Raw genomic sequence first — 54,279 nt, forward strand, 5'->3', positions numbered from 1 at the left:
GCATGTCAGCGCCTGCCGGGCAAGGACGACGCGCATTCGGCGCCGAGGCGCGCGCAGCCGGGCAGCCGCCGCGGATCCGGCTTCGCCGGTCCGCCAGCGGCGCCTGCCCGGGGGGGCGCGGCAAAGGCGCAACGGGGGGAAGTCATTCCGTGCCTTCGTTCCAGAACAGCTTGCGCCGCAGCGTCGCGTAGTAGCTCCAGCCGCGCGGGTGCAGGATGCGGATGCGGTGCTCGCTGCGGCGCACGCAGATCACGTCGCCGTGCAGCAGGCTCGCGAGGCTCTGGTGATCGAAGTTCACGCTGGCATCGCGGCCGGCGACGATCTCGATCGAGATTTCGCCGAAGTCGGGCAGCACGATCGGCCGGTTCGACAGCGAATGCGCCGCGATCGGCACCATCACCCAGCCGGCGATCGACGGATGCAGGATCGGCCCGCCGGCCGACAGCGCATACGCGGTCGAGCCGGTCGGCGACGCGACGATCAGGCCGTCGGCGCGGAAGTTCGCGACGAAGTGCTCCTGCGCCGACACTCGCAGCTCCACCATGCCGGCGCCGGCACCGCGGCTCACCACCACGTCGTTGACCGCGAAGGTTTCGTAGAGCGTGTCGATGCCGGCCCCGGTGCGCCGCTTGACGCTGCCTTCGAGCATCGTGCGGTGCTCTTCCTCGTAGTCGCCGGCGATCATCGGCGCGAGTGTTTCGCGCAGCTCGCCGATCGGGATGTCGGTCATGAAGCCGAGCCGGCCCTGGTTGATGCCCACCAGCGGCACGTTGAAGCGCGCGAGCTGGCGGGCGGTGCCCAGCATCGTGCCGTCGCCGCCGACGACGATCGCCAGATCGCATTGCGCGCCGATCGCCTGCGCGTCGAGCGCGGCGTAATCGGCGAGGCCGCAGGCCTGCGCCGTGGTGGCTTCGAGCGAGACCTCGAGGCCCTGGTCGCCGAGGAACTCCGCCACGCCCGCGATGACCTTGCGACTGCCCGGCGCCTGGTACTTGCCCACGAGGGCCGCATGACGGAAACGGGAGGGCATGGCGGAAATTACATCACGAGGCCGCTGCCTAAAATCCGCGCACGATGCTCGACGACCGCGCCCGCAGCCTGCTGAAGACCCTGGTCGAGCGCTACATCGCCGACGGGCAGCCGGTCGGCTCGCGCACCCTCTCGCGCGCCAGCGGCCTGGAGCTGAGCCCGGCCACCATCCGCAACGTGATGGCCGATCTGGAAGAGCTGGGCCTCATCGCGAGCCCGCACACCAGCGCCGGGCGCATTCCGACCGCGCGCGGCTATCGGTTGTTCGTCGACACCATGCTGACCGCGCAGCGCGACGCCGCGCTGCATGCCTCCCACGAGGCGCAGCTGCAAGCCGACCAGCCGCAGCGCGTGATCGCGAGCGCCGCGCAGATGCTCTCCAGCCTTTCGCAGTTCGTCGGCGTGATCACCGCGCCGCGCAAGGCGAGCGTGTTCCATCACCTCGAGTTTTTGCGGCTGGGCGAACGGCGCGTGCTGGTGATCCTGGTCGCGCCCGACGGCGACGTGCAGAACCGCGTCGTGATGACCGCGCGCGACTTCACGCAGCCGGAGCTGCTCGAGGCCAGCAACTTCGTCAACGCGCACTACTCGGGCCTGTCGATCGAGGCGGTGCGCGAGCGGCTCAAGCACGAGATCGAAACGCTGCGCGGCGAGATCGCGACGCTGATGCAGGCCGCGATGCAGCTCGGCAGCGCCGGCGCGGACGACGATGCCGAGCAGGTCGTCGTGGCCGGCGAGCGCAACCTGCTCGCGGTGCAGGACTTCGGCAGCGACCTGGGCTCCCTGCGCAAGCTGTTCGACCTGTTCGAGCAGAAGACGCAGCTGATGCGCCTGCTCGACGTGAGCAGCCGGGCCGAGGGCGTGCGCATCTTCATCGGCGGCGAGAGCCAGGTCGTGCCGTACGAGGAGCTGTCGGTCGTCTCGGCGCCGTACGTCGTCGACGGCCAGATCGTCGGCACGCTCGGCGTGATCGGCCCGACGCGCATGCCCTACGAGCGGATGATCCAGATCGTCGACATCACCTCCCGGTTGGTCAGCCAGGCGCTCAGCCAGAAGCCGGCTGCCTAGAATCGTGGCGGTGTCCGGGGGCCGCTAGCTCATGATTGGTTAGAGCAGCAGACTCATAATCTGTTGGTGCCGTGTTCGACTCACGGGCGGCCTACCAAGCTCCACGGCAGTGATCACTGCGATCACAGATTGAAAGCTGTATTTCCAAGATACTGCTTTTAAGCAGTAAAACGAGAACACAGCTTATAGTGCGTATGCCTTGACTTGACGCATCCGCATGAAGACGTTCCCGGTCCTTACGCCTGAGCAGTTGCCGGCGCTGCTCCAGGGCTTTCGCAAGGCGTCCGGGTTGACGCAAGCCGAGATCGCCACACGCCTGGGCATCACCCAGCAGACGATGTCTGCGATGGAGCGCAATGCCGACAGCATGAGCGTGGCCCGGCTGATGAAGCTGCTGGCTGTGCTCGGGGTCGAGCTTTCGTTGAGCCAGAGCCGCCATGAAGGATCGACGGCCGTCTCCATGCCGAAGGCGCCCGTCGGCAAGGACGTTTGGTGAGCGCTCGTCGCCTCGCGGTATGGATGAACGGCGAGCGCGTCGGCCGGTGGAGCGCCACCCCTGCCGGCGACGAACTGACTTACGACGCCGCATGGTTGGCCTCGTCGCAATCCCGACCGCTGTCGCTTTCCTTGCCGATGCGTGCCGGCAACCTTCCGATCCGCGGCCCGGCTGTGCGTGCCTGGTTCGACAACCTGCTCCCGGACAGCCAGCCGATCCTCGACCGCATGGCGCGCCGCTTCGGTGCCGCGAGCACCGACGCCTTCGATCTGTTGGCGCAAATCGGGCGCGACTGCGTGGGTGCCGTGCAGTTGCTTCCCGAGGACGAAGCGCCCGGGACGATCGAAACGATCCAGGCGCGTCCACTCGATGAAGCCGCGGTCGCGCGACGGCTGCGCAACGCGACCTTTGCGAGCCCGCTTCGTGACGATGCGGATGACTTGCGCATCTCGATCGCCGGTGCCCAGGAAAAGACGGCGCTGCTCTGGCACCGCGGTGCATGGTGGCGGCCCCTCGGCGCCACGCCGACCACGCACATCCTCAAGCTGCCGATGGGTCTCGTCGGCAACGCGCGGCTCGACCTGCGCCATTCGATCGAGAACGAGTGGCTCTGCGCGCAGATCCTCGCAGCCTACCGGCTCGACGTGGCGCGTTGCCATCCGCTCCTCTTCGAGGATCAACGCGTGCTCGCGGTCGAGCGCTTCGACCGCCGCTGGGCCGGCAACGGCCGTTGGCTGCTGCGCCTGCCGCAAGAAGACATGTGCCAGGCCACCGGCACGCCGGCCTTCGCGAAGTACGAAGCCGACGGTGGCCCCGGCATCGATCGCATCCTCGGCCTGCTCGACGGCTCGATCCGGCGGGAACAGGATCGCGAAGCCTTCTTCCGGGCGCAGCTGCTGTTCTGGATGCTGCGAGCGCCCGATGGCCACGCGAAGAACTTCAGCATCGCCTTGCATGCGGGCGGCCGCTACGCGCTGACGCCGCTGTACGACGTGCTCTCGTTCTTTCCGATGCTGGGGGCAGGACCGAATCAGGTCTCGGAGCACAAGATCAGGCTCGCGATGGCCGTGCGCTCGAAGAACCCGCACTGGCGCATGAAGGACATCGTCCGGCGGCACTGGATCGAAGTCGGCCGGCGTCACGGCATCCTCGGGGCGCAGGGGCTCGGGCCGGAAGCTGTCGTGCAGGACGTGGTCGAGCGCACGCCGGGCGTCGTCGATGCAGTTGCGAATGCGTTGCCGAAAGGCTTTCCCGCGGTGGTGGCCGATCGCATCCTCGGCGGCTTGAAGCGGGTGGCTGCCGAGCTCTGAGAACCGCCGCCCGCATCGTTCGAGGAGACACCGTCTCCGCTCGAACGCCGAAGCTGCCTGACGGCCTCGCTACCGCCCGATCGGCCCCGCGATCTCCAGCACCACGCCGCTCGCTCCGAGCTCGACCGCCTTCGACTGCGCGCCCAGGTCCTCCGGCTGCGGCACCGCCTGCCCGCTCGCGCTGATGCGCGCGGTGACGATCACCTGCGAGGACGGCGGAAGCGACGAAAGCTTCGCGGCGGGCGACATCGCGAGGCTGTCGTCGAGCGTGAAGTCGAGCGGCAGGTCCTTCACCTGCTTCTTCAGCACCGCCAGCGGCATGCGCGACGCGCCGTCGGCGGCGCGCGCAGACACAAACACCGTGTCGCCCGGCGCGACCTGCCTGGCGAGCGCCGCCGAGAGGCTGACCCGGCCACGCACGCTGCCCACGCCCGCCGCGACCGGTGCCGCGTCGGCCGCCGGCGGCAAGCCCGCGAGCTGCCGCGCCTGCGCGACCGCGCCCTTCATCTCGCGCACGAAGTCGTCCTGCGGCGGGCCGACCGCCACCAGCTTCTCCCAGTGCTTCAGCGCGCCGGGGTAGTCGTTCTTCACGAACGCCGCCGCACCCGCGAGCGACAGCGCCTTCAGCTGGTTCGGGTCGATCGCGAGCGCCTTCTCGATCAGCGCGAGCGGCGCGCCCTCGAGCTTCTGGCCCTGGCTCATCGCGAGCGCATCGGCCCAGTCGACCAGCAGCGTCGCGTCGTCGGGCTTCATCGCCGACGCCTTCGCCAGCGACGCGGCGGCCTCGGCGTGGCGCCCCAGCGCGGCCTGGCTGCGCCCGAGCATCGCCCAGCCGGTCGGATCGTCGGGCCGCTCCTTCATGCGCTCGGCGAGGCGGTCGGTCAGCTCGCTCATCTGCGCGACCGCCGCGGCCGCCTCGGCGTCGCCTCCGGCGCCGGCGCCGGCGCGAGCGTCGAGCGTGCCCGCCGGCGCGCCGCCGCCGATCAGCAGCGCCGGCTTGCCCTTGTAGGCGTAGCCGGCGACCGCGACCGCGACCACGAAGGCCGCCATCGCGCCCAGCGGCGCCCAGCCGAGCCGCGCCGGCCGGGTGTTCGCGGGTGCGCTCATCGCGGCCCCTCGCTCGCGGCCTCGTCGGGATCGGGCTCGAAGCGCTCGGCCGGCAGGCGCGCGCGCCGCCGCAGCACGAGCACGAGCGTGCCCACCGCGACGACCAGCAGCACCGCCGGGCCGAACCACAGCGCCACGGTGCTTGCCTTCACCGGCGGCCGGTACAGCACGAAGTCGCCGTAGCGCGCGGTCATGTAGTCGACGATCTGCTCCTTGCTGTCGCCGCGCGCGAGCATCTCGCGCACCTGACGGCGCAGGTCGACCGCGAGGCCGGCATGCGACTCGGCGATCGTCTGGTTCTGGCACACCAGGCAGCGCAGCTCGGCGGAGATCGCCTGCACGCGCGCATCGAGCGCCGGGTCGGCGGGTGCCGAGGCCGCTTGCGCCGTCGCGAGCAACGGCGCGCAAAGCACCAGCCCAACCCAGCGGTTGCCGCGGATCCGGCGCCGCCGGGCCGCCAGCGGCGCTCCTTCGGGGAGGCGCGGCGAGGCCGCAACGGGGGGCGTCATATCAGTTCCTTCAGCAGCGGCTCGATGCGCTCGCTCAACACCTTGGGCGTGATCGGTCCGATGTGCTTCAGGCGGATCACGCCCTGCTTGTCGATCACGAAAGTCTCGGGCACGCCGTAGACGCCGAAGTCGATGCCGACGCGGCCGTCGCCGTCGAACAGCGAGGCGGCGTAGGGATCGCCCATGCGCGCGAGCCAGTCGAGGCCTTCCTTGCGGCCGTCCTTGTAGTTGAGGCCGTAGACCGGCACGACGCCGCGCTTGGCGAAGTCGACCAGCAGCGGATGCTCGTCGCGGCAGGCCGCGCACCACGAGGCCCAGACGTTGAGCACCCAGACGCGGCCGAGCAGGTCGTCGCGCGCGAGCTTGCGGTTCGGGTCGTCGAGCCGCGTCAGCTCGAAGGCCGGCGCCGGCTTGCCCACCAGCGGCGAGGGCACCTCGCGCGGATTCAGCTCCAGGCCGCGCAGCAGGAAGAGCAGCAGCGCGGCGAAGAGGGCGAGGGGCACGAGGAAGCGCAGCTTCCTCATGATCGTGGACCGTCCAAGCGCACGCGCTTCATGCGGCCGCGCCCTCGGCGGCTGCCGGGCTCTCGCGCCGCAGCTTCGCGCGGTAGCGCCGGTCGCTCAGCGCGAGGAAGCCGCCCAGCGCCATCAGCGCGCAGCCGCCCCAGATCCAGTCGACGAAGGGCTTGACCTGCAGCCGCACGATCCAGGCGCCGCCGTTGTCGACCGCCTCGCCGAGCGAGACGTAGAGGTCGCGCGCGAAGCCGGCGTTGATCGCGGCCTCGGTCATCACGTCGCGCTGCACGCGGTAGATGCGCTTTTCGGGGCGCATCGTGCCGAGCACGCGACCTTCCGTGGTCTGCACCTCGAACACGCCCTGCAGCGCGCGGTAGTTCGGGCCGGTCACTTCGCGCGTGCCCTGGAAGGCGAAGCGGTAGCCGGCGAGATCGGCGCTTTGGCCGGGCGCCATCTGCACGTCGCGCTCTTCGCCGTAGGTCTTGACCATCGTCACGCCGAAGACGAGGACCGCGACGCCGAGGTGCGCCGCCATCATCCCGAGCGTCGCGCGCGGGAGCCGGCGCGCGCGTTCGGCCAGGCTCCCCGCGCCGCGCAGCTTGTCGATCAGATCGACAGCCACCGCGCAGGCGATCCAGAACGCCATCGCGAGACCCAGGCTCGAGACGAGGCCGATGCGCCCGGCGATCCAGCCGGTCGCCAGCGCGCAGACGATCGTCACCACGGCGGCCCACTTCAGCCGCGTGGTCAGCTCGGGCAGCTCGGCCTGCTTCCAGCGCGCGACCGGGCCGACGCCCATCAGGAACACCAGCGGCGCCATCAGGGGCGCGAACACGGTGTCGAAGTAGGGCGGGCCCACCGAGATCTTGCCGAGGCCCAGGGCGTCGAGCACCAGCGGGTAGAGCGTGCCGAGCAGGACGGCCCCGGTCGCCACCAGAAGAAGCACGTTGTTCGCCAGCAGCATGCTTTCCTTCGAGATCAGCTCGAAGCGCGCGCCCAGGCCCACCGTCGGCGCGCGCCAGGCGTACAGCGCGAGCGAGATGCCGACGACGATCGCGAGGAACACCAGCATGAACAGGCCGCGCGACGGGTCCGTGGCGAAGGCATGCACCGACGAGAGCACGCCCGAGCGCACGAGGAAGGTGCCGAGCAGCGACAGCGCGAAGGCCAGGATGGCGAGCAGCACGGTCCAGGCCTTGAAGCTGCCGCGCTTTTCGGTCACCGCCAGCGAATGGATCAGCGCGGTGCCGATCAGCCACGGCATCAGCGAGGCGTTCTCGACTGGGTCCCAGAACCACCAGCCGCCCCAGCCGAGCTCGTAGTAGGCCCACCAGCTGCCCATCGCGATGCCGAGCGTGAGGAAGCACCACGCGGCGGTGGTCCACGGCCGGGTCCAGCGGGCCCAGGTGGCGTCGAGCTGGCCGCCGATCAGCGCCGCGACCGCGAAGCCGAAGGCTACCGAGAAGCCGACGTAGCCCATGTAGAGCAGCGGCGGGTGGATCACCATCCCCGGGTCCTGCAGCAGCGGGTTGAGGTCGCGACCGTCCGGCGGCGCCGGGAACAGGCGGTCGAAGGGGTTCGAGGTGAGCAGCGTGAACAGCAAGAAGCCCACCGCGATCCAGCCCATCACCGCGAGGATGCGCGCGATCACCGGCTGCGGCAGGTGCGCGCTGAGCCAGGCGACCGCGAGCATCCAGCCGGCGAGCATCAGCAGCCACAGCAGCAGCGAGCCTTCGTGGCCGCCCCAGATGCCCGCGACCTTGTAGGGCAGCGGCAGCGCGCTGTTCGAGTTCGAGGCGACGTAGAGCACCGAGAAGTCGTCGCGCACGAAGCCGATGGCCAGGCAGGCCATCGAGGCCGCGACAAGCACGAACAGCAGCCCCGTGAGCGGGCGCGCCGAGCCCATGGCGTCGAGCCGGCCTCGGGCCGCACCGTGCAGCGGCACGACGCCGAGCACCAGGCTCACGCCGAGCGCGAGCCAGAGGAGGAAGTGGCCGAGCTCGGGGATCACCGCGGGTCTCCTTGCGCGCCGTAGGCGGCGGGCTTGCCGGCCCCGCCGTTGGCGAGCGTGCCGGCCGGTTGCGGGCCCTGCTGGCCCTGGCCCTGCTGGCCCTTGGCCTTCGCCAGCGCCTCTGCGGCCTCGGGCGGCATGTAGTTCTCGTCGTGCTTGGCGAGCACCTCGCTCGCGACGAACACGCCGTTGTCGAGCCGGCCCTGCGCGACCACGCCCTTGCCCTCCTTGAACAGGTCGGGAAGGATGCCGGCGTAGCGCACCGGCGTGGTCTTCACCGTGTCGGTGACGACGAACTGCACGTTGACGCCGTCGCGCTTCACGCTGCCTTCCTCGACCATGCCGCCGATGCGGAAGCTCCGGTTCACCGGCGCTTCCTTCGATTCGATCTGCGACGGCGAATAGAAGAACACGAGGTTGCTGTTCAGCGCGTTCAGCACGAGGGCGGTGGCGACGCCGAGCGCGGCCAGGCCGCCGACGACGATCGCGATGCGTTTGTGGCGGGGCTTCATGTCAGTCTTCCTGCAGGTCGTCGAGCGGCGCGGTGCGTGCGGCGGCCTTCGCGCGGCGATGGCGCTGCCAGGTGCCGAGCGCATCGAGCGCCAGCACGAACGCGCACATCGCGTAGGCACCCCACAAGAACGGCCCGTGACCGCCGCGCTCGGTGAAGAAGGTGATGAAGGACTGCATCGAGGCACCTCTAGGCCGCGGCCTTGGTGGCCGTGGCCGGCGGAACGTTCCCGTCGTCGTGCGCGATCTGCCGCACCCAGCGCGCGCCGGCCTCGCGCTCGAGCACGATCGCACGGGTGCGCTGGAACACGACCGCGAAGGCATAGGCCCAGAAGGCCAGCGTCATCAGCAGCATCGCCTCCAGCATCGTCTCGGCCATCTTCGGCGCGGCCGTCAGGCTCACGCTCGCGCCCTGGTGCAGCGTGTTCCACCAGCGCACCGAGAAATAGATGATCGGCACGTTGATCGCGCCGACCACCGCGAGCAGCGCGCCGGCCTGGTCGGCGCGGCGGCGGTCGTCGATCGCGTTCACCAAGGCCAGGTAGCCGAGGTAGAGGAACAGCAGGATCAGCTCCGAGGTCAGCCGCGCATCCCACACCCACCAGGTGCCCCAGGTCGGCTGGCCCCACAGCGCGCCGGTCCACAGCGCGAGGAAGGTCATCCAGGCGCCGGTCGGCGCGATCGCCTGCGCGACCATCGACGCGAGCCGCGCCTTGAACGCCCAGCCCACCGCGGCCCAGAACGCCATCACCAGGTACAGCAGCATCGACATCCAGGCCGCCGGCACGTGAATGAAGATGATCCGGTAGACCTCGCCCTGCGTCGCGTCGGTTGGCGCCACGAAGAAGCCACGGTACAGGCCTAGCGCGGCCAGCACCGCGGCGGCGGCCCACAGCCAAGGCAGCAGCCGGCCGGCGAGGGCGTAGAAGCGCGAGGGCGCGGCGAAGGTGAAAAGTCTCACGGCGATCTCACCGGGCGGGACAGCTGGGGCAGCCCAGGATTCTCGGCGATCGCTTCGCGCCACCGCGGCGTGAGGCCGAGCGGCTCACTCGGTGGCGATCCGCAGCGCCGCGCCGGTCGCCACCGGCGCGAACAGCGCGGTGAGGATCAGCACCGCGCCGAGCAGCGACAGGTGCCCGCGCGCCGACAGCCCCGCCTCGACCGCCGCGACCGCCGCCGCGCCGAAGATCAGCGTCGGGATCGCCAGCGGCAGCACCACGACGATCAGCAGCATGCCGCCGTTGCGCAGGCCCAGCGTCAGCGCCGCGCCGAGCCCGCCGAGCAGGCTCAGCACCGGCGTGCCGAGCGCGAGCGTGAGCACCAGCATGCCGACCGCGCCGGCGCCCAGCCCGAACATCAGCCCGAGCACCGGGGCGGCGACCAGCAGCGGCGCGCCCGTCACCAGCCAGTGCGCGAGCGCCTTCGCCGCGGCCACCGCCGACGGCGCCAGCCCCGACAGCAGCAGCTGCTCGAGCGAGCCGTCGGCGTGGTCGGCCGCGTAGAGCTGGGCGACCGACAGCATCGTCGCGAGCAGCGCGCCGACCCACAGCACGCCGGGCGCGATGGTGCGCAGCGTCTGCGCCTCCGGCCCGACGCCGAGCGGGAACAGGCTCGCCGCGGCGACGAAGAAGACCTGCGGCATCAGCGCATCGACGCGGCGCCGCCACGCGAGCCGCAGCTCGCGCAGCAGCAGGGCATGCAGCGAGGACCATGTCGAACCCCCTGCCGGCGTGCTCACGGCGCGCCCGACGCCCGGTCCAGCACCAGCGTGTCGAGCCGCTCGGCAGCCAGGCGGACCTGGCCGTGGTGCGTCAGCGCCACCGCGCCGCCGCGCGCAAGCTGCTCGCCGATCAGCGCATCGAGCGTCGCCGAGGAATCGTCGTCGAGCGCGTCGTGCGGCTCGTCGAGCAGCCAGGCCTCGGCCTCGTCGGCCAGCGCCAGCCGCGCCAGCGCGACGCGCCGGCGCAGGCCTTGCGAGAGCTGGCGCACCGGCTGGTCGCGGCGCGCGTCGAGCTTCAGGCGCGCGAGCGCGGCCTCGAGCGAGGCCGCGTCGCCGCGATGCCGGTGCAGCCGCGCCGCGAAGCGCAGCGATTCGAGCACCGTCAGGTCGTCCTTCAGCGCGTTCGCGTGGCCGATGAACAGCGGGCGGCGGCCCGACCAGTCCACGCCGCCCTCGTCGGGCTTGCGCAGGCCGGCCAGCACGCGCAGCAGCGTGGTCTTGCCGCTGCCGTTGCGCCCGCGGATCCACAGCGCGCGGCCGCGCGGCAAGTCGAAGTCGAGGGCGCGGAACAGGCGCTGGCGTTCGCGCCGCACCGAGAGGCCGCGCACGCGGGCGAGCGGCGGGGAGGCGGAGGTCGCGGCAGTCGTTGGTGGGGTCGTCATGCTGGGCGGCGAGCTTGCCATGCCGATCGGGCCGCGGCCATCGGCGTTGGCGAGTCTCAGGCGTCTCGGCGCGGGCACAGTCGTCCCGGAATGTGACGCCGGGCGGCCCGGCAAGCGAGCCTCAGCCCAGGCGTGCCTCGATCGCCGCACGCCGCGCCGCCTGGATCGCCTCGCCGATGCGCGGGCCGCGGGCGCCTGCGGCCGCAGCCCGCTCGGCGATCTCGGCCGTCGCGACGCCCAGCGCCGCGTCGCGCGCCGCCCGCAGCCGCTCGGCCTGCGGATAGGGCCGCTGCTGCAGGCCCAGCCGGCCGCGCGCGTCGCATTCGCAGGCCAGCAGTACGGCGTCGAAGCGCTGCGGCTGGCGCAGCGCGTCGCAGCGTTCGAGCAGCCGCAGCAGCGCCGCCGCATCGAGGCCGTCGCTGCGGTGCAGGTTGCCATGCTCGCGCGCCACCACCTCGGCGAGCTCGCGGCAGTCGTTCGGCACCCGCAGCCGCGCGCTCATCGCCTTCAACAGCCGCACGCTGCGGCCTTCGTGGCCCAGGTGGCGCGGCAGCAGCTCGGCGGGCGTCGTGCCCTTGCCGAGGTCGTGGCACAGGCAGGCGTAGCGCACGGCGAGCGGCGCACCGAGCCGCGCGGCCATGTCGAGCACCATCATCAGGTGCACGCCGGTGTCGATCTCCGGGTGATGCGCCTCGGGCTGCGGCACGCCCCACAGGCGCTCCACCTCGGGCAGCAGCCGCTTGAGCGCGCCGCACTCGCGCAGCAGCTCGAACATCCGCGAGGGCTTGGCTTCCATCAAGCCGCGCGACAACTCCTGCCACACGCGCTCGGGCACCAGCGCATCGGCTTCGCCGTCGCAGACCATGCCGCGCATCAGCTTCATGGTCTCGGGCGCGACCGTGAAATCGTCGAAGCGCGCCGCGAAGCGCGCGAGCCGCAGGATGCGCACCGGGTCCTCGGCGAAGGCCGGCGACACATGACGCAGCACGCGCGCCTCGAGATCGCGCCGCCCGCCGAAGGGATCGACCAGCGTGCCGTCGGCGGCCCGCGCGATCGCGTTGATCGTCAGGTCGCGCCGTGCGAGGTCCTGCTCCAGCGTCACGTCGGCCGCGGCATGGAAGACGAAGCCGCGGTAGCCCGGGGCCGTCTTGCGTTCGCTGCGCGCGAGCGCGTATTCCTCGTGGGTCTCCGGATGCAGGAAGACCGGGAAGTCGCGGCCCACCGGCACGAAGCCGGCGGCCTGCATCGCCTGCGGATCGGTGCCGACGACGACCCAGTCGTGGTCATGCACCGCGCGGCCGAGCAGCGCGTCGCGCACCGCGCCGCCCACTTCGTAGACGGCGGCGCCGGCGGGCAGCGGCGTCTTCGTCATGGCAGCGTCGAGCCGGGCCGGTCGCGCTCGACCCGTTCGAGGTAGTGCTCGACGGACCGGTGCGCGAGCGGCTTGACCATCACGCGCACCGACTGCACCAGCCGACCCATCGCGATGCCTTCGCGCTCGCGCAGCTCGACGTAGCCGCAGCGGCGCCAGAAGGCCTGCGCCCGCGCGTTGCCCGCGACGACGCCCAGGCGCATCCACTGCGCGCCGTGCGCGCGCGCCCACGCGAGGATCGCGGCGTGCAGCTGCTGCGCGTCGCCCTTGCCGTGACGCTCGGTCGCCACGATGAAGAGGCCGATGTGCCAGACGCCGGCGGCGATCAGGTTCTCGACGACGCCCGCCATCGCGACGAGCTGCTCGCGCGCGTCGACGAAGCCGAGCGCCCACACGCGGCCGTGCGGCATGCCGGCCGGGGGGCGGTCGTTGATCTCGGCGAGCGCCTCGCCCGGCTGCGGCGGCTGGCCGCCGGTGCTTTCAAAGTACGTCGGGTTCGCCTCGAAGAAGGCCTGCAGCACCGGCGCGTCCGTCGGCTGCAGTTCGATGCAGCGAAGCGGTGGTGGGGCGGCAGGCAGGTTCGTCGGCCGGCGCTGCTCCTCGCTCGGCACCAGCTTGGCACCGGCCCCGGCGAAGGCCCTTCGGTCGGGAATCAAGGGACGGCCCGACGGCGGTACGGCTCTTCGAAGTCGAGGAACTCGTGCTCCGCCAGCGCCTGCTCGATCCAGGCCGCGGCGCCCGGCAGCGCGAACACCGCGTCGATGTAGCGCGCGATCTCGTCCGCGACCGGCAGCCCGTAGGTGCGCAGCCGCGTGCACACCGGCGCGAAGTAGGCGTCGGCGATCGTGAAGCGGCCGAACAGCAGCGGGCCGCCGTGGGCTTGCAGCAGCTCGCTCCACATCTGCACGAGGCGGGCCACGTCGGCGCGCACGCCGGCTTGCTCGGACCAGATCCGCGCGCCGGCCGCGGCCATCGTCTTCGCGTCGTTCACCTGGCCGTCGAGGTTCATCGGGCAGTTCGAGCGCAGCGCGGTGAAGCCGGCGTGCATCTCGGCGCAGACGCTGCGTGCACGGGCGCGCTCGGCCGCGTCGTCAGGCCACAGCCGGTGCTCGGGGAAGCGTTCGGCCAGGTACTCGGCGATGGCAAGCGTGTCCCAGATCGCGAGCGGCCGGCCGTCCAGCTGCACCGCATCGTCGATCAGCACCGGCACCTTGCCCACCGGCGTGAGCCGCGCGAGCGCGCGCTTGAACGCCGAGTCGGGTGCGAACGAGTCGAAGCGGATCACCTGTTCGTCGAAGGCGATGCCCGCCTGGCGCATCAGCACCCACGGCCGCATCGACCACGACGAATAGCTCTTGTTGCCGATCACCAGTCGCATCACGCAGGCTCCTTGTCAGGGACTTGCGATGCTAGGCCGCGCGGCGCCGGCGATCGATGCCTTCGGCGCGCTACAGCGATGTCAGCCGCGCCGCGCCGCGCTGCGCCAGGCTTCCATGCGCGCGCGTCCGCTCGCCGGCGCGAGGTAGGCGGGCGCGACGGCCTCGAGCGCCGTCGGCTCGATGCCCAGCGCGGCCAGCCCGGGCAGGGCGCCGCTCGCGACGCTCGGCTGCTTCATCGACTCGAGGTTGTCGGCCGACATCAGCGGCTCGCCGGGCAGCAGTCGCATCACCGAGGCCTGCGCGCGCGCCAGGCCGTCGCTCAAGCGCACGATCGGCCGCTCGTGGCCCGACCAGCGTCCGGCCAGCCGCACCAATTCGGCCAGCGTGTAGACCTTCGGGCCGCAGCATTCGTAGGTGCGCACGCTCGACAGCGGGCTCGCGAGGCAAGTCACCAGCGCCTGCGCGACGTCCTCGACCCACACCGGCTGGAAGCGCGCGTCGGCGCCGGCCAGCGGCATCACGGGGAACACCGCCTGCAGCTTCGCGAACAGGTTCAGGAAGCGATCGCCCGCGCCGAAGATCACCGAAGGCCGCAGCACCGAGAGATCGAGCCCGGCCGAGCGCAGCGCCGCTTCGCCGGCCGACTTGCTGCGCAGGTAGTTCGACGGCGCGTGCGCGGCCGCGCCGATCGCGCTGACGTGCAGCACGCGGCGCACGCCGGCGCCGAGGCAGGCGGCGGCCAGCTTCTTCGCGAGCGTCACGTGCGTGCGCTCGAACTCGGCGGGCGTTCCGTGCAGGATCGCCACCAGATTGATCACCGCGTCGCAGTCGCGCAGCAACAGCGCGAGCCGGGCTTCGTCGTGCACGTCGGCCTGGACGAGCTGCACCGTCGGCAGCGTCAGCAGGTGCTTCGCGCGATGCGGCCGCCGGCTCGGCACGACCAGGCGCACGCCGTGGATCGCGAACGTTTCGGTGAGCTTCTCGACCAGCGCGCCGCCGACGAAGCCGGTGCCGCCGAGGATCAGGATCTTCTTCATGGCTTCTTCTTCGCAAGACCCTTCGCGCGCGGCGTCAGGGGAGTTCCTTCTCGGTCGGCGTCATCGGCGCCTCGCGCGGGCCGATGGTGCGGCCCAGGCGCGTGCGCAAGGCGACCGGCACCTCGGCTTCCTTCATCAACACCGCGTAGACGGCGGCGTTCGACAGCACCTTCTTGACGTAGTCGCGGGTCTCGCTGATCGGGATGTTCTCCACCCAGACCGCGGCGTCCTGCACCGCGCCTTCGCGCCAGCGGCGCGGCCGGCCCGGGCCGGCGTTGTAGCCGGCGGCCGCGAGCGCCTGCGAGCCTTCGAAGCTGTCGAGCATCAGCTTCAGGTAGCCGGTGCCGAGCCGCAGGTTGGTGGCCGGGTCGTTGATGCGCTCGCCGGTGTAGTCGACGCCCAGCTTGCGGGCCGTCCAGCGCGCGGTCGCGGGCATCAGCTGCATCAGCCCCGAGGCGCCGGCCGACGAACGCGCATCGACGATGAAGCGCGACTCCTGGCGCATCAAGCCGTAGACGTAGGCCGGGTCGATCCCGGCCTCGCGCGCCTTCGCGCTCACGTCCTCGCGCAGCGGCATCGGGAAGCGCTGCGCGACGTCGATCAGATCCTTGGTGCGCTCGCTGGTGTTGATGCAGCGGTCCCAGATCTCGCGCTCGCAGGCGAGCTGGGCGGCGGCGAGCAGCTCGCGCTCGTCCAGGCCGAACAACGTGAAGTTCCATTCGCGCACGCCTTCGCTGCGCAGGCCCAGGGCCATCAGCGCGAGCGCGCGCTGGAAGCCGGGCCGGGCCGCGGTGGCGGCACGCTCCTCGGGCGTCGGCGGCGTCGGGCGCGGCGGCACGGCGACGGCGATGCCGAGGTCCTCCGCGGCCAGCTTGCCGTAGTAGCTGAGCGGCCCGGCGATCGAGCCGAGCAGGTCGCGCGACTGCTGCGTCAGCGCGGCGCCGTCCTGGCTGTCCACCGCGAGCGCCTTCAGCGCGCGCGCCTTCCAGTAGATCCAGGCCGGCTCCTTCTGCTCGCCCGCGCTCATCGCGTTGACCGCCTGCATCACCTGCTGCCAGCGGCCGGCGCCGCGGTCGGCGCGCAGCGCCGCGCGCAGCTTCCAGGCGAGCACGTCGTCGGGCAGCGTCAGCTCGGCGGTCGACTTGCGAGGCAGCGCGGCGCGCAGGAAGTAGTCGGGCGCGCCGTCGCCCAGCTTCAGCGCGGCCTGCTTGCCCGCGATCGCCCAGGCCCAGGCCGACAGGTCGGCCGGCAGCGCCTCGCTCCAGCGCTCGCGCAGCGCGAGCGCGGCGGCGTCGGGCTCGTTGTTCGCGATGCGCACCAGCGCGAGCGTGGTCAGCTCGGCCGCCCGGCGCGGCTCGGCCTGCGCCTTGCGGGCCAGGAAGCGCGGCGCGTTGTCGATCAGCTCGGCGACGCCCGCTTCCTCGCCGAGCAGCGCGGCGGCCTGGCGCGCGAGCTTCGGCCGGTTCGCGTCGATGGCGACGCGGGTGCGGCGCCAGACGTCGTCGGCCGACAGCTGCTTCGCCTGGAACAGCGCGGCGGCGAGCGCGGCGCAGCCGTCGTCGGCGTCGCGCTGCGCGAACCAGGCGTCACGGCCCTCGGTGCGCACGTCCTCGCCCTGCAGGTGGCGCGCGAGCAGCGCCCAGCACTTGACCTCGCGGTCGTCGTCGAGCTTGAAGCGCGGGTATTCGCGGCGGAAGTTGTCGAAATCGCGGCGGCGGCCGAGTTCGAGCAGCCAGTCGTTGCGCAGCCGGTCTTCGAGGTAGCTGCCCGGCCAGCGCAGGTAGAAGGCGTCGAGCTCGGCCTGTTGCGCGGTGGGCAGGCGGTTGTGCAGCTCCCAGTAATCGACCCAGACCGCGAGCGGGTGCCTGGCGGCGACGACGCTGGCGCGAAGCGTGGCCAGCCGCGCGGCGTCCTTGCGCCGCAGCGCATCGCGCGCCTCGACGATCGCATCGCCGGGCGGCGCGCCGGCCGCGGCGCCGGCCTCCTGGAGCCGCGGCGCACCGGGTGCGGCGACGGCGCTGGCGGCGAAGAGCGCCGCGCCCGCGGCCCAGCCCAGCAGCGCGTGTCGCGCGATCGATCGGCAATGGCGGAACCGGGCGGCGGAAGCGGTCATGCAGGGAGGGCGCGGCGGCCAGCGTGGCGAAGCCCGCGGGGCCGGGACTCGAGGCGTCGAATTCTCGCGCAGCACCGATGTCCGGCTGTGGCGTGCAGGCACCGTCCGTCGGTGTGCAAGGCGATTCGTCAGGGGCTTGACTCGCTTCGTCGCAAGCGGGTCGCGCTGCGCCCGGCCGCTTCCTAAAGTGACTCCATCGACGCACCGATCCACGGAGTTCGCCATGACCACCAGCTTCGCCATCCGCACGCTCGGCACGATCGTCGGTGCCGCCGCCGCGGCCGCCACGTGGGTCGTCGCGCTGGCGCCGGCCTGGGTGCCGGCGCGGGCGGGCGACGCCCTGCGCGTCGTCGAGCTGCCGCGCGTCGTGGTCGCCGGCCAGCGCGAGCGTGCGGCGCCGGCGCCGCGGGTCGTCGAGCTGCCGCGCGTGGTGATCGCGGCCGAGCGCCACGCCGCGCCTGCCGGCGGCAGCCTGCCGGCGAACGGCGGCGTGCAGCCGGTGATGAACCGCGCGCTGGACTGATCGGATCTCAGGCGGGGGTCACGTCGGCGATCGCCGCGCAAGTCGCGCGTGCCTGCTGGCGGATCCACTCGGCGAAGCGCTTGACCTCCGGCCGCTCGGCGCTGGCCGGCCCGATCAGCAGCCAATAGGCCAGCGGGCTGACGATGCGGCGGGTGCCGCCGAACAGCTCGACGAGTTCGCCGCGCGCGATCGACTCCGCCACCAGCGGCAGCCGCGCCAGCACGACGCCGTGGCCCGCGAGCGCCGCCTGGACCTGCTGGTAGGTGTAGTTCAGGTAGAGCCAGCGCTGCGGCTCGAGCTTCGCCAGGCCCTGCTGCGCGAGCCAGTGGCGCCAGGTCAGGAATTGCGCGGCCGGGCGATGGTCGTCTTCCTCGACCAGCGTGTAGCGCGCGAGGTCGGCCGGCGCGTCCAGCGGCGGCGCCTGCCCGGCGGCGGCCAGCTCGACGAGCCGCGGGCTTGCGGCCGGGGTCACGGTCTCGCCGAACAGCCGGACCGCGTTCTCTGGCACGCGCGAGCGGTCGATGTAACGGATCACGACCTCGGTCTCGGGGTCGTCGAGATCGACCAGGCGGTCGCCGGTGTCGATGCGGATGTCCAGTTGCGAATGCTCGCGCTGGTAGGCCTCGATGCGCGGCAGCAGCCACAGCGAGGCGAACGACGCGAAGGTGCTGACGTTGATGCCGCGCCGCCCGCGCGCGCTGCGCAGCTGGCGCACGCCGGCATCGAGCCGCTGCAGCGCCGGCGCGACGGCCGCCAGCAGCGCGGCGCCGTCGGCGGTGAGCGCGACGTGGCGGGTGCCGCGGCTGAACAGCGCCGCGCCGATTTCGTCCTCGAGCGACTGGATCTGCCGGCTGATCGCCGATTGCGTGAGGAACAGCTCCTCGGCCGCGATCCGGAAGCTCAGGTGGCGCGCGACGGCCTCGAAGGCGCGGATCGGGCCGACGGACAAGGGGCGGTGGCGGGGCGCTTGACTCATGAGCATCCGGCATCGATGTGCGGCTGCGATCTCATTGGATGCGGCACCGCGGTTTGCCGATGATAAGAACCGTCATCGATGCCTACAAGGAGGTCGAGCCATGAACCCAATGATGAACAAAGTGCAATGGTGCGCGGCCGGCGACGCCGGCTGTGCGCACCTCGCGCCGCGCGCCCGGCGCCGTCCCGTGCTGCCGTCGTGGTCGCTGCCCCGGCTGGGCGTCGGCGTGATGGCGGTGGTGGCCGGCACCGTGCTCGCGGCGCTGGCCGCGGCCACGCTCGTGGTCGCGCGCACCGGCGAGCCGGAGCCGCTGGCGGTCGTCGAGCTGCCGCGCGTGGTGATCGAGGCACGGCGCGACGCCCGTGCGCTGCCGCCGGGCGCCTGCCCGGTGCCGACCGGCCCTGCCGCGAGCTGCCCGGTGCCGACCGAGGCCGCCCGCGCGGCGCGGGCCGCCGATCTCGAAACTTTTCAAAGGACACCGCGATGAACACCCGGATCAAGACTTCGTCCCCGCAGCCGCGCAACGACGCCCGCTGGTTCCTGCCGCAAGGCCGCGCGTTGACGCTGCCGGGGGTCTCGCTGCCGCGGCGGCTGCGTCTCGTGGAGGGCCGGCTGTGGCTCACCGAGGAAGGCCGCCGCGAAGACCACTGGCTCGAAGCCGGCGACAGCCTGCGTCTCGAGCCGGGCCGCAGCGTGCTGGCGGAGGGCTGGCCGACCGCCAGCTTCGAGGTGCTGGAGGAGCCGCACTGGCCGCCTCGGCGCGCAAAGGCCGCGCGGCCGGCGGCCGCGCCGGGCCTGAGCCTGGCTTCGGCCTTGCGGCGCGTGCTGCCGGCGCGCATCGCGGCGTCGTAGGGGCGGGCGGCTCGGCGAAGCGACGCAGAATCGGCGGCCCAGCGACTGACGGCCGCGCGCCCCCCGCCGATGTCTTCTTCGTTCGACCCGACGAACCCGGCCTCGCTGCCGCGCGACAAGGCGCAGCTGCGCCGCCTGCTGAAGGCCGAGCGGATGAACCTGATGGACCGCCACCTGCGCAGCGAGCAGCTGCAAAGCGTGCTGCGGGTGTGGCTCACCCAGCGCGAGGACGTGACGCTCGGCGCCTACTGGGCCATCAAGGGCGAGTTCGATCCACTGCCGGCGCTGCACCGCTGGACCGAAGGCCGCGGCCACGGCACCGGCGAGGGCCCGCCCCGACGCATCGGCCTGCCGGTGATGAACCGCGAGACCAAGCAGCTGCGCTTCCACCAGTGGTACCCCGGCTGCCCGATGGAAGAGGACGCCTACGACATCCCCAAGCCGCAGGGCACCGACCTGCTGGTGCCCACGCTGCTGCTCGTGCCCTGCGTCGGCTTCGGCCCGCAGGGCGTGCGGCTCGGCTACGGCGGCGGCTTCTACGACCGCACGCTGGCGGCGCTGGCGCCGCGGCCGTACACGGTGGGCGTCGGCTTCGCGCACGGCTACATCGAATGGCTCCAAGCGGAGCCGCACGACATCCCGCTCGACACGATGCTGACCGAGGACGGCGTGGTCTGGCAGAAGGGCGCCTGATGGCCTCGAACCGTAAAGTCACCGCCGGCCCGCGGCTCGATGCCTTCCGCGTCGGCAAGGGCTTCCGCCTGAAGGACATCGACGCCGCCGCGCGGCCGTTTGCGAGCAGCAGCCGCGAGGCCGACGACGCGAAGCTCGTGCAGATCGGCATCGAGATCGACCGCCTGCAGGACGTGCTCTACGCCAACGCCAGCACCGGGCAGCACAAGCTGCTGGTGGTGCTGCAGGGCATGGACACCTCTGGCAAGGACGGCACCGCGCGCGCCGTGTTCCAGCGGTGCAGCCCGCTGGGCGTGCGTGTCGCCGCGTTCAAGGCGCCGAGCGAGGAAGAGCGTGCCCGCGACTTCCTCTGGCGCGTGCACGCCGTCGTGCCGCGTGCCGGCGAGATCGCGATCTTCAACCGCAGCCACTATGAGGACGTGCTGGTGCCGGTGGTCGAAGGCTGGATCGACGGCAGGACGCAGCGCGATCGCTTCGCGCGCATCGTCGAGTTCGAGCGGCTCCTCGCCGACACCGGCACCACGGTGCTCAAGTGCATGCTGCACATCTCGAAGGACGAACAGAAGCGGCGGCTGCAGGCGCGCCTCGACGATCCGGCCAAGCGCTGGAAATTCCAGCTCGGCGACCTGGCGGTGCGCGCGAAGTGGAAGGACTACCAGGCGGCGTACCAGGCGCTGCTGGTCGCGACCTCGACCCGGCACGCGCCCTGGTACGTGGTCCCGGCCGACAGCAAGACGCAGCGCAACCTGATGGTCGCGACGCTGGTGCGCGACGCGCTCGCCGCGATGAAGCTCGCCGCGCCCAAGCCCGACTACGACCCGAAGGCCGTCAGCATCGTCTGATGCTCAGCAAGCGAGGTTGCGGCAGACCTCCAGCGCCAGCGCCGACTGGTTCAGCGTGTAGAAGTGGATCGAAGGCACGCCGCCCGCGATGAGCCGCTCGCACAGCCGCGTGACGACCTCGATGCCGAAGGCGCGCACCGAGGCGGCATCGTCCATGTAGCCCTCCATCTTCAGCGCGACCCAGCGCGGGATCTCGATGCCGTCGCGCTGCGCGAACTGCGCGATGCGCGCGTAGTTGTGGAAGGGCATGATCCCCGGGACGATCGGGGCTTCGACGCCGAGCAAACGCGCCTCGTCGACGAAGTGGAAGTAGGCGTCGGGGTTGTAGAAGAACTGCGTGATCGCTGCGTCGGCGCCGGCCTTCATCTTGCGCGCGAAGAACTCGAGATCGCGCTTCGCGTAGCGCTGCTGCGGGTGGTATTCGGGGTAGGCGGCGACCTCGATGCGCAAGGTCTTGCCTTGCGTCTCGCGCACGAAGGCGATCAGCTCGCTTGCGTAGCGGAACTCGCCCGCGGTCGCGGTGCCGCTCGGCAGGTCGCCGCGCAATGCGACCATGCGCTTGATGTCGCGGGCCCTGTAGGTCGCGAGGATCTCGGCGATGCCGGCGCGCGTCGAGCCGATGCACGACAGGTGCGGCGCGGCCTCGAAGCCGAGGGCGGCGATGTCGGCCACCGTGCTCATCGTGCGGTCGCGCGTCGAGCCGCCGGCGCCGTAGGTGACGCTGAAGAACTCGGGGCCCGTCGTGCCGAGCTCCTTGACGACGGTCTTGAGCTTCTCGCTGCCGGCGTCGGTGTTCGGTGGGTAGAACTCGAAGCTGACCGGGACGGGCAGCGTGATCGGTGATGTCATGGTCGTTCCTGGGTTCCGTGCACCGCGTGCACGAAGAATTCGCGGTTGCCGTCGCCGCCGCCGACGGCGCTCTCGAAGTAGCCGAGCACCTGCAGGCCGGCGCTGGCGCAGGCCTGGCGCACGATCGACTCGACGCGGCCGTACTGCGTCGCGTCCTTCACGACACCGCCCTTGCCGACGTGCTGCGGGCCGACCTCGAACTGCGGCTTGATCAGCAGCAGCATCGCGCCGCCCGTCGCGAGCCATCGCGCCAGCGGTGCGATGGAGGCGCTCATGGCGATGAACGAGAGGTCGCCGACGATCCGGTCGAAGCCGCCCGACGGCGCCTCGCGTTCGAGCGACGAGCCGCGCAACGAGCGCACGTGCAGGCCTTCGAGCCCGACCACGCGGGCGTCGTCGCGCAGCCGCGCGTGCAGCTGCCCGTGGCCGACATCGAAGCCGACGACGCGCGCCGCGCCGCGCGCGAGCAGCACGTCGGTGAAGCCGCCGGTGCTCTGGCCGGCATCGAGGCAGGTCGTGCCCCGCACCTCGAGGCCCGCGTCGGCGATCGCCGCGTCGAGCTTGAGCCCGGCGCGCGAGGCCCAGCGCAGCTCGGCGTCGTCGGTGACGCGCAGCTCGGCCGCGCCCCCCACGTCCTCGCCGGTCTTGCGCAGCCGCGACCAGCCTGCCGGCGTGCCGCGCTCGACCGCGCCGCGCTCGATGAGGCGCTGCGCGGCCGATCGCGTCGGCGCCAGGCCGCGTTGCACGAGAAGCACGTCAGCACGCATCGGTTCCCTTCGCGCAACCGCCGCGGATCCGGCCTTCGCCGGTCCGCCAGCGGTGCCCCTTGCGGGGAGCGGCGAAGCCGCAACGGGGTGGTCCTAGTACCGATAGGTGTCGGCCTTGTACGGCCCTTCCTTCTTCACGCCGATGTAGGCCGCCTGCTCGTCGCTCAGCTCGGTCAGCATCGCGCCGACCTTCTTCAGGTGCAACCGCGCGACCTTCTCGTCGAGGTGCTTGGGCAGCACGTAGACCTTGCCGGCCTGGTACTGGTCCTTCTTCGTGAACAGCTCGATCTGCGCGATCGTCTGGTTCGCGAAGCTCGACGACATCACGAAGCTCGGGTGGCCGGTGGCGCAGCCCAGGTTCACGAGACGCCCCTTGGCCAGCAGCGTGATCTTCTTGCCGTCCGGAAAGATCACGTGATCCACCTGGGGCTTGATCTCGTCCCACTGCAGCTTCTCGAGCGAGGCGACGTCGATCTCGTTGTCGAAGTGGCCGATGTTGCAGACGATGGCTTCGTCCTTCATCGCGGCCATGTGCTCGTAGCGGATCACGTTCTTGTTGCCGGTGGCCGACACGAAGATGTCGGCCTTGTCGGCCGCGTACTCCATCGTCACGACCTTGTAGCCCTCCATCGCGGCCTGCAGCGCGTTGATCGGGTCGATCTCGGTGACCCAGACCTGCGCGCTCAAGGCCCGCAGCGCCTGCGCCGAACCCTTGCCGACATCGCCATAACCGGCGACGCAGGCGACCTTGCCCGCGATCATCACGTCGGTCGCGCGCTTGATCGAATCGACCAGGCTCTCGCGGCAGCCGTAGAGGTTGTCGAACTTGCTTTTGGTGACCGAGTCGTTGACGTTGATCGCCCGGAACAGCAGCGTGCCCTTCGCGCTCATCTCGTTGAGGCGATGCACGCCGGTGGTCGTCTCTTCGGTCACGCCGATGATCTGCGCGCTCTTGCGCGTGTACCAGGTCGCATCCGTCGCGAGCTTGGCCTTGATCGCGGCGAAGAGGCAGGTCTCTTCCTCGCTGGTCGGCTTCGCGATGACGGACGGATCCTTCTCGGCCTTCTGGCCCAGGTGCATCAGCAGCGTCGCGTCGCCGCCGTCGTCGAGGATCATGTTGGGGCCTTCGCCTTCGGTGCCCTTCGCGCCGAACTCGAAGATGCGGTGCGTGTAGTCCCAGTAGTCGGCCAGCGTCTCGCCCTTGTAGGCGAAGACCGGCGTGCCCTTGTCCACCAGCGCCGCGGCCGCGTGGTCCTGCGTCGAGAAGATGTTGCAGGACGCCCAGCGCACCTGCGCACCCAGCGCCTGCAGCGTCTCGACCAGCACGGCGGTCTGGATCGTCATGTGCAGCGAGCCCGTGATGCGCGCGCCCTTCAGGGGCTGGCTCTTAGCGAACTCGTCGCGGATGGCCATCAGGCCGGGCATCTCGGTCTCGGCGACCTTGATCTCCTTGCGGCCCCACTCGGCCAGCGAGAGATCGGCGATGTGGAAATCGGTGAAGGACGCGGCGGGCTTCAGGACGGCGCTCATGGCGAATCTCCGGTTCAGCGACAACGATGAACCGCAGGACGCGAACAGCAGGAGAGGGAGGGCCGACTCACCGCGCGCGTGGATCCTGCGGGTGAGCGCCGTTGCATTGAACGGTTCCGAGCCTGGCCGTCATCGCGACGGTTGCAACGCTCCTCGGAACGGGCCGCATTCTAGCGGCGTGGTCTCGGCCGAACGATCGAAAAGGCATGATCGCCGGTGTGACTTCACCCGATCCCGCCCTCTCCGCCAACCCACCCGAGGCGGCCGCCGGGGTGATGGCGGTGCTGCGGCTCGCGGCCGCGCTGGCGCTAGGCTCGGCCGTGTCGCTGGGTCTCGCGCGCTTTTCCTACGCGCTGCTGCTGCCGCCGATGCGCGCCGATCTCGGCTGGAGCTACCTGCTCGCCGGCACGATGAACACGATCAACGCGGCCGGCTATCTGGTGGGCGCCTTGGCGATGCCGCGCCTGCTCGCGCGCTTCGAGCCGCGCAGCCTGCTGCTCGCGGGCTCCGTGGGCGCGGCGGTGGCGCTGGCACTGCACGGGCTGGTCAATGGCGATGCGGTCCTGCTGGCGCTGCGCTTCGTGGCCGGGCTTGCCAGCGCGGCCACCTTCGTCGCGGGCGGCCTGATGGCCGCGCAGCTGACGCAAGGCCCTGCATCGGTGCAACCGGGGCTGGTGCTCGGCATCTACTACGGCGGCACCGGGCTCGGGATCGTGGTCTCGGCGCTGCTGGTGCCGTGGTTCGTCGCGCACGGCGCGGTGCATGCGTGGCAAGGCGCGTGGCTGGCGCTGGCAGCGGCTGCGGCGCTGGCGACCGGCCTGATGGCGCGCGAGACCCGCCGGCGTCACGGCCGCGCGCCGGTTCCCGCCGGCCGTGCGGCCTTCCGCTGGCGCAGCCTCGGCTGGGGCCTCGCCGGCTACCTGATGTTCGGCCTCGGCTACATCGGCTACATGACCTTCGTCGTGACGCTGCTGCGCGAGCAGGGCCTGCCGGGCGCGCTGATCACCGGCTTCTACGTGCTGCTCGGGCTCGGCGTCGTCGCCTCGTCTTGGCTCTGGGCCGGGCTGCTGCAGCGTCATCGCGGCGGGCGGCCGATGGCGCTGCTCAACGCGCTGCTGGCTGCGGCGACGCTGCTGCCGGTGCTGAGCGCGCATCCAGTCGCGGTGTTCGTCTCCGGCGCGCTCTTCGGCGGCGTCTTCCTGTCGGTGGTCGCCTCGACGACCGCGCTGGTGCGCCACAACCTGCCGGCCGCCGCCTGGCCGGCCGGCATCGCGGCCTTCACGATCGTCTTCGCGGCCGGGCAGATCGTTGGGCCGAGCCTCGTCGGCTGGGTCGCCGACGGCGCCGGCGGCCTCGCGCGCGGCTTCGCGGTGTCGGCCGCGGTGCTCGCGGCCGGGGCGCTGTTCGCGTCGCGCCAGCGCGCGCTCTAGGCCGCGCTGCGCGCGGCGGCGGGCGCGCCCATCAGCGCGATCGCCCGCTCGATCTCGACCGGCTTGCTGAAGTAGTAGCCCTGGTACTCGTCGCAGCCCATCTGCTGCAGCGCCTGCAGCTGCTCGGGCGTCTCGACGCCCTCGGCCACCACGCCCAGCCCCAGCGAATGCGCCATTGCGACGATCGCGCGGGTGATCGCCAGATCGCTGGCGTCGCCCGGGATGTCCTTGACGAAGCTGCGGTCGATCTTCACGCACTGCACCGGGAAGCGCTTCAGGTAAGTGAGCGACGAATAGCCGGTGCCGAAGTCGTCGAGCGCGAACTGCAGTCCCATGCGGCGCAGCGCCTCGATCACGCCGCGCGCCTGCTCGGGCTGGCGGATCAGCGCGCTCTCGGTGATCTCGAACTGGATCGCCTCCGGATCGGCGCCGCTGCGCTCCAGCAGCGCCTGCACCTCGTCGGTCAGGCCCTTGCTCGCGATCTGCATCGCCGAAAGGTTGATCGCGACGGTGATCCTGCGCCCGCAGGCTTCGGCGAAGCGCCCTGACGCCTCGAAGGCCATCTCCATGACTTGGCGGCCGAGCGGCACGATGAGGCCGGAGTCCTCGGCGACGCCGATGAAGTCACCCGGCATCACCATGCCCAGCTGCGGGTGATGCCAGCGCACCAGCGCCTCCACGCCGTGCACCTTGCCGCTTCTCACGTCCACCTTCGGCTGGTAGTGCAGCACGAACTCGCGGCGCGCCAGCGCGCGGCGCAGCAGCGCCTGCAGCGCGAAGCGCTCGGCGGTGTGGATGTTGTCGGCCTCGGCGAAGAAGCCGTAGCCGTTGCGGCCCTGCTGCTTGGCGCGGTACATCGCGATGTCGGCGTGCTTGAGCAGGCTGTCGCTCGAATCGCCGTCGCGCGGATAGACCGCGATGCCGATGCTGGCCGACAGCACGTGCTCCTGGTCGTCGACGTTCATCGGCAGCGCCAGGCCCTGCAGGATGCGCTGCGCGATCGCGGCGGCCGCCTCGGCGCTCGCGATCTCGTCGACCAGCACGAAGAACTCGTCGCCGCCCATGCGCGCGACGCGGTCGCAGCCGCGCACCGCCTGCTGCAGCCGCTGCGCCGTCTCGCACAGCACCGCGTCGCCGACGCCGTGCCCGAAGGTGTCGTTGATGATCTTGAAGCGGTCGAGATCGACGAACAGCGTCGCGAGCATCCCGCCGTTGCGCTCGGTGCGCGCGATCGCATGGCCGAGCAGCTCCTTGAACATCGCGCGGTTGGGCAGGCCGGTCAGCGTGTCGTGCTGCGCCAGGTGGCGGATGCGCGCGGCCTGGCGGTCGTTGTCGATGGCCACCGCCGTCAGGTCCGAGTACTCGTGGACCATCTGCAGCACGTGCGGGCTCGGCGGGCCGGTGCGCGGCATCGCGAGGTAGATCACGCCCATCAGCTGGCCGGTGCGGCTGAGCAGCGGCCAGGCGCCGACCGAGCGCGCGCCGAGCTGGTCGCGTACCGCGCGTACCGCCGGCGTCGTCGCGTCAAGCGCAACGTCTTCGATCACCGCCGGCATCCGCTCGAAGGCCGCGCGCGCCATCACCGAAGGGCTGTCCGCCGAGATGCGGCGGATGTCGTCGGTCTCCAGCGCCTCGGTCGGCACGCTGGGCGAGAACGCGGCCACGAAGGTCTCGCCGGCCTCGTCGGCAACATAGACGCAGCACTGCACCTCGGGCGCGTTGCGCTCGATCGCGCCGGCCACCTGCAGCAGCACGGCCGACAGCGGCTCGCGCCCCGCGATCATCGACAGCACCGTCTGCTGGCTCGCCTGCAGGCGCTCGAACCGCTTGCGCTCGCCGATGTCGCGCAACACCACCTGGCGCGCCGCGATGCCGTGGAACTCGGTCGTGCTGGCGACCAGCTCGCATTCGACCCACGAGCCGTCGGCATGGCGCAGCCGCACCTCGGCGGTGACCTCGCGGTTCGCGCCTTCCCGCGTGCGCAGGCTCGCCAGGCGCTGCTTGTGGGCGGCGAGATCGTCGGGGTGCATCAGCTCCTCGCAGTCGAGGCCGATCAGCGCGTTCGCGTCCTCGGCGCCGATCATCGAGCGCAGCTTGCGATTGACCAGCACGATGACGCCGTCGGTGTGCACCAGCATGCCCTCGGGCGAATGCTCGACCAGGCGCTCGTAGCGGCCGGCCGCGTCGATCAGTTCCTGCCGCTGGCGATGCAGCGTCGTCAGGTCGCGCACCATCACCATCAGCCGGCCGCGTTCCAGCGGGGTGAACACCAGCTCGACGGGCAGCTCGGCGCCGTCGCGCCGGCGCGCCCAGCTCTCGATGCGGCGCAGAGGGGGCGGGCCGGTGCCGGTGCCGGCCGCGGCGGCGGCCTGCATCTGCGCCACGCGCTCGGCGCGCAGGCGTTCGGGCGTGCCGTCGTCGAGCAGGTGCGGCGCGGTGGGCGCCGCGGCGCCGCGCCAGCCGAGCAGCGCATGCGCCGCCGGGTTCGCCTCGACGACGCGGCCGTCGGCCTCGACGATCAGCATGCCGTCCAGCGACGCCGCCATCGCGGTGCGGAACTGGCGGTGCGCTTCGTCGAACTGGCGCTGCGTCTCGGCCTGCTCGCGGCGGATCGCGAGGTGGTCCAGGGCCTTCGACACGTCGCTGCCCATGCCCTGCAGCAGGCTGCACATCGCCGGGTCGAAGCAGCCGGCTTCGCGCGCATAGACCATCAGCACGCCGATCGGCGCGCCGCGCTCGAACAGCGGGAAGCAGCCGATGCTCAGCAGCTGCGCGCCCAGCGCGAGGCCGAAGCGGCCGCTGCGGGCATGGTCGTCGCGCAGGTCGTCCAGCGTGATCAGCCGGCCTTCGCGCAGCACGCGGCCGATCAGGCCGTCGCCGGGCTGGCGCCAGGTGCGGTAGGTGGCGCAGACGCGGTCCGGGTAGTCGGCCGGCGTGCCGGCGCGCGCGCCCACGCGGATCGCGTGCGCCCGCACGTCGTCGGCCAGCGCCACCCAGGCCAGCGCGAAGCCGCCGTGCAGCACCGCGACCTCGCACAGTGCGTTCAGCAGCGTCGCCCGCTCGGCCGAGTTGGCGATCGTGCGGTTCACCGCGCCCTGCATCGCGTAGAGGTCGCGCGTGCGCAGCGCCTCGCGGCGTTCGCTCTCGCGCTCGGTCTCGTCGAACAGCACGCCCGAGATGCGCGTGCTGCGGCCGTGTTCATCCCAGGCGGTGACGTCGCCGCGCAGCGCGATCCAGTGCCACCGCGCCTCGCCGTCGCGCGGGTCGCTGCGCAGGCGCATCAGCGCCTCGTGCAGGCCCGGGCCGCGGGCGCCGTCGCGCGTGCGGCCCTTGAGCGTTGCGATGATCGAAGCGCGCAGCGCGGCGCGGTCGGCCGGCTCGACGCGGGCGATCAGCTCGGCGCCGGTGCGCACGTCGCGCAGCAGGCCCGGCGCCAGGAACTCCTGCGCTTCCTCGCCGAACTGGAGCCGGTCGTCGTGCTGCGTCCACGAGAAACTGACCTGCCGCGCGCAGCGCAGCGCCAGCCGCTGCAAGGCGGCCGGGTCGTCGGCTCGGAAGCTTTCAGCGTCCATGGCTTGACGTTTCGGGTGCCGCGGCGCCGACTTGAGCCTGCCGCGGCCGCGGTGTGACCTGCATCACGAAGCCGGCCGCCGAAGCCGCCCGGCGACAATCCGCGCCCGCCGCTCGTCCGCTTTCGCCGCCGTCGCCTTCACCGGCGCGCGGCCCCCCGCCGTGTCCACCCCGCTCGAACTCCGCACCCTCGACACCGAAGTCCGCCGCCGGCGCAGCTTCGCGATCATTTCGCACCCCGACGCCGGCAAGACCACGCTGACCGAAAAGCTGCTGCTCTTTTCCGGCGCGATCCACATCGCAGGCTCGGTGAAGGCGCGCAAGGCGAGCCGGCACGCGACCAGCGACTGGATGGAGATCGAGAAGCAGCGCGGCATCTCGGTGGCCAGCTCGGTGATGCAGATGCTCTACCGCGACTGCGTCATCAACCTGCTCGACACCCCGGGCCACAAGGACTTCTCCGAGGACACCTACCGCGTGCTGACGGCGGTCGATTCGGCGCTGATGGTCATCGACGCGGCCAACGGCGTGGAGCCGCAGACGCGCCGGCTGATCGAGGTCTGCCGCCAGCGCGGCACACCGATCATGACCTTCGTCAACAAGATGGACCGCGAGGGCAAGGAGCCGCTCGCCCTGCTCGACGAGATCGAGCAGGAGCTGGGCATGCCCTGCGTGCCGATGACCTGGCCGGTCGGGCAGGGCAAGGCTTTCGCCGGCATCGTCGACCTGCGGCGCCAGCGAATGCGGCTGTTCAAGGCCGGGGCCGACAAGCGCGTCGAGGACGCCGACGAGATCGTCGCGCTGAACGAGGTCGAGACGCTGCGCGCGCGCTTCGGAGGCGACTTCGAAGCGGCGGAGCAGACGATCGAGCTGCTCGACGGCGCCGCGCCGGCCTTCGATGCCGCCGCCTTCGTCGCCGCAAAGCAGACGCCGGTGTTCTTCGGCTCGGGCGTCAACAACTTCGGCGTGCAGGAGGTGCTCGATGCGCTGGTGGATCTCGCGCCGCCGCCGGCTGCGCGGCACGTGACCCGCAGCGAAGGCGAGGTCGAAGTGCCGCCGGCGAGCGCCGGCTTCTCCGGCGTTGTCTTCAAGGTGCAGGCCAACATGGACCCGTCGCACCGCGACCGCATCGCCTTCGTGCGCGTCAATTCCGGCCGCTACGCCGGCGGCATGAAGCTGCGCGTGCAGCGCACCGCGAAGGAGCTGCGGCCCACCTCGGTGGTCACCTTCCTGTCGCAGCGCCGCGAGGCCGTCGAGGAGGCCTATGCCGGCGACATCATCGGCTTCACCACCCACGGCGGCGTGCAGCTCGGCGACACCATCACCGACGCCGACGCGCCGGCGAACTTCGGCAGCTACACCGGCCTGCCGTTCTTCGCGCCGGAGCTGTTCCAGACCGTCGAGCTCGCGAACCCGATGAAGAGCAAGCAGCTGCAGCAGGGGCTGATGCAGCTCGGCGAGGAAGGCGCGATCCAGGTGTTTCGCCCGACGGTGGGCGGCGCGATGCTGCTCGGCGCGGTCGGACAACTCCAGTTCGAGGTGGTCGCGCACCGCTTGAAGGCCGAGTACGGCGTCGAGGCACGCCTGGGCGCAAGCCGCTTCCACGGCGCCCGCTGGGTCACCTGCGACGACGCCGTGGCGATGCGCAAGTTCACCGACGAGGCCGCGTCCAAGCTCGCGCTCGACGCGGCCGACACGCTCGCCTACCTGATGACCTCCCCCTACGACCTGCGGCTCACGCAGGAACGGCATCCGAAGGTCGTCTTCCACCCGCTGCGGGAGCACGCCGGGCTGGCGCTGCAGTCGGCCGCCTGAAGCGCCGCGCGGCCGCAAGCGTGACTTGCGCCGTGCTTGCGTCGCCAGGCCGGCGGCGCCGCCGCGTGCGGGCGCAACACTTGCTGCTTTCCAGCCGTACCGGAGTTGCCCGATGCACCGTCTGCTCGCCCTCGCCCCGCTGTTGTGCTTGATGCCGGGCCTCGCCGCCGCCGGGCCGGTGCTCGAACGCATCCGCAGCAGCGGCACGCTGACGATCGCGCACCGCGAGTCGTCGCAGCCGTTCTCGTATCTCGACGCCGACAAGCGGCCGGTCGGCTACGCGCTCGACCTCTGCGAGCGCCTCGCCGACGCCGTGAGGCGCAAGCTCGCGCTGAAGTCGCTGAACCTGCAGTACACGCTGGTCACCCCGGCCGACCGCATCGCGACGATCGCCGAAGGCAGGGCCGATCTCGAATGCGGCTCGACGACCAACAACGCCGAACGCCGGCAGCAGGTGGCCTTCACCGTGCCGCACTACATCACCGGCACGCGCTACCTGGTGCGAGCCGAGAGCGACATCGCCGACCTCGCCGGCTTCGCGAACCGCAAGCTCGTCAGCACCAAGGGCACGACGCCGCTGAAGGCGGTGACCGCGGCCAACAGCGACCGCCTGCTGAAGATCGCGATCGCCGAGGTGCCCGACCACGCGAAGGGCATCGAGATGGTCGAGAAAAGGGAGGCCGACGGCTTCGCGATGGACGACGTGCTGCTCTACGGCCTGGCCGCGGGGCGGCCGGATCCCGCGGCGTTCAAGGTGGTTGGCAAGTTCCTGACGATCGAGCCGCTGGCGATCATGCTGTCGAAGGACGACGCCGAGTTCAAGAAGGTCGTCGACGACGAGATGAAGCGCCTGATCCTCAGCCGCGAGGCCCATGCGCTCTACGAGCGCTGGTTCATGAAGCCGATCCCGCCGAGGAACGTCGCGATCAACCTGCCGATGAGCTACTTCCTGAAGGACTTCTGGAAGTACCCGACGGACCACGTGCCGTTCTAGCGTCACTGCCGGCGGCAGCGCGTCGCGGCGCCGAGGCGCCGCGCAGATCGCCGGCGTGAACCGGCATTGCAGAATCCAAACGCCCCGCGCCCTTCCTTTCGGAGACCCCGAGCATGTCCGAGATCCCGACGCTGCAGACCCCACCCGCCACCGCGCGCATCCACTTCATCGGCGGCGAGAAAGGCGGCGTCGGCAAGTCGATGGTCTCGCGGCTGATCGCGCAGTACTTCATCGATCACGACATCCCCTTCATCGGCTTCGACACCGACCGCTCGCACAGCTCGCTGATGCGCTTCTACATGGGCTATGCGTCGCCGGTGCTGGTGGATCGCTACGAGGCGCTCGACGCGATCATCGAAGCGGCGATCGACAAGCCCGAGCGCCGCGTGCTGGTCGATCTAGCCGCCCAGACGCACGAGCCGCTGACGCGCTGGATCGAGGACTCGGGCGTGCTCGATCTGGCCGACGTCTCCGGCGTCGCCATCCACTACTGGCACGTGATGGACGCCGGCCGCGATTCGGTCGATCTGCTCAAGCGCGTGCTCGACCGCTTCGGCGCGCGGCTGCGCTACGTGCTGGTGCGCAACCAGCTGCGCGGCGATGACTTCGGCCAGCTGGAGCGCTCGGGCGAGCAGGAGCGCGCGCTGGCGCTGGGCGCCCGGGTCGTCGACGTGAAGCGCCTGCACGATGCGGTGGTGCAGAAGATCGACGCCACCAACGCGAGCTTCTGGTCGGCCAAGAACGGCGGTGGCAGCCTCATCGGCCCGGAGGGCGGCGCCGGTCTCGGCCTGATGGAGAAGCAGCGGCTCAAGCTGTGGCTGGGCCACGTGCAGAGCGAGTTCGCGAAGCTCGGGCTCTGAGCCGCCGCCGTCGCGGCGGCGTCACCACTGCTGGCGTGCGTCGGGGTGGGCCTCGATCAGCGCGGCGGCGTCGGTCATCGGGTGCACGAAGAAGATCTCGTCCGACCGCACGCTGCGCCGCATGTAGCTGAAAGTGCCCTGGCCGGCGCGGCTGCGCAGCAGCGCGTCGCGCGCCTCCCAGAGGTGGCTCCACGCGCCCCACTCCGACTTGCGCGTGATCGACGGCGGCGGCCGGCGCAGGTCGTGCATGCTTTCCAGCGCGAACAGCTTGTCGATCTGGTCGTCCAGCGAGAGCGGGTGCGAGTGGAAGCCGCGCAGCTTGGCCGGCACACGCGGCCACGGCGCCAGCGACGAGGGCGAACCCGGCGGGCCGAACGGCCAGCTGCCGCAATAGGGCGGGTGGTTGGAATAGAGCCACAGCTCGCCGCCCGCGCTGCCGCCGCCGCGGCGCTGCAGCGCCTCGAACAGCGCGATCGAGCCGAAGCGGTGGTCGCTGTGCGCGTCGAGGAAGGGGTGCGGCGTGACCACGATGTCCGGCGCGAAGGCGTCGAGCACGTGCACGAGGTCGAGCACCAGGCTTTCCCAGTGCGGGGCCGCGCCGTCGCGCAGCAGCTTGGGGGCGAAGGCGCGGCGCTGGCCGTTCATGTCGCTGCGGCCGGTGGACTTCGAGCTGCAGGTCATCGACGGGTTCTGGCGCATCGGCTGCAGCGAGCCGTCGAAATAGCCGAGGTTGGCGATGTGCTCGGGCGCCACGCCCCCGAACAGCGGCACCGCCAGGCTGTCCCAGACGCGCAGCCGCGTCTTCAGTTCGCCCTGCTTGCGCAGGTCGGGAACGATGTGGCTGTAGTAAGGCCGGCCGGCGTCGCCGGCGGTCAGCGTCACGACGGCCGCGGTGCAGTTCTTGTACAGGCCGAAGGCGGCGATCTCGGCGTCGTCGGGGTGGGCGCCGAGCACCAGCACGCGCCGCGCACCGACGGGCGGCTGGTCGAACACGCGCAGCAGCGCTTCGCCGTCGACGGCGGTGCGGTGCGTCGTCAGGCTCACCCGCGCGGGCGCGCCGCGGCGCATCAGCGCGCTCAGGTCGAGGAAGCGCCAGCCGGCCGCGCCCCGGTCGAAGTGCTGCCGCAGCGGCGCGCGGCCGTCGGCGGCGAAGTCGATCCACGGCAGCCCGAAGGGCAGCGAACTCGAGCCCGCGAGTCGCAGCTGCAGCAGCGCCGAGGTGCCCGCGGCCGCGGCCGCGGGCCACTCGAAGGTGCCGTCGCGGATCGTGATGGGGAAGCTCCGCGAATCGCGCGGATCGAACTCGTACAGGTCGGAGCGGTCGGGCAGGTAGCCCTTGGCCGGCGCGTAGCGCCGCTCCTCGATCACACCCAGCTTGGAGAGCGTTCGCTTCATCGAAGAGAAAACGGAAAGCCGGCGGGCGCCGGCGGCGCGCGGCGCGCCTTGGGCCGCATGCAGCATCGGCGGATGCTCGGCGGTCGAGACGCGGTTCGATGGCATGGCGATGGATCCTCGGTAGCGCCGCAGTGGTGGCGCTGCGGTTGCGCAACGGCAAGAGCCGGTGGGCATCGAGTACAGCGGGGCTCGCAGGGTTCCGGCCGAGGATACGGGTCGTCGGGGCTTTCTTGTCTCCCCCATGCCCCGGGGGAGGGCGTGAGGATTGCACGCTTGGCGCACTCAGTCTGCGCGGGCCGACAACAGCGTCTCGAGGGCCTGTTCCTGCACGCCATAGAAGTTCTTCAGCTCGCGGACCTGCGCGCGGATTCGTTCGCCGCGCTCATTGGCAAGCGGCGCGCCCGCATCGGTCGGCGCCTCGGCGCGGCGCACCGCCAGCACCATCTTGTTCTTGCTCGTGTGCTCGAGCGAGACGAACTCGAAGACCTGCGTCTCGTAGCCCTCGGCGTCCAGCAGCAGCGCGCGCAGGCCGTCGGTCAGCATCTCGGCCTCCTGCGCGAGATGGATGCCGTGGCGCAGCAGCGGCAGCAACAGCGTCGGGCTGCGCATCTGCGGGCGCAACTCCTTGTGGCAGCACGGCGAACACATGATCACCTTGGCGCGCGCGCGGATGCCGGCGTGCATCGCGTGGTCGGTCGCGGTGTCGCAGGCGTGCAGCGCGATCAGCACGTCGCAGGCGCTCGCGCCGCCTCGCGCCGCCTCGCCGAGGCGGGCGGCGGCCGCGCTCACGTCGCCGTGCTCGAAGCGCAGACCGTCGAGGCCGAGCCGGCGCGCGGTGGCGTTGCCGAGCGCGACCATGTCGTCCTTCAGGTCGAGGCCGAGCACCTCGCAGCGCAGCCCGAGCGTGCGCGCGAGATGCTCGTGCACCGCGAAGCTCAGGTAGCCCTTGCCGCTACCCACGTCGAGCACGCGCACCGGCGCGCCGTCGGCCTTCGGCGCCGCGAGCCCGGCGCCTTCGAGCGCCGGCGCGAGCAGCTCGACGAAGCGGTTGATCTGCTTCCATTTGCGCGCCATCGCCGGCACCAGCCGGTGCTCGGCGTCGGTGACGCCGAGCGCGCCGAGGAAGGGACTGGCGATGTCGATGGGCCGCCGCTTCGCGCGATCGTGCGGGGCCGGTGCCGGCATCGCCGCCGCGGTCTCGGCCGCCACCAACGCCACCGCGGCGCGCTCGCTGCGCCGCAGCGTCTCGCGGCCCTTGCGGCTGACGGCGAGCTGCAGCTCGAAGGCCGGGGTGATCAGGTGCAGGTTGTCGAAGTCGCGGCCGACGCGGGCGTCGATCTCGGCGAGCGCGGCGTCGAGATCGAGGTTGCGCGTGAGGTCGCGCGTCGCGTGATGTTCGACGAGGCTCAGGCACAGGCCGCGCTTGAGCGCGATCGGCCGCGCCTCGATGCGTTGCGGCCCGCCGAAGCCGGCACGCGGCCCGGCCAGCACGAGGCGGCGCAGCTCGCCGGCGGCGAAGGCGGCGCGCACCGCGTCGAAGCAGCGCTCGCGCGGCGAGCGGTCGGTGGAGGAGGGCGGGGCCGGCATGGCGCGCGATTGTCGCGGTGGCCTCGGCGCCGGGACGGCCATCGATAATCGCGCCCCATGAGGCTGCGCTTCACCAAGATGCAGGGCGCGGGCAACGACTTCGTCGTGCTCGACGCCACGCGCGTCCCGCTCGCGCTGTCGCCGGCGCAGTTCCAGCGCCTCGCCGATCGCCGCTACGGCGTCGGTGCCGACCAGATCCTCATCGTCGAGCCCTCGAACGCAGCCGGCATCGACTTCCGCTACCGCATCGTCAACACCGATGGCGGCGAGGTGCAGCAATGCGGCAACGGTGCGCGCTGCTTCGTGCGCTTCGTGCGCGACGCCGGGCTGACGACGAAGGACGCGATCCGCGTCGAGACCGCCGGCGGCGTGATCGAGCCGCGGCTGCTGCCCGACGGCCGCGTCGAAGTGGACATGGGCCCGCCACGCTTCGAGCCGGCGAGCCTGCCCTTCGATCCCGCCGGCCTCGCAATGCGCGAGGAGGGCGGCCTGGCGCTGTACGCGCTGGCCCTCGACGCGCCGGCCTGGCCGGTGCGGCCGGCGCGCATCGAGGTGGCCGCCGTCTCCATGGGCAACCCGCACGCGGTGATCGACACGGCGCAGTTCGGCACGCTGCCCGCGGGGCTGGATGCGGTGGCGGTGCTCGGGCCCGCGATCGAGCGGCACGAGCGCTTCGCCGAGCGGGTCAATGCCGGCTTCATGCAGTGTTCGAGCGACACCCGCGTCCGCCTGCGCGTGTACGAGCGCGGCGTCGGGGAAACGCTGGCCTGCGGAACCGGCGCCTGCGCGGCGGTCGCAGCCGGCGTGCGTCGCGGCCGGCTGCGCGCCGGCGCCGACGTTCGCGTCGAGACGCGCGGCGGCGAGCTCGTGCTGCGCTGGGCGGGCGGTGCCGACGATGCCGTCTTCATGAGCGGCCCGGCCGTCACGGTGTTCACCGGCGAGATCGATCTGAGTTGACGAAGCACGACGACCCATGAGCACCCAAGGCATCACCGAAGACGACATCGCCCAGTTCCTGCTGCACACGCCCGGCTTCTTCGAGCGGCACGCGGAGGTGCTCGCGAGCGTGCAGCTGGCCAGCCCGCACGGCACGCGCGCGGTGTCGCTGCAGGAGCGGCAGATCCAGCTGCTGCGCGACAAGATCCGCGCGCTCGAACTGCGGCAGGTCGAGATGCTGCGTCACGGGCAGGAGAACGTCGCGATCGCCGAGCGGCTGCACCGCTGGACGCGCTCGATGATGCTGACCTCGAACGCCGGCGACCTGCCCGGCGTGCTGGTCGAGCGGCTGCGCCACGAGTTCCTGATCCCGCAAGCCGCGATCCGCGTCTGGGGCGCGGCCGAGGCCTTCAGGAGCCTCGCGTTCGCGCAAGCGGTCAGCGACGACGTGCAGCGGCTGGCCGATTCGCTGGGCGTGCCCTACTGCGGCGCCGTCATCCATGACAGCCCCGGCTTCGAGGCCGCGCAATGGTTCGACGAGCCGGCGTCGATCGTCTCGATGGCGATGGTCCCGCTGCGTCTGCATGCCGAGCCGGGAGCCTTCGGCGAAGGTCTCACGAAGGCGGCCTTCGGCCTGCTGGTGCTCGGCTCACCCGACCCGACCCGCTACACCGCCGACATGGGCACCGAGTTCCTCGCGCGCATCGGCGAGATCGCGAGTGCGGGGCTGGCGCGCTTGCTGCCGGTCGAATGAGGCGATGAGCAGCGCCGTCGCGCGGCTGCGTCCCGAGGACGACGCGCTGGTCGAGCGCCATCTGGCGCATCTGCGCGTCGAGCGCCGGCTCGCGCCGACCACGCTGCGCTCGGTCGGCGCCTCGCTCGATCGCCTGCAAGGCTTTGCCGCGGCGCAGTCGCTCGCGCTCGCGCAGGTGCAGGGCCACCACGTCCGCCGCTGGGCCGCGACGCTGCACGGCGAGGGCGCGGCGCCGCGCACGGTGGCGATCGCGCTGTCGGCCTGGCGCGGGCTCTACCGCTGGATGGGCCGCGAGAAGCTCGTCGCCGCGAACCCGGCCGACGGCATCCGCGCTCCGAAGGCGCCGAAGCCGCTGCCCAAGGCGCTCGCGGTCGATCAGGCGATGGCGCTGGCTGACCTGCGGCGGGAGGACGCCGCCGCCGAGCCGCGGCTCGAGGCGCGCGACCGCTGCATCGTCGAGCTGCTCTACGGTTGCGGGCTGCGGGTGGCCGAGCTGTGTGCGCTCGACGCGCGGCCGGCGGGCGACCGGCCGTGCTGGATCGACGCCGCCGCCGGCGAGGCGCATCTGGTCGGCAAAGGAAGCAAGGCGCGCAGCGTGCCGGTCGGCGCCGCTGCGCTGCGTGCGCTCGAAGCCTGGCTCGCGCTGCGCGAGGCGCTCGCGCGGCCCGGCGAGCCCGCGCTCTTCGTCAACCGGCGCGGCACGCGGCTCAGCGCCTCGCAGGTCCGCACCCGCCTGGCCGAGCGCGCCCAGCAGGCCGGCCTGCCCACCCATGTCCACCCGCACATGCTGCGCCACAGCTACGCCTCGCACCTGCTGCAGTCCAGCGGCGACCTGCGCGCGGTGCAGGAGCTGCTGGGCCACGCGAGCATCAGCACGACGCAGGTCTACACGCGGCTGGATTTCCAGCACCTGGCGAAGACCTACGACGCGGCGCATCCGCGCGCGAAGCGGCGATGAAATCCATCCGCCTGCGTCCCGCCAAGGAACGCGCGCTGATCAAGCGCCACCCGTGGATCTTCGAGGGCAGCATCGCCAGCGGCCGCGCCGATGCGGGCGAGACGGTGCGCATCGAGGCGGCCGACGGCAGCTTCCTCGCATGGGGCGCCTACAGCCCGGCCTCGCAGATCCGCGTGCGCGTGTGGAGCTTCGACGTCGAGGAGCGCGTCGACGCCGGCCTGTTCAGGCGCCGCATCGAACGCGCGGTCGCGCTGCGCGCGCGGCTCGCGATCCAGAGCGACGCGATGCGGCTGGTGCACGGCGAGTCCGACGGGCTGCCGGGCCTGGTCGTCGATCGCTACGCCGACACGCTGGTCGTGCAGTGCCTCGCGGCCGGCATCGAGCGCTGGAAGCCGGCGATCGCCGATGCGCTGGTCGCGGCGACCGGCTGCGAGCGCCTCTACGAACGCTCCGACGCCGCGGTGCGCAGCCTCGAAGGGCTGACGCCGTTCGCCGGCTGGCTGCGCGGCGGCACGGGCGAGCCGCCGGCGCGCGTGCCGATCCGCGAGCACGGCTGGCGCATGAGCGTCGACGTCGCCGAGGGCCACAAGACCGGCCACTACCTCGACCAACGCGACAACCGCCTGCGCTTCATGCAGCTGGTGCGGCAGTTCGGCTGCGCCCGGGTGCTCAACTGCTACAGCTACACCGGCGGCTTCTCGGTCGCGGCCCTGGCCGGCGGTGCGCAGCGGGTGACGAGCGTCGATTCCTCGGCGCCGGCGCTGGCGCAGGCGGTCGAGCATGTCGCGCTGAATGCCGCGGGCTGCGGCTTCGATGCCGCACGCCACACGACGATCGATGCCGACGTCAACGCGACGCTGCGCCGCTGCATCGAGGCGGGCGAGCGCTTCGACGCGATCGTGCTCGACCCGCCGAAGTTCGCGCCGACCGCCGCCCACGCCGAGCGCGCCGCGCGCGCCTACAAGGACATCAACCGCCTCGCGCTGAAGCTGCTCGCGCCGGGCGGGCTGCTGTTCACCTTCTCGTGCTCGGGCGGCGTCGACGCGTCGCTGTTCCACAAGATCGTCGCGGGCGCGGGCATCGACGCCGGCGTCGACGGCTACCTGCTCGAAAGGCTCGAAGCCGCGCCGGACCATCCGACGACGGTGAACTTTCCCGAGGGCGAATACCTCAAGGGCTTGGCGATCCTCAAGGCTTGAGCGGGGTCGCGCCCCTCAACGTTCGCTTTTCGGGAGTGCCGGCATGAAGTCGATGTCGCCTGGGTTTCGTGTGCCTCGAAGCTTGAAGATCGCCGCCGCGGCGGGCCTGCTGCTGGGCCTGCTGGCGGCCTGCCAGACCACGCCACCGCGCGCGCCGATCGCCCTGGCGCCGCAGGTCGACCTGCCGCGCTTCATGGGCCGCTGGTACGTGATCGCCGCCATCCCCACCTGGCCCGAGCGCGATGCCTACGAAGCGGTCGAGTCCTACAGGCTGCGCGACGACGGCCGCATCGCCACCACCTTCACCTTCCGCCGCGGCAGCTTCGAGGCGCCGCTGAAGACGATGGAGCCGGTCGGCACCGTCGCGGACACGCGCAGCAACGCGGTGTGGACCATGCAGTTCGTGTGGCCCTTCGAGGCGGACTACCGGATCGTCCACGTCGATCCGGCGCACACCGAGGTGATCGTCGGCCGCGAGAAGCGCGACTACGTCTGGATCATGGCGCGCACGCCGACGCTGCCCGACGCCGACTACCAGCGGCTGGTCGGCATCGTCGCGGCGCAGGGCTACGACACCGCGAAGCTGCGCCTCGTGCCGCAGAAACGGCCGGGCTGATCAGGCGCCGGCCCGCGCGGCCGCGTAGGGATCGCGGAAGCCGAGCCGCTGCATCAGCCGGCTCTCGGCCGCCTCCATGACGGCCGCCTCGGCCTCGACCTCGTGGTCGTGCCCCTGCGCATGCAGCGCGCCGTGCACCAGCAGGTGCGCGTAGTGCGCCTCGAGCGGCCGCCGCGCGGCGCGCGCCTCGGCCGCGACGACCGGCGCGCACAGCACCAGGTCGGCGACGACCCGCGGCGTGCTCGCGTAGACGAAGGTGAGCACGTTGGTCGCGTAGTCCTTGCCGCGGTGCTCGCGGTTCAGCGTGCGGCCCTCCTCGGCGTCGACGATGCGCACGGTGATCTCGGCCGGCGCGTCGAGCGCGGCGCACAGGCTGCGCTGCACCGCGTGGCGCGGCAGCCGCGCGCGGTGGCGGGCGTCGGCGAACTGCAGCGACAGCGCGAGCCGCGCGCGCGGGATGCTCATCGCGGATCGCGATCGGCCTGCGCCGACTCGTAGGCCTCGACGATGCGCGCGACCAGCGGGTGGCGCACCACGTCGGCCGCGGTGAAGCGGGTCATCGCGATGCCCTTGACGCCCCTGAGCACGCGCTCGGCGTCGACCAGGCCGCTCTCGACGCCCTTGGGCAGATCGACCTGGCTCACGTCGCCGGTGACCACCGCCTTGCTGCCGAAGCCCAGCCGCGTGAGGAACATCTTCATCTGCTCCACCGTGGTGTTCTGCGCCTCGTCGAGGATGACGAAGGCGTGGTTCAGCGTGCGCCCACGCATGAAGGCGAGCGGCGCGATCTCGATCGTCTGGCGCTCGAAGGCCTTGGTGACCCGGTCGAAGCCCATCAGGTCGTAGAGCGCGTCGTAGAGCGGGCGCAGGTAGGGATCGACCTTCTGCGTCAGGTCGCCGGGCAGGAAGCCGAGGCGCTCGCCGGCCTCGACCGCCGGGCGGGTGAGCACGATGCGCTGCACCGCGCTGCGGTCGAGCGCGTCGATCGCGCACGCGACCGCAAGGAAGGTCTTGCCGGTGCCGGCCGGGCCGATGCCGAAGGCGATGTCGTGGTCGAGGATGTGGCGCAGGTACTGCGTCTGGTTCGGCGTGCGGCCCTGCAGGTCGGCGTGGCGCGTGCGCAGCACGATCTCGCGTTCGCCCTCGGCGGCCGGCGGCCCGCTGCGGCCGTGCGCGCCCGCCGTCGCCTCCACGATCGCGAGCTGCAGCGCCTCGGGCGCGATCGGCTTCCTCGCCTTGTCGTACAGCGCCTGCAGCAGCGCCGCCGCGCGTTCGGCGTTGGCCTTGTGGCCTTCGATGCGGAAGGATTCGTGGCGCCGGCGGATCGTCACCTGCAGGGCCGCCTCGATCTGGCGCAGGTGCTCGTCGAGCGTGCCGCACAGATGCGCGAGCCGGGTGTTGTCGAGCGGGATGAAGGCGTGGCGGAGGATCACGGCAGGGGTGGGCGCGAGCCCGGCGGAGCGTGGATTCTCGCGCCGACCCTCCTGCACAATCCGCCGCCATGCTGGGCAGGGCGCTGCGTCGGTGCAAGGAAGCGGTACGGCGCACGGCAGGCGTCGGGATCGCGCCTTTCTCGCTCGCACTGGTGCTCGTGCTCGGCGCAGCGGCCGCGGCCGCGCAGGACGGCTGGTTCCTCACGCTGCGTGAAGCGCGCGTGCTCGACGTGCCGGCGCTGCTGAGCGCGCCGCCCGACAAGCTCTCGGCCACGCCGATCCTGCTGCCCGACGACTGGCTCGCGCTGCCGGGCGGCGCCGGCGCCGGCGCGGGGCCGCAGGTGCGCTGGTACCGCATCGAGTTCGACGCGCCGAAGCTGCCGGTGGACACGCCCATGGCGGTGTTCATCCCGCGGGTGTGCAGCAGCTTCGAGCTCTACCTCGACGGCGAGCTGCTGCATCGCGCCGGCGAACTCACCGAGCCGCTGACGCGCAACTGCTACCACGCGCAGCTCGTCACGCTGCCGGCCAAGCTGCTGCAGCCGTCGGGCAACCGCATCGACCTGCAGGTCGTCGGCTATGCCTTGCCGCGCGTGGCCGGTCGGCAGCGCGCCGGCGGACTTTCGACGCTGGTCGTCGGGCCCTGGAACGAGCTGGCGGCGGCGCAACAGCGGCAGCTGTTCTGGAACGTCACGCTGACGCAGATCGTCGCGGCGGTGCTGTTGCTGATCGGCGCGGTGCTCGGCGCGCTGGCCTGGGTGCGGCGCGTGCCGCACCTGGGTTGGTTCGCCGCGTTGTGCATCGGCTGGGCGGCGTTGACCGTGCGGATCTGGTGGCGCGAGATACCGCTGTCCAACGGCACGCTCGAGCTCGCCAGCGCCATCGGCTTCGTGCCGCTCGCCGCCTGCGCGATCCTGTTCCTGTGGCGCTACTGCGGCGTGCGCCACAAGCTGCTCGACCGCCTGCTGCTGCTGCAGACGCTTGCGCTGCCGATGCTGCTGGGCTGGGTCGGCGCGGATCGGCTGTTCCCGACCGCGGTGATCGTCTACGCACTGCTGGCGCTGGAGGTGTTCGCGTCGACCGGCTTCTTCCTTGCGCACGCCTGGAAGGCGCGGCGCCAGGAGTTCTGGCTGCTCGCCACGGTGCTCGGGCTCATGATGCTGGCGGTGGGCATCGAGCTCGGCGTGCAGGACCGGCTGCTGAACCTGCCCAGCCTGCACTTGGTGCACCTGGTGATGCCGGCGCTGTTCTGCGTGATGGCCTACAAGCTGGTCGAAAGCTTCGGCCGTGCGCTCACCGCGGCCGAGAACGCGCGTCACCTGCTCGAACAAAGGGTCCGCGAGGTCTCGGCCGAGATCGAGCGCAACTTCGCGCAGCTGGCCGAGTCGCGCGTCGAGCAGGTCGCCGAGAAGGAGCGCAAGCGCATCGCCGCCGACCTGCACGACGACCTCGGCGCCAAGCTGCTGACCATCGTCCACACCAGCGGCGACGACCGCATCTCGACGCTCGCGCGCGAGGCGCTGGAGGAGATGCGCCTGTCGGTGCGCGGTATCGCCGGCAAGCCGGTGCAGCTGGCCGACGCCATGGCCGACTGGCGCGCCGAGACCATCACGCGCCTCGGCGAGACCGGCATCGAGATCGAATGGAACAGCCCCGACCTCGTCGAGCCGCGCACGCTCGCCGCGCGCAGCTACGTGCAGACGACGCGCATCCTGCGCGAGGCGACGAGCAACCTCATCAAGCACAGCGGCGCGTCGCGCGCCGTGGTCACCTGCCGCATCGGCGAGGACTTCCAGCTCGTGATCCGCGACAACGGCCGCGGCATCCCGACCGAACTCGACGGCAAGCTCGACCGCGGCCACGGCATGGCCAGCATGAAGCAGCGCGCCAAATCGATGCATGGGCAATGCCTGGTCGAGTCGGGCCCAGGCTATGGCACCGTGATCCGCCTCACGCTGCCGCTGTAGCGAAGCCGGACCGAATCCACGCCTCGCGTCTGGACGCTCCCGGGTGCGCTGGCTACGATGCGCGCCATGGCCGAGATGACCCGCATCCTTTTGCTCGAAGACCTGCCCGAGATCCGGGTCTGGCTCAAGGCGCTTGCGGTGCAAGTGTTCCCGCAGGCCGAAGTCACCGAAACCGCGCGCGTGCAGGACGCCCGCCAGGCGATCGCCTCGCAGAAGTTCGATCTTGCGCTGGTCGACCTGGGGCTGCCCGACGGCAGCGGCGTCGAGGTCGTCGCCGCGCTGCGCGACACCCAGCCCGAGGCGCAGTCGGTCGTCGTCACCATCCACGACGACGACGACCACCTTTTTCCCGCGCTGCAGGCCGGCGCCTTCGGCTACCTCCTCAAGGAGCAGTCGCGCGAACAGCTCGGCGAGCAGTTGAAGCGCATCAGCCAGGGCGAGCCGCCGCTGTCGCCGTCGATCGCGCGGCGCGTGATCCAGTACTTCGCGGCCAAGCAGCGCACGCAGTTCCGCGAGAAGTCGCCGCTGATGCCCGGCGTGACGCTGACCGAGCGCGAGAACGAGGTGCTGCTGCGCGTCGCCAAGGGCTACACGCTGCCCGAGATCGGCGTTCAGCTGAACCTCTCGCGCCACACGATCGCCGACTACGTCAAGCAGATCTACCGCAAGCTCAACGTGAGCTCGCGCGCCGAGGTGGCGCTGGAAGCGCAACGGCTTGGCTTGTTCCGGCGCTGAGGCCTTGCCGGCGAAATCGACCGCGGCAGCCGCCGCGAAGCGAGCCAGCCGCGCGGCGCGACCTGCGCTTCGACACCCGATGAGCACGGGCTCATGATCGGCCGGCTCAGCGGCCTCCTCGCCGACAAGTCGTCCCCGCCGCAGGTGTTGGTCGACGTGCAAGGCGTCGGCTACGAGCTCGACGTGCCGATGAGCAGCTTCTACGAGCTGCCGGCCGTCGGCCAGAGGGTGCAGCTGCTGACGCACTTCGTCGTGCGCGAGGACGCGCAACTGCTGTTCGGCTTCGTCACTGCGGGCGAGCGCACGGCGTTCCGCCAGTTGATCCGCATCTCCGGTGTCGGGCCGAAGATGGCGCTGGGGCTGCTGTCGGGCTTGAGCGTCGGCGAACTGGCTCAGGCGGTGGCGGCGCAGGACGCGAGCCGGCTCGTCAAGGTGCCCGGCATCGGCAAGAAGACCGCCGAGCGGCTGCTGCTGGAGCTGAAGGGCAAGCTCGACGGCGCCGGCCTCGGCAGCGGCGCGGTGAGCGCGCCGGCGGACGGCGCGGCCAGCGACATCGCGCAGGCGCTGGTCGCGCTCGGCTACAGCGAACGCGACGCGCTGGCGTCGGTGAAGGCGCTGCCGCCCGGCAGCAGCGTCAGCGACGGCATCCGGCTCGCGCTCAGGGCGCTGGCGAAGTAGCCGCGTCGGCCACCAGCAGCTTGCGCAGCGGCGCGGGCAAGGCGATGTCGGCGAGCGCGGCGCGTGCGATCCAGCGGCCTGCATCGGCGCCGCCGAGCCGGGCGACCAGCGCTTCGGCTTCGTCGGCCGACCGCGGCTCGGCATGCCACGGCGCGAGCCGCCAGTCGAAGTGCGTCAGCGCATGCTCGATCGGCGCGAGCGCGCGCAGCGGCACGCCGGCCGCAGCGGCGAGCAGGCTGTCTTCGTCGTCGAACATGGGCAGGCTCCAGAGCCCGGCCCACACGCCGAGCGCCGCGCGCTGCTGCAGCCAGACGCGGCCGGCGTGCTCGACCCACAGCCAGGCGTTCGCGCGCCGTCCGCGCTGCAGCTTGCGCGTCTTCACCGGCAGCTGCTCGACGCGGCCGGTGGCGAGGGCGACGCAGCCGGCGCGCAGCGGGCACACGAGGCAGGTCGGCCGCCGCGGCGTGCACACCGTCGCGCCGAGGTCCATCAAGCCCTGGGTGTAGGCCGGCATCTCGGCCGGCTCGGCGGGCAGCAGCGCGCAGGCGGCCTGCCAGAGTTCGCGCTCGTGCGAGGCGACCGCGAGGTCGGCGCCGAAGCCGAGCGCGCGCGCGAGCAGCCGCTTGACGTTGCCGTCGAGGATCGCGGCGCGGCGGTCGAAGCAGAAGGCGGCGATCGCCGCAGCCGTCGAGCGGCCGATGCCCGGCAGCGCGGCGAGCTGTTCGGGATCTTGCGGAAAGCGGCCGCCGTGGCGTTCGACCACCGCCTGCGCGCAGGCGTGCAGGAAGCGAGCGCGGCGGTAGTAGCCGAGGCCGCTCCAGGCGGCCAGCACGTCGTCGAGCGGCGCCGCCGCGAGCGTGGCGACGTCCGGGAAGCGGGCGAGGAAGCGCGTGTAGTAGGCGAGCACGGTCGAGACCTGCGTCTGCTGCAGCATCACCTCGGACAGCCAGACGCGGTAGGGCTCGCGCGATTGCCACGGCAGGCCGTGCCGGCCGTGCGTGCGCTGCCAGTCGACGACGCGCCGGGCGAAGTCGCCTTCGCGCCAGTCGAGCGGGATCAGGCCTGCTCCGGGGCGAGATCGAAGTCGAGCAGCAGATCGACGCCGCTGTCGGGCTGGACATCGTCCAGCGGCGCGGCGGCTGTCGATCGCGGCTCGGCGTGCTCGCGCGCGCCACCGCCGATCTCGGCGAGGCGGCGTTGCAGTGCCTGCAGGTGCGCGTCCTGGCTTTCGAGTTCGCCGACGCGGCTTTCCAGTTCGCCGGCCGCGGCCTGGATGCGCTCCAGCGCTTCGCGGCGGCGCTTGAAGTTGCGGCGTCGCTCGCGCAGCTGCGTCTCGATCTGCGCCGACGCGGTGCGGTTCCAGAGCTCGAGTTCGCTGCTCGCGCTCTCGAACACCACCCGCAGCCGCGAGACGAGCATGCGGCGGAACTGCTCGAGAAAGCGCTCCTGCGTGAGCTTCAGCGCCTGCGTGAGCCCGAGGTACTGCACGTAGTTGCGCTCGATCAGCTCGAGGTCGGCCATGAAGCGCCCCAGATCCACCGGCGCGGCGGCCATCAGGCTGAAGCCGTATTCGGTGTTGAGCTGGCCGAACGAGGCGTCGAGCATCTCGTGGATCTCGACGCCGCGCGCTTGCGCGCTCGCGAGCCGGCGGCGCAGCGCTGCGCACAGCACGAGAAAGGCCTTCTTCGCGCCGAGCTGCAGCAGCGAGCTGCGGATCGCGTCCTGCATCTCGGACAGGTGCTCGCGCAGCCGGTCGGCGGCCAGCTCGAGCATCGCGTCCTTCAACATCCGCTGGTGCACCGCGCGCAGTGCGTGCAGCCGCGCGACGCAGCGCTCAAAGTCCAGCGACTCGGCATCGACGCGCTGGATCATCAGCCGGACCTTGCCGCTGCTCTTGCCGCGCAGGCCGCGCAGCTCGAGCAGCTGCTCGGCGACGTGCCGGCGGCGGTCATTCAGCCGGCGGCCGACCTGCAGCTCGACCTGCGCGATGCCCTCGATGCCGACCTGCGCCAGCATCTGCTGCCGGTAGGGCAGCAGCCGGTCGCTCAGCGCGGCTTCGAGCGCCGGCAGCCGGCTGGCGGCGAGCTCCGGCTCGTCGCTGGCGACGCGCGCGGCCAGCGCCTGCCGCGCAGAAAGCGGGAACACGCGCTCGCGCGGGAGTTCGAGCGTTGCGGCGACGGCTTCGCACTGCCGCTCGATCTGCGCTTCGGTCTGCTCGCGCGTGCTCAGCGGGTCGCGCAGCGTGTCGATCTTGTTCAGCACCACGTAGCGGCTGATGCCCGGCGCGCAGAGGTGGTCGCGCCAGATCGCGAGATCGGACTTCGTGACGCCGGTGTCGGCACCGAGCAGGAAGACGGTCGCGTGCGCGCTCGGCAGCAGGCCGACGGTGAGCTCCGGCTCGGCGCCGATCGCGTTCAGGCCCGGCGTGTCGAGCACGACCAGGCCGCGTTCGAGCAACGGGTGCGGCAGGTTGATCAGCGCGTGGCGCCAGGCCGGGATCTCGACCCGGCCTTCGGCATCGGCCGGCGGGTTGTCTTCGGGCCGGTCGTCGTGCCAGAAGCCCAGCGCTCGGGCGAGGTCGACCTCGACCCGCTTGACCTCGGTGACCTGCGCGAGCGCGCGGGCGAGGCCGTCGATGTCGCCGATGTCCAGTGGGGTCAGCTTCCACAGCGCGTGCTGATGCCGCATATCGCTCAGCGGCGCCGGCTGCAGCCGCGTCTCGATCGGCAGCAGGGCGAGCGCAGGCGGCTCCTGCCGGTCGTAGCCGAGCTCGACCGGGCACATCGTCGTGCGCCCGGCGGTCGCCGGCAGCACGCGCCGGCCGGTGTCGGCGAAGAACATCGCGTTGATCAGCTCGGACTTGCCGCGCGAGAACTCGGCGACGAAGGCGACCACGAGCTTCTCGCCGGCCAGGCGCTGGCGCAGCGACTCGAGGACCTCGGATTCGTCGTCCTCGAGCAGTTCGTGCTGCGCGAGGAACTGCGCCAGCTCGCGCACCCGCGCTTCCATGGCCGAGCGCCAAAGGCCGTGGGCATCGACACTCTCGGCGAACGAAGCGCTCAACGGCGGCCCCTGGCAAATGCGGTGCGGTCGATGGTAGCGGCGGCCCCTGCAACCAAAGCTTTCCAGACGTGTCCCTTTGCCCGCCGCGCGGGTTCTGCGCGTGAGCAGTTGTGAACGGGACGCGGGCCGGGTCGGGTCTCAGCGGAACTGGCAGCCGGGGCAGAAGTACGTCGAGCGCTGACCTTGCAGCAGCCGCCGCACCACGCCGCCGCAGCGCCGGCAGCGCTGGCCCTCGCGGTCGTAGACCTGCGCCTCGTGCTGGAAGGCGCCGTTCATGCCGTGGGCGTCGCGGAAGTCGCGCAGCGTCGTGCCGCCCGCGCGCAGCGCGCGGCCCAGCACCGCTCGGATCGCCGCCGCCAGCCGCTCGCAGCGCAACGGCCCGATGCGGCCCGCTTCGGCGCGCGGATCGATCCCCGCCTCGAACAGCGCCTCGGACGCATAGATGTTGCCGACGCCGACGACCGCATCCCCGGCCAGCAGCGCCTGCTTTATCGGGACGCGGCGCCCGCGCAGCCGTGCGCGCAGCCACGCGCCGTCGAACGCTGGATCGAAGGGCTCGATGCCCAGCGTCGCGAGCAGCGCGGCGGCGCGCCCGGTCGAAGGCCAGCTGCCGGGCCCGTCGGCCGCGCGATCGCCCCAGACCACCGCACCGAAGCGGCGAGGGTCGGTCAGGCGCAGCCGGCCGCGGTCGGTCGCGAGCTCGAAATGCTGCCAGGGGCCGGGTGCCGCGTCGCCTTCGGCGAAGCCGAGCGAGCCCGACATGCCCAGGTGCAGTAGCAGCCCGCCCGCGGGTGCGATGGAACCGGCGTCGTCGAGCGGCATCCAGAGGTACTTGCCGCGCCGCAGGACGTCCGCGACGCGCCGGCCGATCAGCGTCTCGGGTTTACAGCCCAGCGGCCAGCGCAGCGGCTTGCCGAGGGTGACCGAGGCGATGCGCGCACCGCGCAGCCGCTCGACCACGCTCAGGCGCGTGACTTCCACCTCCGGCAACTCGGGCATCGGTCGATTATCTTGGGCTGCATAGAATGAATTTCGATTCCGTGGAGTGTTCGATGGCCCCTCAGCTGCCGGTTCGGCGAACGGCGTGGATCCGAAGGGCGGCTGCGCTGACCGCGGCGTGTGCGGCTTTCGGCGCCGCGGCACAGATGGCGAGTCCGCTGGCCGCCGCCGGGGCCGATAACTCCCGGCTCGACGCGTCGCTGTTCTATCAGCTGCTGATCGGCGAGATCGAGCTCAACCGCGGCGACGTCGGCACCGGCTTCCAGGTACTGCTCGACGCGGCGCGCAAGACGCGCGACGAGCGCCTGTTCCGCCGTGCCACCGAGGTCGCGCTGGAAGCGCGCGCCGGCGATCAGGCGCTCGACGCCGCGCGGGCCTGGCGGCAGACGCTGCCGGCATCGATCGAGGCGCATCGCTACGAGGCGCAGTTGCTCGTGGCCCTGAACCGCGTGGCCGAAACCGCGACGCCCTTGCGTTCGCTGCTGGCGCTGGTGCCGAACGCCCAGCGCGCCGACGCGATCGCTTCGCTGCCCGGCTTCTTCGGCCGCGGCGGCGATCGCAAGGCCGCCTCCAGCGCCGCGGCAGGGGTGCTCGAGCAGGTCCTCGCGCCGTATGCCGAAGGGGGTGGCGAGGTGCGCGGATCCATCCCGCCGACCGCCGCCGAGCAGAGTGCCGTCGCGGTTGCCGCCTGGGTGGCGCTGGGCCGCGTGCGCGCGGCGGCGGGCGACGCGCCGAGGGCGCTCGAAGCGGCGCGGCGCGCGAAGGCCGCCGATCCTGCGGCCGACGCGCCCGCGCTGTTGGCGATCGAGCTGCTCGGCGCCGAGCCGGCGGCGGAGGCGCTGGTCACCGAGCACCTGGCCGCAGCCCCTGCGTCGCCCACCGGCCGCAGCGCCGTGCGGCTGGGCTACGCGCGTGCGCTCGCGCTTGCACAGCGCTACGCCGATGCGGCGCCGCAGATCGAAGCGGTGACCCGCGAGTCGCCGCAGTTCGTCGATGCCTGGCTGACGCTCGGCGCGCTGCAGGTCGAACTGAAGCAGCCCGAGGCTGCCGAGGCCGCGCTGCGCAAGTACCTGTCGCTGATCGAGGCGGAAACGAAGGACGCGCCCGATCCGGCGGCGGCCGCCGCCGTGGAAGCGGACGACGATGCGGCGAGCCCTTCGCAGCGGCTCGCGCAGGCCTATCTGCTGCTCGCGCAGGCGGCCGAGCAGAAGCGCGATTTCAAGGCGGCCGAGGAGTGGCTCTCGAAGGTGGACAGCTCGCAGGCGCTGGCGGTGCAGTCGCGCCGCGCCTCGCTGCTCGCGCAGCAGGGCCGGCTCGCCGATGCACGCGCGCTGATCCGCAAGCTGCCCGAGCGCACGCCCGACGACGCGCGCGCCAAGCTGCTCGCCGAGGTGCAGCTGATGCGCGACCAGAAGCAGTGGCCCGCCGCCTACGAGCTGCTCGGCCAGATGAACCAGCGCTACAGGGAGGACACCGACCTCCTGTACGAGCAGGCGATGATGGCCGAGAAGCTCGACCGCCTGGGTGAGATGGAGCAGTTGCTGCGCCGCGTGATCGCGCTCAAGCCGCAGCAGCCGCAGGCCTACAACGCGCTCGGCTACTCGCTGGCCGATCGCAAGCAGCGGCTCGACGAAGCCCGGCAGCTGATCAACAAGGCAATCGAACTGTCGCCCGGCGATCCCTTCCTGATCGACAGCCTCGGCTGGGTCGAGTACCGGCTCGGCAACCACGACGAAGCGCTGAAGTGGCTCGGCCAGGCCTACCGCATGCGGCCCGACGCCGAGATCGGGGCCCATCTCGGCGAGGTGCTCTGGGTCGTCGGCAAGCGCGACGAAGCCCGGCGCGTGCTTGCCGAGGCCCGCGCCCGCGACGCCGGCAACGACGTGCTGAAGGAAACACTGGCGCGGCTCAAGGTCGATCTGTGATCGCCCGGCGTCGGCTGGCCGCGGCAGCGGTCTCCTCGGCGCTGCTCGCCGGCTGCGCGGCGCTCGCGCCGCCGGTGCCGGGCGACCGGCTCGCCGGCCGGCTCGCGGTGCAGGTGGAGGGCGACGCGCAACGCTCGTTCTCGTCGGCCTTCGAATTGAGCGGCTCGGCCGAGCGCGGCAGGCTGGTGTTGACCAGCCCGCTGGGCACCCAGATGGGCCGCGCCGAGTGGTCGCCGGGCCGGGCCGAACTCGACGACGGGCGCCAGCAGCGCCACTACGCCGACCTTCAGGATCTCGCCGAGCAGGCACTGGGCGAGCGCGTGCCGATCGCCGCACTGTTCGACTGGTTGCGCGGCCGGCCGACACCGGGTGCGCCGAGCGAGCCGCAGCCGGGCGGCTTCGAGCAGCTCGGCTGGCGCGTCGACGTGTCGCGGCGCGATGCGGGCCTCGTCGAGGCGAAGCGCGACTCGACGCCGCGGGTCACGGTGCGCGCGCGGCTCGACGCGCCATGAAGGCGCTGCACGACCTGGCCGCGCCGGCCAAGCTGAATCTCTTCCTGCACGTCGTCGGCCGGCGTGCCGACGGCTACCACGAGCTGCAGTCGGTCTTCGTGTTGATCGACTGGTGCGACACGCTGCACCTCGAGCGCCGCGCCGACGGCCGGCTGCAGCGGCACGACCTCGGCGACGCCCTACCGTCCGATGACCTCTGCCTGCGCGCCGCCCGGCTGCTGCAGCAGCGCGCCGGCGTCGCCGACGGCGTCGACATCGCGATCGACAAGCGCATCCCCAGCGGCGCCGGCCTCGGCGGCGGCAGCTCGGACGCTGCGACGGTGCTCCTCGCGCTGAACCGGCTGTGGAAGCTGCACTGGCCCCGGGGGCGGCTCGCGGCGCTCGCGCTCGAGCTCGGGGCCGACGTGCCCTTCTTCGTCGGCGGGCGCAATGCCTGGGTCGAAGGCATCGGCGAGCGGCTGACGCCGATCGAGCTGCCCGAGCCGCTGCGAGGCGCACGCTGGGCTGTGCTAAAGCCGGCGCAAAGCGTGCCGACCGCGGCCATCTTCGGTGCCGCGACGCTGAAGCGCGACACCGCCGCTGCTACACTGCCGGCCTTTCTTGCGGACCCCACCGGCTTCGGCCACAACGATCTGCAGCCCACCGCCGAAGCGCACAGCGCGGAAGTCGGCGCGGCACTCGGATGGTTGAAGCAACGCGGGGGGCGGAGCCGGATGTCGGGTTCGGGCAGCGCGGTTTTCGCGCCATGGACCCAGGCGAACGATCCCTTCGAAGGCGGCGTGCCGCCGGGCTGGATCGCAAGGCTCTGCCGAGGTCTGGAGTGCCACCCGCTGGCGCACTGGGCCGAAGACGCCGAGCCGACGGTCGGCAGGAAAACGGTTTGAGGGCTCGGCGTGCCGGTCCTGCAGGAGTTCGAAGTGCGGCCCACGCCGCGCCGTCAGGAGTTAGGAGCGCGGCTCTCGTCGCGCCGCTAGGGGAGTCGCCAAGTTGGTCAAGGCATCGGATTTTGATTCCGACATGCGAGGGTTCGAGTCCTTCCTCCCCTGCCAAGACATCGAGTGAGACCTGTCGCGCCGCCCCCAGCGGCGCGACGTTTTTCGTGAACCCGTTCCAACGTAGCCTGATCGCCGCGGAGTCGTGATGCTCGCCAACACCATGCTCTTCACCGGCAACGCGAACCCCGCGCTGGCGCAGGAGATCGCCGTCTCGCTCGGGCTCGAACTCGGCAAGGCCAAGGTCGGCCGGTTCTCCGACGGCGAAGTCGATGTCGAGATCCACCAGAACGTGCGCGCGCGCGACATCTTCGTCGTGCAGCCCACCGGCGCGCCGACCAACGAGAACCTGATGGAACTCGTGATCATGGTCGACGCATTCAAGCGCGCGTCGGCCCGGCGCATCACCGCGGTGATGCCCTACTTCGGCTACGCCCGGCAGGACCGCCGCCCGCGCAGCACCCGCGTGCCGATCAGCGCGAAGGTCGTCGCGAACATGCTCGAAGCCGTCGGCGTCGAACGCCTGCTCACGATGGACCTGCACGCCGACCAGATCCAGGGCTTCTTCGACATCCCGGTCGACAACATCTACGCCTCGCCGGTGCTGCTGGCCGACGTCAAGGCCAAGGGCTACAAGGATCTGGTCGTGATCTCGCCGGACGTCGGCGGCGTGGTGCGTGCCCGCGCGCTGGCCAAGCAGCTCGGCTGCGACCTCGCCATCATCGACAAGCGCCGCCCCTCGGCCAACGTGTCTGAGGTGATGCATGTCATCGGCGACATCGAGGGCCGCAACTGCGTGGTCATGGACGACATGATCGACACGGCGGGCACCCTGGTGACGGCGGCCAAGGTGCTCAAGGAGCGTGGCGCGAACAGCGTCTATGCCTATTGCACGCATGCGGTGTTCTCCGGCCCGGCGATCGAGCGCATCCGTGCTTCCGATCTCGACGAAGTCGTGATCACCAACACCCTGGCGATGAACGAGACCACGCGCGGCTGCGAAAAGATCCGCCAGCTGTCGGTCGCCTTCCTGTTCGCCGAGACCATCCGCCGCATTTCCGACGGCGAATCGGTCACCTCCCTCTTCTCGGAGCAGAACAACAACTTCTGAGCCGCGTCGCGTCGTCGCGCACGGTGCGCGGCGACGTCCTTCAGGGGCCTGGTCGCGGGCCCTTCCTCTTTTTGGAGAACGTCATGAAATTCGTCGCCTACGCGCGCGAGCAGCAGGGGACCGGAGCGAGCCGCCGCCTGCGGGTGTCGGGCAAGGTGCCCGGCATCGTCTACGGAGCAGGCGAGCCCGCGATGATCGAACTCGATCACAACGCGCTCTTCCATGCGCTGAAGAAGGAGGCCTTCCACTCCTCGCTGCTCGACATGGAGCTCGCCGGCCAGACCCAGCAGGTGCTGCTGCGCGACGTGCAGATGCACGCCTACAAGCCGCTCGTGCTGCACGTGGACTTCCAGCGCGTCGATGCCACCACGCGCATCGTCAAGAAGGTGCCGCTGCACTTCATCAACGAAGAGAACGCGCCGGGCGTGAAGACCGACAAGGGCGTGATGTCGCACGTCGCGACCGAGCTCGAGATCGAGTGCCTGGCCTCGCAACTGCCCGAGTTCCTGACGGTCGATCTGGGCGAGCTGGGCAAGGGCCAGTCGATCCACGTGGCCGACCTGAAGCTGCCCAAGGGCGTGAAGCCGGTGCTGCGCGGCAAGAAGAACCCGGTGCTTGCGACCGTGGTGAACCAGGCCGAAGAGGAAGTCCAGCCCGAGACGCCGGTCGCCACGCCTGCCGCCAAGGCTGCGCCGGCCAAGGGCAAGAAGGACGAGAAGCAGAACCGCAAGTGATCGGCGGCTCCGCGTCACGGGCCCCGCTTAGGCGGGGCCTTTTCGTTTCCTGCGTCCGCTTTCCGCGCGCGCCCGCACGGTGGATGACGCGCGACGGGCGCTCCCGATAATCGCGCCTCATGTTCAAGCTCCTCGCCGGCCTCGGC

General features: G+C 71.7%; 53 protein-coding genes, 2 tRNA genes and 1 riboswitch (1 of these 56 only partly in view). Of the genes, 28 read left to right on the top strand and 27 right to left on the bottom strand.

What is annotated here, in order from left to right; all coding sequences use genetic code 11:
- Positions 1–142 precede the first annotated feature (142 nt).
- The gene (locus VFR90_RS01935; RefSeq protein WP_326404272.1) at positions 143–1,030 is read right to left on the bottom strand and encodes an NAD kinase; all 888 of its coding nucleotides are present in this window, start codon (positions 1,028–1,030) and stop codon (positions 143–145) included.
- Positions 1,031–1,074: 44 nt separating this feature from the next.
- Here VFR90_RS01935 and hrcA point away from each other — a divergent pair, with 44 nt between their 5' ends.
- From hrcA to VFR90_RS01955, 4 genes are all read left to right on the top strand, one after another.
- Positions 1,075–2,097, top strand: coding sequence for a heat-inducible transcriptional repressor HrcA (gene hrcA, locus VFR90_RS01940; RefSeq protein WP_326404273.1), 1,023 nt, complete (start codon positions 1,075–1,077; stop codon positions 2,095–2,097).
- A gap of 18 nt (positions 2,098–2,115) precedes the next feature.
- Positions 2,116–2,194 (top strand) — tRNA-Ile (locus VFR90_RS01945).
- A 120-nt stretch (positions 2,195–2,314) separates the two neighbouring features.
- Positions 2,315–2,593, top strand: a complete 279-nt coding sequence (gene relB, locus VFR90_RS01950) for a type II toxin-antitoxin system RelB family anti-toxin (RefSeq protein WP_326404275.1) — start codon at positions 2,315–2,317, stop codon at positions 2,591–2,593.
- Positions 2,594–2,616: 23 nt separating this feature from the next.
- Entirely contained in the window at positions 2,617–3,903 is a 1,287-nt protein-coding gene (locus VFR90_RS01955; RefSeq protein WP_326404418.1) for a type II toxin-antitoxin system HipA family toxin, read from the top strand.
- Between the two features lie 69 nt (positions 3,904–3,972).
- On the opposite strand, the gene VFR90_RS01960 is transcribed toward VFR90_RS01955, so the two are convergent.
- From VFR90_RS01960 to VFR90_RS02025, 14 genes are all read right to left on the bottom strand, one after another.
- Positions 3,973–5,010 carry a tetratricopeptide repeat protein gene (locus tag VFR90_RS01960; protein ID WP_326404276.1) on the bottom strand — a complete coding sequence of 346 codons (1,038 nt, stop codon included), beginning with the start codon at positions 5,008–5,010 and terminating at the stop codon, positions 3,973–3,975.
- A complete protein-coding gene (locus VFR90_RS01965; protein ID WP_326404277.1) occupies positions 5,007–5,519 on the bottom strand; it encodes a cytochrome c-type biogenesis protein in 513 nt (170 codons plus the stop codon). Before VFR90_RS01965 ends, VFR90_RS01960 begins: the two co-directional genes overlap by 4 nt.
- Positions 5,516–6,043: a DsbE family thiol:disulfide interchange protein gene (locus VFR90_RS01970; RefSeq protein WP_326404278.1), complete on the bottom strand. Its 528-nt coding sequence runs from the start codon at positions 6,041–6,043 to the stop codon at positions 5,516–5,518. The genes VFR90_RS01965 and VFR90_RS01970 overlap by 4 nt, the downstream gene beginning before the upstream one ends.
- 28 nt (positions 6,044–6,071) lie before the next feature.
- Positions 6,072–8,045, bottom strand: a complete 1,974-nt coding sequence (locus VFR90_RS01975; protein ID WP_326404279.1) for a heme lyase CcmF/NrfE family subunit — start codon at positions 8,043–8,045, stop codon at positions 6,072–6,074.
- Positions 8,042–8,557: a cytochrome c maturation protein CcmE gene (gene ccmE, locus VFR90_RS01980; protein WP_326404280.1), complete on the bottom strand. Its 516-nt coding sequence runs from the start codon at positions 8,555–8,557 to the stop codon at positions 8,042–8,044. Before ccmE ends, VFR90_RS01975 begins: the two co-directional genes overlap by 4 nt.
- A 1-nt stretch (position 8,558) precedes the next feature.
- Positions 8,559–8,735, bottom strand: a complete 177-nt coding sequence (gene ccmD, locus VFR90_RS01985; protein ID WP_326404281.1) for a heme exporter protein CcmD — start codon at positions 8,733–8,735, stop codon at positions 8,559–8,561.
- Between the two features lie 10 nt (positions 8,736–8,745).
- Positions 8,746–9,516, bottom strand: coding sequence for a heme ABC transporter permease CcmC (ccmC, locus tag VFR90_RS01990; protein WP_326404282.1), 771 nt, complete (start codon positions 9,514–9,516; stop codon positions 8,746–8,748).
- 84 nt (positions 9,517–9,600) lie between these two features.
- Positions 9,601–10,293 carry a heme exporter protein CcmB gene (gene ccmB, locus VFR90_RS01995; RefSeq protein WP_326404283.1) on the bottom strand — a complete coding sequence of 231 codons (693 nt, stop codon included), beginning with the start codon at positions 10,291–10,293 and terminating at the stop codon, positions 9,601–9,603.
- The gene (gene ccmA / locus VFR90_RS02000) at positions 10,290–10,937 is read right to left on the bottom strand and encodes a heme ABC exporter ATP-binding protein CcmA (RefSeq protein WP_326404285.1); all 648 of its coding nucleotides are present in this window, start codon (positions 10,935–10,937) and stop codon (positions 10,290–10,292) included. The genes ccmB and ccmA overlap by 4 nt, the downstream gene beginning before the upstream one ends.
- Positions 10,938–11,058: 121 nt before the next feature.
- On the bottom strand, positions 11,059–12,309 hold the full coding sequence (locus VFR90_RS02005) for a multifunctional CCA addition/repair protein (protein ID WP_326404287.1): 1,251 nt from the start codon (positions 12,307–12,309) through the stop codon (positions 11,059–11,061).
- Positions 12,306–12,965, bottom strand: a complete 660-nt coding sequence (locus VFR90_RS02010; protein ID WP_326404288.1) for a GNAT family N-acetyltransferase — start codon at positions 12,963–12,965, stop codon at positions 12,306–12,308. Before VFR90_RS02010 ends, VFR90_RS02005 begins: the two co-directional genes overlap by 4 nt.
- Positions 12,962–13,690, bottom strand: coding sequence for a glutathione S-transferase family protein (locus VFR90_RS02015; protein ID WP_326404289.1), 729 nt, complete (start codon positions 13,688–13,690; stop codon positions 12,962–12,964). The genes VFR90_RS02010 and VFR90_RS02015 overlap by 4 nt, the downstream gene beginning before the upstream one ends.
- Positions 13,691–13,768: 78 nt before the next feature.
- Positions 13,769–14,725 (bottom strand): complex I NDUFA9 subunit family protein, encoded by a 957-nt coding sequence (locus VFR90_RS02020; RefSeq protein ID WP_326404290.1) that lies wholly within the window; start codon positions 14,723–14,725, stop codon positions 13,769–13,771.
- Positions 14,726–14,759: 34 nt separating this feature from the next.
- The gene (locus VFR90_RS02025) at positions 14,760–16,838 is read right to left on the bottom strand and encodes a lytic transglycosylase domain-containing protein (RefSeq protein ID WP_326404291.1); all 2,079 of its coding nucleotides are present in this window, start codon (positions 16,836–16,838) and stop codon (positions 14,760–14,762) included.
- A gap of 223 nt (positions 16,839–17,061) precedes the next feature.
- On the opposite strand from VFR90_RS02025, the gene VFR90_RS02030 reads away from it, so the two are divergent.
- Positions 17,062–17,361 (top strand): hypothetical protein, encoded by a 300-nt coding sequence (locus VFR90_RS02030; protein ID WP_326404292.1) that lies wholly within the window; start codon positions 17,062–17,064, stop codon positions 17,359–17,361.
- A 7-nt stretch (positions 17,362–17,368) separates the two neighbouring features.
- Here VFR90_RS02030 and VFR90_RS02035 read toward each other — a convergent pair whose 3' ends face one another.
- On the bottom strand, positions 17,369–18,343 hold the full coding sequence (locus tag VFR90_RS02035; protein WP_414676477.1) for a LysR family transcriptional regulator: 975 nt from the start codon (positions 18,341–18,343) through the stop codon (positions 17,369–17,371).
- 94 nt (positions 18,344–18,437) lie between these two features.
- Between VFR90_RS02035 and VFR90_RS02040 the strand changes: the two genes are divergently transcribed.
- From VFR90_RS02040 to VFR90_RS02055, 4 genes are all read left to right on the top strand, one after another.
- A complete protein-coding gene (locus tag VFR90_RS02040) occupies positions 18,438–18,824 on the top strand; it encodes a hypothetical protein (protein ID WP_326404294.1) in 387 nt (128 codons plus the stop codon).
- Positions 18,821–19,189 carry a DUF2917 domain-containing protein gene (locus VFR90_RS02045; RefSeq protein ID WP_326404296.1) on the top strand — a complete coding sequence of 123 codons (369 nt, stop codon included), beginning with the start codon at positions 18,821–18,823 and terminating at the stop codon, positions 19,187–19,189. The genes VFR90_RS02040 and VFR90_RS02045 overlap by 4 nt, the downstream gene beginning before the upstream one ends.
- A 69-nt stretch (positions 19,190–19,258) precedes the next feature.
- Entirely contained in the window at positions 19,259–19,882 is a 624-nt protein-coding gene (locus VFR90_RS02050; protein ID WP_326404297.1) for a 5-formyltetrahydrofolate cyclo-ligase, read from the top strand.
- The gene (locus tag VFR90_RS02055) at positions 19,882–20,724 is read left to right on the top strand and encodes a PPK2 family polyphosphate kinase (protein WP_326404298.1); all 843 of its coding nucleotides are present in this window, start codon (positions 19,882–19,884) and stop codon (positions 20,722–20,724) included. Before VFR90_RS02050 ends, VFR90_RS02055 begins: the two co-directional genes overlap by 1 nt.
- A 3-nt stretch (positions 20,725–20,727) precedes the next feature.
- Here VFR90_RS02055 and metF read toward each other — a convergent pair whose 3' ends face one another.
- The 3 genes from metF to ahcY form a co-directional block, all read right to left on the bottom strand.
- Positions 20,728–21,573 carry a methylenetetrahydrofolate reductase [NAD(P)H] gene (gene metF, locus VFR90_RS02060; protein ID WP_326404300.1) on the bottom strand — a complete coding sequence of 282 codons (846 nt, stop codon included), beginning with the start codon at positions 21,571–21,573 and terminating at the stop codon, positions 20,728–20,730.
- Positions 21,570–22,328 (bottom strand): TlyA family RNA methyltransferase, encoded by a 759-nt coding sequence (locus VFR90_RS02065; protein ID WP_326404302.1) that lies wholly within the window; start codon positions 22,326–22,328, stop codon positions 21,570–21,572. The genes metF and VFR90_RS02065 overlap by 4 nt, the downstream gene beginning before the upstream one ends.
- Positions 22,329–22,433: 105 nt before the next feature.
- Entirely contained in the window at positions 22,434–23,870 is a 1,437-nt protein-coding gene (gene ahcY / locus VFR90_RS02070; protein ID WP_326404303.1) for an adenosylhomocysteinase, read from the bottom strand.
- Between the two features lie 86 nt (positions 23,871–23,956).
- Positions 23,957–24,031, bottom strand: a riboswitch (S-adenosyl-L-homocysteine riboswitch).
- Between the two features lie 45 nt (positions 24,032–24,076).
- Here ahcY and VFR90_RS02075 point away from each other — a divergent pair.
- Entirely contained in the window at positions 24,077–25,300 is a 1,224-nt protein-coding gene (locus VFR90_RS02075; protein WP_326404304.1) for a YbfB/YjiJ family MFS transporter, read from the top strand.
- Here VFR90_RS02075 and VFR90_RS02080 read toward each other — a convergent pair.
- Positions 25,297–28,872 carry a bifunctional diguanylate cyclase/phosphodiesterase gene (locus VFR90_RS02080; RefSeq protein WP_326404305.1) on the bottom strand — a complete coding sequence of 1,192 codons (3,576 nt, stop codon included), beginning with the start codon at positions 28,870–28,872 and terminating at the stop codon, positions 25,297–25,299. The genes VFR90_RS02075 and VFR90_RS02080 overlap by 4 nt on opposite strands.
- Before the next feature lie 160 nt (positions 28,873–29,032).
- On the opposite strand from VFR90_RS02080, the gene VFR90_RS02085 reads away from it, so the two are divergent.
- From VFR90_RS02085 to VFR90_RS02095, 3 genes are all read left to right on the top strand, one after another.
- Complete coding sequence (locus VFR90_RS02085; RefSeq protein WP_326404307.1) at positions 29,033–30,685, top strand: peptide chain release factor 3; 1,653 nt, start codon at positions 29,033–29,035, stop codon at positions 30,683–30,685.
- Between the two features lie 112 nt (positions 30,686–30,797).
- Positions 30,798–31,679 carry an amino acid ABC transporter substrate-binding protein gene (locus VFR90_RS02090; protein ID WP_326404308.1) on the top strand — a complete coding sequence of 294 codons (882 nt, stop codon included), beginning with the start codon at positions 30,798–30,800 and terminating at the stop codon, positions 31,677–31,679.
- 113 nt (positions 31,680–31,792) lie between these two features.
- Positions 31,793–32,539, top strand: a complete 747-nt coding sequence (locus VFR90_RS02095; protein ID WP_326404309.1) for a P-loop NTPase family protein — start codon at positions 31,793–31,795, stop codon at positions 32,537–32,539.
- A gap of 21 nt (positions 32,540–32,560) precedes the next feature.
- On the opposite strand, the gene VFR90_RS02100 is transcribed toward VFR90_RS02095, so the two are convergent.
- The gene (locus VFR90_RS02100) at positions 32,561–34,039 is read right to left on the bottom strand and encodes a PIG-L deacetylase family protein (RefSeq protein ID WP_326404310.1); all 1,479 of its coding nucleotides are present in this window, start codon (positions 34,037–34,039) and stop codon (positions 32,561–32,563) included.
- Positions 34,040–34,216: 177 nt separating this feature from the next.
- Positions 34,217–35,521, bottom strand: a complete 1,305-nt coding sequence (locus tag VFR90_RS02105) for a class I SAM-dependent methyltransferase (RefSeq protein ID WP_326404311.1) — start codon at positions 35,519–35,521, stop codon at positions 34,217–34,219.
- A gap of 57 nt (positions 35,522–35,578) precedes the next feature.
- Here VFR90_RS02105 and dapF point away from each other — a divergent pair, with 57 nt between their 5' ends.
- The 5 genes from dapF to VFR90_RS02130 are packed head-to-tail and all read left to right on the top strand — an operon-like array spanning position 35,579 to position 39,984.
- Positions 35,579–36,478: a diaminopimelate epimerase gene (dapF, locus tag VFR90_RS02110; protein WP_326404312.1), complete on the top strand. Its 900-nt coding sequence runs from the start codon at positions 35,579–35,581 to the stop codon at positions 36,476–36,478.
- 16 nt (positions 36,479–36,494) lie between these two features.
- Positions 36,495–37,211 carry a DUF484 family protein gene (locus VFR90_RS02115; protein ID WP_326404313.1) on the top strand — a complete coding sequence of 239 codons (717 nt, stop codon included), beginning with the start codon at positions 36,495–36,497 and terminating at the stop codon, positions 37,209–37,211.
- A gap of 4 nt (positions 37,212–37,215) precedes the next feature.
- Entirely contained in the window at positions 37,216–38,169 is a 954-nt protein-coding gene (locus VFR90_RS02120; RefSeq protein WP_326404314.1) for a tyrosine recombinase XerC, read from the top strand.
- Positions 38,166–39,368, top strand: a complete 1,203-nt coding sequence (locus VFR90_RS02125) for a class I SAM-dependent rRNA methyltransferase (RefSeq protein WP_326404315.1) — start codon at positions 38,166–38,168, stop codon at positions 39,366–39,368. Before VFR90_RS02120 ends, VFR90_RS02125 begins: the two co-directional genes overlap by 4 nt.
- 43 nt (positions 39,369–39,411) lie before the next feature.
- Entirely contained in the window at positions 39,412–39,984 is a 573-nt protein-coding gene (locus tag VFR90_RS02130; protein ID WP_326404316.1) for a lipocalin family protein, read from the top strand.
- Here VFR90_RS02130 and ybeY read toward each other — a convergent pair whose 3' ends face one another.
- A complete protein-coding gene (ybeY, locus tag VFR90_RS02135; protein WP_326404419.1) occupies positions 39,985–40,443 on the bottom strand; it encodes an rRNA maturation RNase YbeY in 459 nt (152 codons plus the stop codon).
- Positions 40,444–40,445: 2 nt separating this feature from the next.
- On the bottom strand, positions 40,446–41,417 hold the full coding sequence (locus VFR90_RS02140; RefSeq protein ID WP_326404318.1) for a PhoH family protein: 972 nt from the start codon (positions 41,415–41,417) through the stop codon (positions 40,446–40,448).
- A 68-nt stretch (positions 41,418–41,485) separates the two neighbouring features.
- Between VFR90_RS02140 and VFR90_RS02145 the strand changes: the two genes are divergently transcribed.
- From VFR90_RS02145 to ruvA, 3 genes are all read left to right on the top strand, one after another.
- Positions 41,486–43,384, top strand: coding sequence for a sensor histidine kinase (locus VFR90_RS02145; protein ID WP_326404319.1), 1,899 nt, complete (start codon positions 41,486–41,488; stop codon positions 43,382–43,384).
- Between the two features lie 75 nt (positions 43,385–43,459).
- Positions 43,460–44,119, top strand: a complete 660-nt coding sequence (locus VFR90_RS02150; protein WP_326404420.1) for a response regulator — start codon at positions 43,460–43,462, stop codon at positions 44,117–44,119.
- A 93-nt stretch (positions 44,120–44,212) separates the two neighbouring features.
- Positions 44,213–44,797, top strand: a complete 585-nt coding sequence (gene ruvA, locus VFR90_RS02155) for a Holliday junction branch migration protein RuvA (RefSeq protein ID WP_326404320.1) — start codon at positions 44,213–44,215, stop codon at positions 44,795–44,797.
- Here the strand turns inward: ruvA and mutY are convergent.
- The 3 genes from mutY to mutM form a co-directional block, all read right to left on the bottom strand.
- Positions 44,778–45,857 (bottom strand): A/G-specific adenine glycosylase, encoded by a 1,080-nt coding sequence (gene mutY, locus VFR90_RS02160; RefSeq protein ID WP_326404422.1) that lies wholly within the window; start codon positions 45,855–45,857, stop codon positions 44,778–44,780. The genes ruvA and mutY overlap by 20 nt on opposite strands.
- Positions 45,854–47,860: a dynamin family protein gene (locus VFR90_RS02165; RefSeq protein WP_326404321.1), complete on the bottom strand. Its 2,007-nt coding sequence runs from the start codon at positions 47,858–47,860 to the stop codon at positions 45,854–45,856. Before VFR90_RS02165 ends, mutY begins: the two co-directional genes overlap by 4 nt.
- A gap of 138 nt (positions 47,861–47,998) precedes the next feature.
- Positions 47,999–48,859, bottom strand: coding sequence for a bifunctional DNA-formamidopyrimidine glycosylase/DNA-(apurinic or apyrimidinic site) lyase (mutM, locus tag VFR90_RS02170; protein WP_326404322.1), 861 nt, complete (start codon positions 48,857–48,859; stop codon positions 47,999–48,001).
- A 146-nt stretch (positions 48,860–49,005) separates the two neighbouring features.
- On the opposite strand from mutM, the gene VFR90_RS02175 reads away from it, so the two are divergent.
- The 7 genes from VFR90_RS02175 to pth all read left to right on the top strand — a co-directional run.
- Complete coding sequence (locus VFR90_RS02175) at positions 49,006–50,784, top strand: tetratricopeptide repeat protein (RefSeq protein ID WP_326404323.1); 1,779 nt, start codon at positions 49,006–49,008, stop codon at positions 50,782–50,784.
- Complete coding sequence (locus VFR90_RS02180) at positions 50,781–51,296, top strand: outer membrane lipoprotein LolB (RefSeq protein ID WP_326404324.1); 516 nt, start codon at positions 50,781–50,783, stop codon at positions 51,294–51,296. The genes VFR90_RS02175 and VFR90_RS02180 overlap by 4 nt, the downstream gene beginning before the upstream one ends.
- Positions 51,293–52,180 (top strand): 4-(cytidine 5'-diphospho)-2-C-methyl-D-erythritol kinase, encoded by an 888-nt coding sequence (gene ispE, locus VFR90_RS02185; protein WP_326404326.1) that lies wholly within the window; start codon positions 51,293–51,295, stop codon positions 52,178–52,180. The genes VFR90_RS02180 and ispE overlap by 4 nt, the downstream gene beginning before the upstream one ends.
- An 88-nt stretch (positions 52,181–52,268) precedes the next feature.
- Positions 52,269–52,345, top strand: a tRNA-Gln gene (locus VFR90_RS02190).
- A 91-nt stretch (positions 52,346–52,436) separates the two neighbouring features.
- Positions 52,437–53,399, top strand: a complete 963-nt coding sequence (locus tag VFR90_RS02195; RefSeq protein ID WP_326404327.1) for a ribose-phosphate pyrophosphokinase — start codon at positions 52,437–52,439, stop codon at positions 53,397–53,399.
- A gap of 83 nt (positions 53,400–53,482) precedes the next feature.
- Positions 53,483–54,133 (top strand): 50S ribosomal protein L25/general stress protein Ctc, encoded by a 651-nt coding sequence (locus tag VFR90_RS02200; protein WP_326404328.1) that lies wholly within the window; start codon positions 53,483–53,485, stop codon positions 54,131–54,133.
- Between the two features lie 119 nt (positions 54,134–54,252).
- Positions 54,253–54,279: the start of an aminoacyl-tRNA hydrolase gene (gene pth / locus VFR90_RS02205; RefSeq protein ID WP_326404329.1), read on the top strand. Its footprint extends 615 nt past the window's final position; 27 of the gene's 642 nt are visible here — the first part of the coding sequence; its start codon is at positions 54,253–54,255; its stop codon lies beyond the right edge, outside the window.

It is taken from the genome of Methylibium sp. (assembly GCF_035762065.1).
In the GTDB taxonomy this organism is placed as follows: Bacteria; Pseudomonadota; Gammaproteobacteria; order Burkholderiales; family Burkholderiaceae_C; genus Methylibium.

Coding starts and splice junctions, on each gene's coding strand:
- VFR90_RS01935 (WP_326404272.1), bottom strand. CDS start 1,030: ATGCCCTCCCGTTTCCGTCATGCGGCCCTCGTGGGCAAGTACCAGGCG.
- ccmD (WP_326404281.1), bottom strand. CDS start 8,735: ATGCAGTCCTTCATCACCTTCTTCACCGAGCGCGGCGGTCACGGGCCG.
- hrcA (WP_326404273.1), top strand. CDS start 1,075: ATGCTCGACGACCGCGCCCGCAGCCTGCTGAAGACCCTGGTCGAGCGC.
- VFR90_RS02095 (WP_326404309.1), top strand. CDS start 31,793: ATGTCCGAGATCCCGACGCTGCAGACCCCACCCGCCACCGCGCGCATC.
- dapF (WP_326404312.1), top strand. CDS start 35,579: ATGAGGCTGCGCTTCACCAAGATGCAGGGCGCGGGCAACGACTTCGTC.
- ccmE (WP_326404280.1), bottom strand. CDS start 8,557: ATGAAGCCCCGCCACAAACGCATCGCGATCGTCGTCGGCGGCCTGGCC.
- metF (WP_326404300.1), bottom strand. CDS start 21,573: ATGACATCACCGATCACGCTGCCCGTCCCGGTCAGCTTCGAGTTCTAC.
- VFR90_RS02040 (WP_326404294.1), top strand. CDS start 18,438: ATGAACCCAATGATGAACAAAGTGCAATGGTGCGCGGCCGGCGACGCC.
- VFR90_RS01970 (WP_326404278.1), bottom strand. CDS start 6,043: ATGAGGAAGCTGCGCTTCCTCGTGCCCCTCGCCCTCTTCGCCGCGCTG.
- VFR90_RS02045 (WP_326404296.1), top strand. CDS start 18,821: ATGAACACCCGGATCAAGACTTCGTCCCCGCAGCCGCGCAACGACGCC.
- VFR90_RS02030 (WP_326404292.1), top strand. CDS start 17,062: ATGACCACCAGCTTCGCCATCCGCACGCTCGGCACGATCGTCGGTGCC.
- ispE (WP_326404326.1), top strand. CDS start 51,293: ATGAAGGCGCTGCACGACCTGGCCGCGCCGGCCAAGCTGAATCTCTTC.
- VFR90_RS02105 (WP_326404311.1), bottom strand. CDS start 35,521: ATGCCGGCCCCGCCCTCCTCCACCGACCGCTCGCCGCGCGAGCGCTGC.
- VFR90_RS02150 (WP_326404420.1), top strand. CDS start 43,460: ATGACCCGCATCCTTTTGCTCGAAGACCTGCCCGAGATCCGGGTCTGG.
- VFR90_RS02145 (WP_326404319.1), top strand. CDS start 41,486: ATGCTGGGCAGGGCGCTGCGTCGGTGCAAGGAAGCGGTACGGCGCACG.
- VFR90_RS02195 (WP_326404327.1), top strand. CDS start 52,437: ATGCTCGCCAACACCATGCTCTTCACCGGCAACGCGAACCCCGCGCTG.
- ccmA (WP_326404285.1), bottom strand. CDS start 10,937: ATGACGACCCCACCAACGACTGCCGCGACCTCCGCCTCCCCGCCGCTC.
- VFR90_RS02055 (WP_326404298.1), top strand. CDS start 19,882: ATGGCCTCGAACCGTAAAGTCACCGCCGGCCCGCGGCTCGATGCCTTC.
- VFR90_RS02125 (WP_326404315.1), top strand. CDS start 38,166: ATGAAATCCATCCGCCTGCGTCCCGCCAAGGAACGCGCGCTGATCAAG.
- ahcY (WP_326404303.1), bottom strand. CDS start 23,870: ATGAGCGCCGTCCTGAAGCCCGCCGCGTCCTTCACCGATTTCCACATC.
- VFR90_RS02080 (WP_326404305.1), bottom strand. CDS start 28,872: ATGGACGCTGAAAGCTTCCGAGCCGACGACCCGGCCGCCTTGCAGCGG.
- VFR90_RS02200 (WP_326404328.1), top strand. CDS start 53,483: ATGAAATTCGTCGCCTACGCGCGCGAGCAGCAGGGGACCGGAGCGAGC.
- VFR90_RS01960 (WP_326404276.1), bottom strand. CDS start 5,010: ATGAGCGCACCCGCGAACACCCGGCCGGCGCGGCTCGGCTGGGCGCCG.
- ruvA (WP_326404320.1), top strand. CDS start 44,213: ATGATCGGCCGGCTCAGCGGCCTCCTCGCCGACAAGTCGTCCCCGCCG.
- VFR90_RS02025 (WP_326404291.1), bottom strand. CDS start 16,838: ATGACCGCTTCCGCCGCCCGGTTCCGCCATTGCCGATCGATCGCGCGA.
- VFR90_RS02050 (WP_326404297.1), top strand. CDS start 19,259: ATGTCTTCTTCGTTCGACCCGACGAACCCGGCCTCGCTGCCGCGCGAC.
- relB (WP_326404275.1), top strand. CDS start 2,315: ATGAAGACGTTCCCGGTCCTTACGCCTGAGCAGTTGCCGGCGCTGCTC.
- VFR90_RS02075 (WP_326404304.1), top strand. CDS start 24,077: ATGATCGCCGGTGTGACTTCACCCGATCCCGCCCTCTCCGCCAACCCA.
- VFR90_RS02115 (WP_326404313.1), top strand. CDS start 36,495: ATGAGCACCCAAGGCATCACCGAAGACGACATCGCCCAGTTCCTGCTG.
- VFR90_RS02035 (WP_414676477.1), bottom strand. CDS start 18,343: ATGCTCATGAGTCAAGCGCCCCGCCACCGCCCCTTGTCCGTCGGCCCG.
- VFR90_RS02020 (WP_326404290.1), bottom strand. CDS start 14,725: ATGAAGAAGATCCTGATCCTCGGCGGCACCGGCTTCGTCGGCGGCGCG.
- VFR90_RS02090 (WP_326404308.1), top strand. CDS start 30,798: ATGCACCGTCTGCTCGCCCTCGCCCCGCTGTTGTGCTTGATGCCGGGC.
- VFR90_RS02130 (WP_326404316.1), top strand. CDS start 39,412: ATGAAGTCGATGTCGCCTGGGTTTCGTGTGCCTCGAAGCTTGAAGATC.
- VFR90_RS01965 (WP_326404277.1), bottom strand. CDS start 5,519: ATGACGCCCCCCGTTGCGGCCTCGCCGCGCCTCCCCGAAGGAGCGCCG.
- VFR90_RS01955 (WP_326404418.1), top strand. CDS start 2,617: ATGAACGGCGAGCGCGTCGGCCGGTGGAGCGCCACCCCTGCCGGCGAC.
- VFR90_RS02175 (WP_326404323.1), top strand. CDS start 49,006: ATGGCGAGTCCGCTGGCCGCCGCCGGGGCCGATAACTCCCGGCTCGAC.
- VFR90_RS02120 (WP_326404314.1), top strand. CDS start 37,216: ATGAGCAGCGCCGTCGCGCGGCTGCGTCCCGAGGACGACGCGCTGGTC.
- VFR90_RS02100 (WP_326404310.1), bottom strand. CDS start 34,039: ATGCCATCGAACCGCGTCTCGACCGCCGAGCATCCGCCGATGCTGCAT.
- mutM (WP_326404322.1), bottom strand. CDS start 48,859: ATGCCCGAGTTGCCGGAGGTGGAAGTCACGCGCCTGAGCGTGGTCGAG.
- VFR90_RS02005 (WP_326404287.1), bottom strand. CDS start 12,309: ATGACGAAGACGCCGCTGCCCGCCGGCGCCGCCGTCTACGAAGTGGGC.